The organism is Rhizobium sp. CB3060 (assembly GCF_025200735.1).
Lineage (GTDB): Bacteria > Pseudomonadota > Alphaproteobacteria > Rhizobiales > Rhizobiaceae > Rhizobium.
Genome location: NZ_CP104159.1, coordinates 1 through 57,671 on the forward strand (window position 1 = coordinate 1; position 57,671 = coordinate 57,671).

The window sequence follows — 57,671 nt, forward strand, 5'->3', positions numbered from 1 at the left end:
ATGGCGCTAACAGAACAAATCGAGCAGGAGAATGCTTTTTCCGAGGATGCTGCGACGAAGATCGTCCGGCATGCTGGCATGCTTTCGAACCAGCTCCAGGCTCTGCGAACCCGCATGTATCCGCCGAAGGCGGAAAAGAGCCTGCGATATTTCATGACGAATGAGGTCTCGAAATTGACCTCCATTCCCGACTCGACCCTGAAGCTGCTGTCCAATGAGGGCCGCGGCCCGGTTCCTAGCCGGCTAGAGAATAACCATCGCGCCTATACGCTGCAGCAGATCAATCAGTTGCGTGCCATGTTTGCCGAGCAGAAGCCTTCGGACGCATTGCGGTTTCTTCCTTATCGGCAGGGCAGGGAGCATCTTCAGGTGCTCGCGGTCGCAAACTTCAAAGGCGGCAGCGCCAAGACGACAACCAGCGTCCACCTTGCACAATATCTCGCGCTCCACGGCTATCGTGTTCTGGCGATCGATCTCGACCCGCAGGCCTCGCTTTCTGCGATGTTCGGTTTCCAGCCCGAGATCGACGTGCAAGCCAACGAGACCATCTATGCCGCTTTGCGGTATGACGACGAACGCCGGCCGATGAAAGAGATCATCCATCGAACCTACTTCGATGGCATCGATCTCATTCCGAGCAATCTCGAGGTTATGGAATACGAGCATGAGACGCCTCGCATTCTGGCGCAGCGATTGGGCAGTCGCGAGGGGATGTTTTTCGAACGGCTGAAGCTCGCATTGGACGAAGTCAGACATCGTTACGATGTGGTGATCTTGGACACTCCGCCATCCCTGGGTTTCCTGACGCTTGGCGCCATTCACGCTTCGACGGGGATGATTGTAACTGTCCACCCGGCAATGCTGGACGTCTCGTCGATGAGCCAGTTCCTGTTGATGATGGGAGATCTCATCCAGGTTTTGGGCGAGAGCGGTGCCGTGTTGAAGCAGGATTTTTTCCGCTACCTCATCACCCGCCACGATCCGAACGATCAGCCGCAGTCGCAGGTGGTGGCCATGCTTCGCCATCTTTTTGGCGACGACGTCATCTTGCCGACGGCGATCGAAAGCACGGCAGTCGAGGCCGCAGGTCTTGCCAAGCGCAGCCTGTACGAATTGGAGATGGGTCAGGTCGGCCGCGATACCCATCGCCGTGCCCGCGATGCAATGGATGCCGTAAACGATGCCATCCTGGATTTGATCAAAAGCAGTTGGGGGAGGCGATGACGAAGTCCCCAAAAAGATCATCGCTTGCCGCAAGCTTCGGATTGCTGGCAGCCGATATCAATGCCGATACGAAGAACAGCGTTGAGCAGCAGGTGTCCGCTTCGGCGCCTGTCCGTGTGGGCGCCGGCGTCATTGGCGCGACCCATAAGGCGATCAGTGACATCAGGGACGAACGCGACCGGCTTCTTGCCATGCTGGAGGCGGGCTCCGGCGGCTCGACCGAAATCGACACCGATCTGATCGATCCGTCGCCCTTTCCTGACCGGCTTCCTGACGACAACGACGAGTCTTTTGCGGAGTTCAAGAAGAGCATCGAGGAAGATGGGCAGAAGATCCCCATCCAGGTCCGCCTTCATCCGACGTTGGCAGGCCGATATCAGGTGATCTACGGCCATCGCCGCCTGCGCGCCGCCCGTGAGCTTCAGCGCCCCATCAAGGCGTTGACCTTGGACATGTCTGATCGAGATCTTGTTGTCGTTCAGGGGATCGAGAATGCTGCGCGTCAGGATTTGAGCTGGATCGAACGGGCGCTGTTTGCATGGCGTATGGACGAAGCCGGCATCCGCCCGAGAGATATTTATGCAGCGCTTGGGATCGACGACGCAGAGCTTGCACGTATGCGTTCCGTCTATCGCGTCGTCCCTCTCGACGTCATCGAGGCCATTGGCAGGGCGCCTAAAATTGGGCGCCCGCGATGGGTCGAATTCGGCGGATCGTTAAAAGCGAAACCTGATGCACTTAGGGCGATCAGAGAGACCCTGTCATCTGACAGGGTTTTGCGCTTGATGTCGAATGAGCGGTTCAGTCAGGCCATGGGAATGTTGAAAACTCCTGCGGCTCGCCTGCCCGGTCGAGATATTCGTGATGGACGCGGCAAATCCCTGGCGAGGCTTCAGATTTCGAAGAAAGAACTGAAGCTTATGCCAGAGACCGACCGAGGTGTCCGGTTTGCAGCCTTCCTGGAAGGCGAAATACCGGCGCTGATCGCGAAGTTCGATGCCGCAGATAAACAGGATGATTCATAAACCCTGTCAGTTGACAGGGTTTTATCGCCGCGCCCCCGCGCGGATTTGGAATAAACTTATCAACGGATGAAGCCCTCACGGCGAGCCATTCGAGAGCCTTTGTATTCTTGTAGCGAAGATATCATTGCTCTTTTGCCGCGACCTTCGATCTGTTTGGTATCCGCTAATCAGCGGAAATCGCTCGGTCAAACACCGAGAAACCATGATTGAAACGAAGAGAGAAAGGTAAGCGACGGCAAAAAGAAAAGGCCCCCAAACGGCGAACCATTCGAGAGCCTTTGCATTCTTGTAGCGAAGATATCAATAGCTCCCCCCGAATCAGTTGTCAATGCATCGAAGTCGTTTCGGTGGCCGTATTCGCTTTGCCTGAGATCAGAGGCGAAGATATGCACAATTCGAATTTCATAACGACGCCGTTTGGGCGGCGGTCGATGACGCTTGGCATGTTGTCAAATCAGTATGACGCCAAGGATATCGAACCCGGGAAATCCGTCGACAAGTGGAAGCTGTTTCGCGCTCTCTGCGAGGCCAGAAGCGTTTTCGGAATTTCCGACCGCGCCCTTGCCGTATTGAACGCACTCTTGAGCTTTTATCCGGAAAATGCCTTGTCGGAGGAAAACGGCCTGGTGGTTTTTCCGTCCAATGCGCAATTGTCGTTGCGGGCGCATGGCATTGCTCCGGCGACATTGAGACGCCATCTCGCTGCTCTGGTGGCGGCAGGTCTGCTGATCCGCAAAGACAGCCCGAACGGCAAACGCTATGCAAGGCGGGACCGGAAAGGCGAAATCGACGAGGCCTTCGGCTTCAGCGTGGCGTCTCTCATCGCCCGCGCCGATGAAATCTTTGCCCATGCGGCAAGGATCGTCGCCGATCGCCTGCGCCTGCGCGTCACCAAGGAACGTCTGTCGATTTGCCGCCGTGACATCGCAAAGCTGATCGAGATCGCCCTGCAGGAACAAGCCCCGGGCGACTGGATGATGATCCAAAAGACATTCCAGTCGATCCTCGCAGCCATCCCGCGCGCGCCGCATGTCGGCGACTTAAGCGGAGTGCTCGACGAGCTGGAGATGCTGCGGGGTGAAATCCTTATCCGATTGGAAAAGCAGCTAGAAACACAAAAACAAAGCGCCACCGAATCCCAAACTGAGCGCCATATACAGAATACAGATTTAAAAAACATTCTTGAATCTGAACCGGCCTCCAGCACGCAACCAGCTCGAGACGCAACCCAGGACGACACCGTTGGTGCGTGCGACAGCCAGGAGAGTTCGCATCACCTTTCCATACCCACAGGCAACGTATATCGAGTGGCCACAGCCCAAAGACCAAGTAATCCTTCTATTCAGCCGCTGAAGTCTTTCCCGCTTGATCTTGTGATCCAGGCTTGCCCTGAAGTCGCATCATACGGCCACGCCGGTAAGGTCGAGAGCTGGCGAGACCTCATGACGGCGGCAATCGTCATTCGTACCATGTTGGGCATCAGCCCATCCGCTTACCAGGACGCTTGCAACGTCATGGGACCTGAAAATGCAGCAACCGTCATCGCCTGCATGCTGCAGAGGGCAGAGCATATCAATTCGGCAGGAGGTTATCTGCGCAATCTGACGCGAAGAGCGCAATGTGGTGAATTCGCTATTGGCCCAATGTTGATGGCTTTGGCGCGGTCACACAGGCTGCCAGGACGAGATGCGGCATGAAACATGTCCCCTGCGCAAGACCGGAGGAAATGGTGTTGAACAAGATCCTTGCGAACGGTCTCGAGTTTGTACGCTTGCTCAAGCTTTAGGCCGAGACCCCGTACACTTTGTCTCAAGAAAAGAGCCGGAACTTGAACATGGGAAGGATGCCTACGTGAACAACTGCGAGCTCTCGGAGGAAAATTTCCAGCGACCGTCGTTAGGATCCTGTTGGAGACGACGCGGGCGCCAAAAGATCAATCATGTCACCTATTTCACTTTGCGTTCCGGCGTTATTGTAGTAACCTCCTACTCGTCAAATCGATCCGCATTCAGCAGTTTTGCCTGCGACGGATTATCCCCTCCCAGACACTCTTTTGATCGAAATTGAGCCCTTCCAAAGGGTATAGGGAGTGACGGAAGTTAAAGCCGAAATTACTTCCGTTTGGCAGCTTAGCTTAGATTTAACAGCCATTTAGACATAGGATAATTTGCATCCGCAAAAGGAGAAAATGGGTAAAAGGGGCTGATTTGGAGGCGCTGCTGCAGCGCTGGGCAATTGTGCCGTCGATGCTCTTCTACCATAATGGGCGGCGGAGCATAAGACGGCATTGGGACCAGAGGCGTGGGTAGCGGGAAGATGCACGAGATCGATATCGAGGGGCTCGACGAAGCCACCCTGATGGCACTGCATGGACGTATCGTCGAACGGCTGCATTTTCTGCATCAGCAAAAGACCGCCGCTGCTCTGCGAGAGATCAAGATCGGCAGCGGCGTCATGTTCGAAGGGCCGGATGGGAGAACGATCCGGGGTATCGTCATCCGCCGCAATCGCAAAACCGTGACGGTTCACACCGACGACGAGAAGCACTGGAACGTCTCGCCGTCCTTGCTGACGCTTGTGGGCCGGCATGGTCTGGACGGAGAGGTGTCCAAAGACGGCCGTGTCGTGCCGTTTGCAAAACCCGGCACTAGGTAGCAGCGCTCAAGCTTTCGCCGCGACAAGGCCTGCCAGTGGCGGGATGATCTGGCCGGCGATGCCGAGCCGGTCGCCGAGATAGTGATAAAAGGACAGCCCGAGCTTTTTGCAGGTCTTCATCAGACCGAGCATCGTGTCGCGCGCAATGCGGCCGTCCCGGCTCAAGGTGCCGCCCGAGATTTTGCGTTTGGTGACAAAGGCCCGCAAGTCGTTCTCCGACGCGTTCGTGTGCAATGGAATATGTGGACACTCGAGCACCTTCAGCAACTCGTCTTTTCGACGATGCAGGCGCGTCAGCAGTTGATCGAGGGCGTCATAGCCAGTGTGCAGGGTAAAGATCCTGTCGAACCGTCGTCGGAAGCCTGGGATTGCCTGTGGTAAAGGCTTTTGCTTCCAGATCTTCAGCGCCTTGTAAAATCGCCAGATAAGATCGCGCACCAGCGCGACCGCTCGCGCCTCCTTTGGCTTGGCCGGCATCAGCTTTTGCAGAAGGCGCTCGCTATGGACCCAGCACAGGGCATGATTGCCGACACGAAACTGGCCGGCATCGTCAGAGACGATCACCATGTCGCCCAGCAGGCCGTGATGGCGCAGGGAACCCCACAGACCAGCTTCGGCCAGGACCCCGATCCCTTGCCTGTCGAAAATATCGATGCCCTTGCCGGCTAGATATTCCAGGAACGGCACCTGATTGCAGAAGCCTTGCGGCTCGAAAGTGCGCAGTCTGGCAACAAGGCCCGGATCGCCGCGGCGCTCTTCCAGATAGTCGAATGCCGCGTCGTTGAGGACATAATCCCGGTAGTTGCCGCGCAGCAGCGACAGGAAGTTCAGTCGCGATTTCGATTTCATGGTGCGGAAGACCGTAAAGTGGTCGCCGCCGATCTGCGTCGTATAAAAGTTACCATGAGCGTGGCGGGCGCCGGTGTCATCCACAGTGACATAGGAGGACGACACCAGGCCGGCATGCAGCACCGCCGCATCCTCGGCGACAAACCCATCCAGCTCTTTGGTCAGAAGGCGCACGACCTGACGCTTAGAGATGTCGATACCGACATCATTCAACAACGTCGTCAGCCGCCCAGTCGTCACCTGTCCTTGCGCATGCAGCATCAGGCAAAGCCGCCGGATGTTCGGGCCGTAGCCACCCATGATCCCCACGGGCAACGGTGCGATCACTGTCTTCCCATCCGGCATGATCCAGCATTCCCGCCGGTAGTGCACAAGCTCGGCCGTGAGAACCAGTTCCCGCACGAAGCAGCTTTTGTAGCCTTTGAAGCGCGAGCCGGCCGGAACGTTTGCACGTAAAACCTCCTCCCGGCTGACCCGCTTCACATCGAGCTTCGGGCCGCGTGGCTTCTTCTTGCCCGCCGGCTTATCGCTCGGGCCATCGGTCGCTTTCTCCATGCCCGATGGTCGAAACGGCGGGCGCGGCGGCAGGTTCTTCAGCCGCGCGATCTCGTCGCGCAGCAGCTGGTTCTCGACCTTCAAACGGGTGTTTTCCAGGCGAAGCGCCGCGTTTTCTTCACGAAGGGCTGCGTTCTCGGCCTCGAGTTTCTCAAGGCGAACTTCAGCCCGCTCCGCCCTTTCCAACAGACCAGTCACCAAACTACGCAACGCCTTCAGCGATAGCGTATCGGCATGCTCAGGCGAGGGGAGCCGTCTCTTTGCCATCCCGGGACTGAATCATGATTTGCCCCGGCCAAGGAATCCCCACGCCGGCAACCAGTTCGCCGAGCAAGCACTTATGCACACTTCTCTAGGGTCGTTGGCGAAAATCTGCCAACCAAAATGCCCCACTTACAGAAAATGGCTAGGTTTTGGAGCGGGAGACCCCGGCAGCAACTCTATGGACATGATCCCTCCTACCGTTATTTGCAGTAACCTGCATCCTGACAATTCCAGTCATTTGGCGACAGATTGAAACGCCAGGCAACACGACGGCGATGCAACGCGAAGGACAGGGTCCTCGTCCTTTTCGCTGGATTTCAATCCACGAGATTCTATGTTTAAACGTTCTTCCAGGGTGCGATGCGCGCCTATTGGGAGACGAAGATGTGGCGTTTGACGCCTGCTACTATGTTTCTTTTGCTTTTTGTCGCGGTCACATCCAGCGCGTCGGCAGCCGAGCTTCTCTACAATGATTTCAGGTCGCCGACGCTAGATCAGAGCCAATGGTGTTCCTGCCAGATCGATAACAAAAATACACCGGTAACATTCTCGGCCGATCCAGCCGAAAGGAGGGATTACATAGCCGGGATTACCGTCAACGAATCCTCACTCGGCGGCAAGAAGTGCGAACCTGCTTGCAAGGCGCCGCAGGAGGTCCTGACTGCGCAACACTTCTTGGTGACCGAAGTCAGCAGACCGGAGTTTCTCGGCACGAACTTCTTTGCGAAAGTGAAGCCGACGTGGGCGCCGACGGCGAACCAACCTGATCCTTATTGCGACGACAACGCCTGGAGCCGGGCCAAGGCAGCTCACCAGGAGGACGAATGCATTCAGCGTGAAGAGCTTCGCCTGCAAAAGACCTTCTTTCGAAGGTCCGATGTGCCGCTCGTCTATTCCTTCCGCTTCCGCATGCCGAAAGAGGTTTTGAACGATAAGGATTCCATTCGCTGGATAACGGCGCAATGGAAACAGGAGCCTATAAATAGCAAGTACGCGCAGGAGTTTGCGGGCTGGTCACCAAGCCCGTTTCTCGCCCAGCGCTATGATGACGGCATCCTGCATGTCACGGTTCAGGACGATATGTGCAGGTGCTTGATCGCCTCGGCGCCAGCCAAGGGAAGCAAGCTCGCCTGGAAAAACGGAACGCCGCATTATTGCCAGTCTATCCGGCCGGAGGACAGCGACGGCAAAGCCTGCACGCCCAATTTGAAGGTGGAGTATGGCCGCAATCCCATCCTGTCGACGCCGGCGGGGAAATGGGTCGAGATGCGTTATCGCGTGCAGGCCGGTCGTGACGGCAGCGCTTTCATCGAGATTCATCAGGATGGCCGGTTCATCGCCAGGGTAACCGGCAAGATCGGGTATGAGCCTGATCCATCATCTCCACCGATGACCAAGTTTAAGATCGGCCAATACCGCGACTATATACCGTCCTCGGACACGTTGGAGCTGGATTGGATCAGGATCGAGACCGCCCGGAAATGAGGCAGCCTTGCCCTGCGAGGCGTCAATCCGCGGCGATCGAATGGTAAACCCGCGAACGAATGCCTCTCCGTTCAGCTATGACAATCGCTGCGCAACCAGGGCGGCCCAGTAGTCGATGCCGTAGGCGATGGCATTGTCATTGAAGTCATAAGCCGGATTATGCAGATCGGCGCTGTCGCCATTGCCGACCCAGATGAGCGCGCCGGGCCGCTTTTCGAGCATATAGGAAAAGTCTTCCGAACCCATCGTCATTGGCCAGTTGCCGTTGACGCGCTCTGCGCCGACAACGTTCTTCGCGGCGGCGATCGCAACCGCGGTCTTCTCGGCATTGTTGACGGTCACGGGATATCCCGGGCGCCAATCGATTTCGGCCTGCGTGTCATGGAGCTTCGCCGTCCCAGTCACCACATCGCGAAACCGTTGCTCTACGGCGCGGCGTGTCGCCGGCAGCATCGTGCGGACCGTGCCGCCGATTTCGACGGCGGGAGGGATGACGTTCAGCGCCTTCCGGTCGCCGCCGCTGATGAAGGTAACGGAAACGACGACGGGATCGAACGGATCGGTAAAGCGCGATGCGATCGACTGGAGCGCGACGATGACATGCGAAGCGACAAGCACGGGGTCGCGGGCAAGATGCGGCGAAGCCGCGTGGCCACCGCGTCCGTGGATGGTGATGACGAAACGGTCCCCAGCAGCCATCATCGGGCCGCTGCGGATGGCGAACGAGCCGACGGCGAGGCCCGGCTGATTATGCATGCCATAGACTTCCTCGATGCCGAAACGATCGAGCAAACCTTCCTCCAGCATCACGCGCCCGCCGCCGCCGCCTTCTTCCGCCGGCTGGAAGATCAGAACGATCTTGCCCGCAAAATTGCGATCGGCGGCAAACCGTTTGGCGGCACCCAGGAGCATGGCGGTGTGACCGTCATGGCCGCAGGCATGCATCATGTTTGGTATCTTCGAGGCGTAAGGCAGGTTCGTCTGTTCGGACATCGGCAGCGCGTCCATGTCGCAGCGAAGCGCGATCGTCTTGCCATTGCCTCTGTTACCTGAGATCACCGCCACGACCCCGGACTTGGCCATCCCGGTCACTACCTCGTCGCAGCCGAACGCCCTCAGCTTCTCCGCCACCATCGCCGACGTGCGTGGCAGATCGAATAGAAGTTCCGGATATTGATGTATCTCGCGACGCCAGTTCTTGGCCTCATCCGCAATGATGCGCGATGCTTCGGACGGGTTCATGAACAGTCTCCTTCAGAAAGTCTTACAAATCGCCGCGATGCCGGCGGGAGCGGATCTGTACCAGAGATAACGACGAGCAGCATACGAGTATAGTCACCTTTGCAGACGGCCCAAGATATGGGCCGCCTGTCAATTGATTTGTGACCCGGGGACATTGCTCATCGTCTGCCATGCGTTTGACGGCCTGCGACGGTTCGCCTCACGTTTAAAGAATACGGAATTCGACCTATCTATCTTTGGCCAGGTAGCACGAGGCGCGGTATAGGTTCGCGCTTCGGTTTATAAAATCATGGGCTGAAGCCGATTGTCGTTCCAGGTAAATGACAATCGGCGTATATTCGCACTTCGGCGTGGATCGTTGCGCGACGACAGAGACCAGGTATTTGTGGGGTACGGGTAATGCAATTGTCATCGGAAGCGGCGTCCCGCTCGCATGTCGAGAGCCAGGGTATATGGCCGGCAAGACGGAGTAATATCCTCGATTGGCTGATGCATGATACCCGCGACGAACGCTTCATCGACAATATCCTCGTGGACTTGTGCGGGAGACTGCGGGCAGCGGGTATCCCGGTCGCACGGGCGACGTTGCATTTCAGAACGCTTCATCCGCAATGGCTCGGTGCACGAATCCTCTGGCGTATAGGGATGGAGGAGGCAAACATCAGCACCTTCAGCTACGGGGTGGAGACGACACCGCAGTTTCTGGCTAGCCCGATCAACGAGATCTTCAATGGAGCCGCCGAGGTTCGCCAGAACCTCGAAAAGCTGGATACGGCCGATCGGCCCGCCTATCCGCTCTACGAGGAAATGCATGCCGAAGGATTGACCGACTATATCGCCTGGCCGATCTACCATACGCTCGGCAAGCGCCATATCGTCACCTTTGCCGCCGACATACCGGGCGGCTTTACCGAAGAGCATGTCACCTTCCTGAAGGACCTACTGCCGGCCCTGACGCTGGTGAGCGAGATCCGGCTGAAGAACATCCTGGCCCGGACGCTTCTGCGCACCTATGTAGGGCCGCATGCCAGCGAGAAAATCCTTGCGGGTGCTACCACCCGCGGCAGCGGCACGACCGTCGGCGCGGCCATCCTCATCTGCGACCTGCGCGACTTCACGACGATTTCGGACATGTGGCCGCGCGACGACGTGATCGACCTTCTGAACGGCTATTTCGACGCGATGTCGGAGCCGATCGAGAAACATGGCGGCGAGATTCTCAAATTCATGGGGGATGGATTACTGGCCATTTTTCCGCTGAGCGATCCCATGGCCTGCGCTAACCTTCTTCAGGCGATCAGCGAGGCGGAGGCTGCGGTCGGCGCGTTGAATGAGGAAAATAGTCGGAATGGCCGCGAGGTCTTGCGTTACGGCGTCGGCGTGCATGTCGGCGATGTGATGTATGGCAATATCGGTTCGCGTACCCGCCTTGATTTCACCGTCATCGGGCCGGCCGTCAATGTCGCTTCGCGACTGGAGACATTGACCAAGGAGGTCAAACGGCCCGTCTTGTTGTCCAAGGCCTTCGTCGATATGGCAGGCTGTGAGATCGAAATGGAAAGCCTTGGTGCCTTCCCACTCAAGGGTCTTGGTGAACCGGTCGATGTCTTCGCCTTTGCGACGAATGGAAATAGCGTAGCGCGCCACAAAGCGCGATCCTGATATGTTTCCGAGATCATGCCCGGTCCATTTTCTGGACCTCGCGGAGCGAAAAAGCTGATCGCAAAACGTGAAGTGTCGAGGGCTGTTGTCTCTTGTATATTAGGATGAGTGGAAAGACGATAGCCGCCTCAATTTCGTGGGATCGTTCTGCGATCACGGACGTTAGTTTGGGCCGACTCAACGGCTCGGCGACCGGGTGCCCTGCACCCTGAATACTCTGACAAGGAGAGAAAGATGAATAAATTACTCGCCACGGCATTTTCAGTAGCAGCATTGATCGTCATCGGCGGGACGGGGGTACGCGCGGCCGACCTACAGACCACCTACCAGGAGCCGGACGAGCGCAATGGGGTAAAGATCGGCTATCTTACGTGCGACGTCGGCGGCGGTGTCGGCTATGTGCTTGGCTCTGCAAAAGAGGCCGACTGCGTTTTCCGCTCGACCGTCGGAAAGGAGCGCATTGACCATTATAGCGGTGCGATCAGAAAACTGGGCGTCGATCTCGGCTTCACCACCCGCAGCCGTCTTGTCTGGCTCGTTTTTGCTCCGACAGCCGGCTATCATCATGGTGCGTTAAGCGGCCTTTATACGGGCGTTACCGCGGAGGCGACCCTTGGTGCCGGCGTTGGTGCCAACGTTCTTCTCGGTGGCAGCTCCGGCTCCGTGCATCTGCAGCTAATCAGTGTAACCGGCCAGCTCGGGCTCAACGTCGCCGCTACCGGTACGTCGGTGACGCTGACCACGATAGACTAAGCATATCTTCATTTGCCAGTTCCGCCCCGTGCGTATCTTCTCTAGGGAGGGTACGCATAGGGTGCGACTACGGATGCATGATGGGACACTTTTAAAACGTGGTCATCGTGCAAATGATTGTCTTTGGTGGGTTACTCAACTACCTGGCTGACGCATTTTCAGCCCCAGACAACGCGTGCCGCCGGCGGTCTCGGTGGCATGGGCACACCCTAAGCGTGTTTGTGGTATTTTATACCAGCTAAGGTTATCTCTTGCTATACCGACAAAACGCTTCGGCAAAACGAAAATGCATTCACGGCCGCGTCCGCGAGGGCTATAGCTGTCCATCGTCGATGAATACGTGGACCTGAACTCATGACTGATACCGTTATCGATCGCTTCCTTCGCTATGTCGTTATCGACACCCAATCGGATCCCACGTCATCGACGCAGCCGTCTACGGAAAAACAGAGGAATCTTGGCCGACTCCTGGTGGAGGAATTGCTGGCGATCGGCCTTTCCGATGCGCATCTCGATGAGCACGGTTACGTCTATGCAACCGTCCCGTCCAATGTCGACAGGCCAGTGCCGGTCATCTGCTTCTGTTCGCATATGGATACGGCGCCCGATTTCACCGGCACCAATGTCAAGCCGCAAATCCTGCGAAACTATGGTGGCGGCGACATCCAGCTTCCGGGCGATCCGCAACAGGTCATTCGCGTCAGCGACAATCCGGTTCTGCGCGACCAGATCGGCAACGACATCATCACCTCCGACGGCACGACGCTGCTCGGTGCCGATGATAAGGCTGGCCTTGCGGAAATCATGACGGCCGCCCAGTTTTTGGTCGACAATCCGGAGATCGAACACGGAACGATCAAGCTTCTGTTCACGACGGATGAGGAAATCGGACGTGGGGTCGACAAGGTCGATCTGACGAAGCTCGGCGCAGAGTTCGCCTACACCGTCGATGGCGAAACGGCCGGCCATATCGAGGATGAAACCTTTTCCGCCGACGGCGTCGAAATCACCATTCAAGGCGTTGCCATCCACCCAGGTTTTGCCAAGAGTAAGATGGAGAACGCCATCAAAATCGCCGGCGCGATCATTAGCCGGCTTCCGGAAGACATGGCGCCGGAGACGACAGACGGCAGGGATGGTTTTGTCCATCCAACCGGTGTGACCGGTTCGATGGAAAAGGCAGCCCTCAGCTTTATCATTCGCGATTTCAACGATGATGGTCTCGCTGCCAAGGAGGCTATGCTCGAGGCGACCGTAAAGGAGGTGATGGCGGAATATCCCGGCTCCACCTATTCCTTCAAGGTCAGGCAGCAGTACCGCAACATGAAGACCATCCTCGACCGCCATCCGGAGATCGCCGACAACGCCATCGAGGCCGTCCGGCGCGCTGGCATGACGCCCGTGCGCGGCAGCATCCGAGGCGGCACCGACGGTTCGCGACTGTCGTTCATGGGCCTGCCCTGCGCCAACATCTTCGCCGGAGGCCATGCCTTTCACTCGCCGCTCGAATGGGTCAGCCGGCAAGACATGGAGAAGGGCGTCAAGACGCTTGTCGAACTGGCAAAACTCTGGGCGGAGCGCGCCTAACGCATGCGATGATAGCGTCGTCTGAAATAGATTGACGCCTTTCCTTCATTCGACTCGAAGTCCCGCCTTTTTCAGAAGCGGGATGACCCGATCGCAAAAATAGGGCAGTTCCTGCGTATAGTTGACGAAGGACAGAGCTATGCCGGCATAGCCCTGGGCAGATATGGCGATCATATCCTCGACGATCTTTTCCGGCGTGCCGATCAACGGATAGCTGCCCGCGCCGCCGGCGAAGCGCTGGCGGTATCGGTCATAGGCATCGCGGTCGTGCGATTGCGAGAATTCCTTCTTGCCGGCCATATGCTGATCGACGGCGGCGTGGTCGGCCATGGTGACGGCGTAGCGGGTGTAATAGTCCTCCGCCTCCTGCTGCGTCTGGCGGCAGACGACGTGGCAGACGGTGTAGACGCCGACATCCCTGCCCTTTCTCTCCGCCCTTTCGCGGATATCGATGACATGTTTTCCTGCATCCGCGATCTCGGTGAAGGTGGTGAAGAGATAGTCGCAGCTCGCCGCCGCAAAATCGCGGCCCGGACCGCCGAAAGCGGCGTTCATCGTCACCGGCCGCGGCGTCTGCAGACTTGCCGGCCGGCTCACGGCTTCCTTCAGCGTGTAATAGGTGCCGGCATAGTCGACTGGATCGTCGGAGGCGTAGACCTTTTCAAGGATCTCCAGCCATTCCGCCGCCTGGTCGTAGCCCTTCTCGACCAGGGGAATGCCGAACATGCCGAATTCCTTCGGGTTCCAGCCGCAGACGATGTTGAGGCCTGCTCGCCCCTGGCTGACATGATCGACCGTCGCCAGCGATTTGGCGGCATAAAGCGGATGCACCAACGGCACATGCACCGTCATGAATAGGCCGATCTTCTCGGTCGCGGCCGCCAGCGCCGCCGCCCAGGTGAAAGTCTCGAACGACCATTCGCGCACCCGGTTCTTACCGCCGAAGCCTCGCCAGCGGGCAATCGGCAGAAAGAATTCCAGCCCGGCGCGATCGGCGATCTGCGCAGCGGTCAGATTGTCCTGCCAGCCAGCGGCCCAGCGTTCCGGCACATCGGTGATCGCCAGCCCGCCATCGGCATTGGCGGAGAATACGCCAAGCTTCAGCCGGTTCGGGCCTTTCAGCGGATGCGGCTTGATCATCTTTCCCTCTTCATTTTCGTCTTCGGCGGGCAAGACGGATGGCGGGTGGAACAGGACTTGCCCAAACATTGCCAATCGTGAAAGTGCCGGACGTCCGGCACAAAAAGCCCGGCGCGATATCGTTTCGCGCCGGGCCTTTCTTCGGTTGCTACTTGATGGCGTTGAGATCAATGCCCTTGGTGTCGCGGATAAAGATGAGGCCGATGACAAGGCTCATCGCGGCAACCGCGATCGGATACCAGAGACCATAATAGATATCGCCTGTGGCAGCACTCATTGCAAAGACCGTTGCCGGAAGCAGGCCGCCGAACCAACCATTGCCGATATGATAGGGCAAGGACATGCCGGTATAGCGGATGCGGGTCGGAAACATCTCAACCAATATCGCGGCGATGGGACCATAGACCATGGTCACATAGATAACGAGAATGGTGAGAATGGCGATGGTGAGCGGCCAGTTTACCGCATTGGGATCGGCGACCATCTTGAATGCGCCGCCGTTCGCTATGGTGTAAACCGGCATTTCCGTCGCCCCCGCAGCTTGGTCAGCCGTGAGCAGCTTCGCCTTGACGAGGTCAGCCACCGGCGTGACCGTCTTGTCGCCGGCGCGGATCGTCGTTGCATTGAGGCCGAGTTCAGGGTTTGCGGCAATGAAGCCATCCAGCTTGACCTCAGGCACCTTGGCGGGATCCCGCGCGAGCGGGAAGCCGGCCTTCTGCAAGGCAAGATTCAGATCATGCGTGAATACTGCGCTCTTTGCGGCAGCGTCCGCGCCGGCGGTGACGGCATTGTACGAGGTGACGGTCGTATCGCCGACCGTTACCGTTGCCGGCTGGCCGGCGGGGCCATCGACGATGGCATAGGGGACGGAGCTCTTCGACAGGAATGAAGTCGCAATGTCGCAGGAGTTGTTGAATTTCGCTGTGCCGACCGGGTTGAACTGGAAGGTGCAATCGTGGGGTGCTGCGGTGACGGTGGCGCGGATCGTCTGTTCCGCCTGGGCGAGAGCCGGGTTTGCCGCGCGGGTCAATGCGTTGAACAGCGGGAAATAGGTCAGGATCGCCAAGGCGAGACCGGCCATGATAATCGGCTTGCGGCCGATCTTGTCGGACAGCCAACCGAACACGACGAAGAAGCCGCTGCCAATCAAGAGCGCTATGGCGATCATGATATTGACGGTTTGGCCATCGACCTTCAGCACGTTCTGCAGGAAGAACAGCGAATAGAACTGGCCCGCATACCAGACGACCGCCTGGCCGGCGGTGAGGCCGAGCAGCGCGAGCAGAGCGATCCTGGCGTTCTTCCACTGGCCAAAAGCCTCAGATAGGGGTGCTTTGGAGCCCTTGCCCTCTTCCTTCATCCTTTGGAAGGCCGGGGATTCACTGAGCGACAGTCGAATCCAAACGGAAATGCCCAGAAGGACGCAGGACAGGATGAAGGGGATACGCCAGCCCCAATCGGCAAAGGCGGTTTTGCCAAGCCAATTCTGCACGACCAGAATGACGATGAGCGACAGGAAGAGCCCGAGCGTTGCCGTCGTCTGGATCCAGGATGTGTAATAGCCGCGCCGGTTGTTGGGCGCATGTTCCGCAACATAGGTCGCCGCGCCGCCATACTCCCCGCCGAGCGCAAGGCCTTGCAACAGGCGCAATCCGATTAGAATGACCGGGGCGATGATGCCCCAACTGGCCGAACCCGGCAGGACGCCGACCAGGAAGGTCGACAGACCCATGATCGTGATCGTGACTAGAAACGTATATTTGCGGCCGACGAGATCGCCGATCCGTCCGAAGACCAGCGCGCCGAACGGCCGGACAAGAAAGCCGGCTGCAAAAGCGAGCAGCGCGAAAATATTGCGGGTCGCCTCCGGATAATCACTGAAAAAGGCCGCACCGATGAATGTGGCCAAGGAACCATAGAGATAGAAATCATACCATTCGAAAACAGTTCCGAGCGAAGATGCAAAGATCACCTTCTTCTCTTCCCTGGTCATACCCCGACCAGAAGTTTCACCTACAGAGGTGCTTACCATTTTTATTCCTCCCAGTTGCACCAAGGACATGGACGGCGGGAGCCATGCCATACCCTCCCATGTTGGCATAGCGCTTGATTTTCCGGCCGATCGGCGCGGCAAACCTGCGCTGGTGAACGCCTCCGGATTTCCTCCCCCCTGAGGTCACGCACCTGATGCCCAGGAGAAGTGTTGACCAAAAATTGAAAAATGCAATGCCAGCAACTTGCGTCCGCTGCCTAAAACTGTGTGTAAGGCGGTGAAACGCAGAAACTAAGATCCCCTGACGCCATTGTCTCCGGCTCAGGAGATCCGCTGTAAATGCGTCTTCTTGCAAGCCTGGGTTATGCCGGTTGAAGCCTGACGCGCTGCAATGGTGGAAAGGCGAGTGCGATGGCGACTGCGCCGAGGCCTACCATGGACGATCCGATGAAGAGCCAGGAATAATTCCCGAACGTATCGAAGATCCAGCCGCCCGCCAGTGGGCCGAATGCCATTCCGATACTCGACAGCATGGTTGCCGCGCCGAAAACTGTGCCGATGACGCGCGGTCCGAAATACTCCCGTGCAAGCACCGCATAGAGCGGCATAACCCCGCCATAGGCGCTGCCGAAGATGACCGCGAGGGCGTAGAATTCGCTAAGCTGGCTGACGAGGAGATAGATCGCGAGCGCCGCCGCCTGCACCAGCAGGCCCGCGACCAAGACTGGCTTGACGCCGAGCCTGTCTGCAAGCGTGCCATATAGAAGCCGGCCGCCGAGCCCCGCAAGCCCTTCGACGCTGTAGATGCTCACCGCCGCCATCGGCGCCACGCCGCAGATCGTCGCATAGCTTACCATGTGGAAGATCGGTCCTGAATGCGCCGCGCAGCAGGCAAAGAAGGTTCCGCCGAGAACGAGAAATTGCGGCGATCGGAATATCTGTCCGAGCGGTACGTTGGGGCCTTCGGCCGCGGGATCGGTATCCGGGCCCGCCGCAGCCGCAGGGGGGCGTCGCACGAGCAGTGCCGCCGGCACCAGCAGTATCCAGGCGAGAAAACCGATGAGCATCATGGCCGTCTGCCATTCGTAAGCCGAAATGAGCCAGCGGGCGAATGGTGAAATCGTCATCGGCGCAACCCCCATGCCGGCGGAGACCAGTGAAACGGCGAGGCTGCGGTTTTCATCGAACCATGCGGTCGTAGCCGCGATCATCGGCGCGAAGAATGCGCTGGCGGCGAGGCCGACGAGAATGCCGTAGGTCAATTGAAATTCGAGAAGCGATCCCGCCCGACTCGCCAGGACAAGCGCGAGGCCTAGCAGGACTGCGCCCGTCAGTACGACAATACGAGGACCGAAGCGATCGCTTGCCGCGCCCCACAGGAAACCGCCGAGACCCATGACCAGGAAATTGAGCGTCATCGCGCTCGCAATGCCGGCATGCGACCAATTGGTGGCGGTAGCGATCGGCACCTGAAAAATAGCCAGTGAAAACATTGCGCCCAGCGCAACACAGGTCATCAGCGCGCCGGCGGCCACGATGACCCAACGATAGGAATTGCCCATATCCGCTTAACCCCATTTTGCACGATCGATCTTGATACGGCATGGACGGCCCCGTTCCGCAGCGCCATCCATTCCCTAAGACGCTCGAGCCAGCGTGATTTCGACATGTCCTATCATTTTTATTCTTGGACGTGCGATGAAGGTTACGGCGGATCCGGTCTCATCGAACAGGTGGATGAAAGCTCGCGGATAGCTACAAAGATGACGTCGCCTGCTTTCGCGCGGCAGACGCCGCGTTGGGCGATGGTGAAGGGATGTCCGGCTAGCGGATCCACCTATTTCCAATTCTCGCGCCGCCACTCCTCCACGCGCTCATCCATATCGATGCTTCCTCTTTCCGTCAGGATGTTCAGCGCGGCGTCGTGCTGCGCCTTGCTCACTTCCTGCACGGTCAGCAGGACGCCCCCGCGCCGGAGCGCCTCCGCATAGTTCTTGCGCTGCTCTTCCGTGAAGAAGAACCCGGTCAGCGCGTCGAGGAAGCCGATATGGTCGATCGGCGGTATGTCGGGCCGGTTTCCCGGTGTCATGGTGATGGCGTCTTTCGGGATGCCGGCCTCTATGAGCTCTTCGGACGCCTTTTCGGCGTCGGACTCGTCGTCAAAAAATGCGCTGAGCGCATGCGAGCCCGGTCTTCCTGCGATTTCCATGGTGTTTCTCCATCGCTATACTTGTGTCATAACGACGGCGACACGTCACGGTTCCCCGTCGAGGTCGCTATGAGAAGCGCGGAGCCCCTCGTCACCCGCGCGTCGCGGTGCCGCTCGCACCTGAGCCGCCAATTCGAACGGCCGCTTTCGCCGGATATTTACGACCGGGCAACCGGCAGCAAGTTTCGTTTCTCAATTCGGCCTGCGACAGAGAAGACGAGCAGATCGGTGTTTCGGCCGATTCTCTCGCCGCTCATCAATCTGACGATATCGTCGACACCGCCGACCGGGGTACCGTCGATCGCCAGAATGTAGTCGCCGTCCCGCAAGCCTGCGCGGTCGGCAGGACCGCCGGGTTCCACCCGTCTGATGCGCACCGAGGTTGTCTGGCCGGTGCCGGCTTCAAGGGCGATCCTGCGAGGCAGCTCGATCGTATCGCCGGCGATCCCGATGAAAGCGCGCCGGACCTGGCCATACCGCAGTATTTCCGAAACCACGAAGTTCGCCGTATTGGAGGCCACCGCGAATGCGATGCTCTGCGCGCCCTGGATGACGGCCGTATTGACCCCGATGACCTCGCCGCTCGACGACACCAGCGGGCCTCCGGAATTACCGGGATTGAGCGCGGCGTCGGTCTGAATGACGTCGTCCATCAGCCGCCCGCTCGCGGACCGCATCGAGCGACCGAGTGCCGATACGATGCCGGCGGTCACCGTCCACTCGAAGCCGAGCGGATTGCCGATGGCGATCGCGACGTGGCCCCTGCGCAGACGCTTGGAGTCCCCGAGCCGGGCCCAGGCGCCAACGCCGGAATTCGCTCGGATGAGAGCGATGTCGGTGTCCACGTCGCGTCCAAGGACGCGCCCTTCCGTGATGGAACCGTCAGGTGTGGTGATGCGGACAATCTTGGCATCGTCGACAACATGGTTGTTGGTGACGATCAGCCCGTCCGGCGAGACGGCAAAGCCGGAACCATGCCCGCCCCTGCCGCCAACCCGCTCGATCCGGCTGACCGCCGGGCCGACCGTATCCACTGCCCCAGCTATCGATTGAGAATATGCATCTATCAGTGCCCCGTCGTCCGCGGGCACTATGTCCTTATCTATGAAACCCATCGTTTGATCCTCAAACAGCGGCGCCTATCGCCGCTGCCGTCGGCGATCACAGGGATGCCTGGTTCGCCATGACGCTGTCATTAAGATTAGATGGATGGGCGTCGGCTTGTGTTCAAGTCGGGATGCGAGGCTCTGGCTGCAGAGAGCTTCGATGTCAGGACGACTTATTCAATCGCACGCCGGCTCTCGTGCCGGCGTGCGATGATGATCCCATGAAGGAGGCGCAGCGTCTGTAAGGCGGATTCGCTCAGACCACGTTGATTACGACATCGATATTGCCGCGGGTGGCTTTGGAATAGGGGCAGGTCTGGTGCGCAGCGTCCACGAGGGCCTCTGCGACGTCGCGCTCGACGCCTGGCAGGCTGACGTTGAGACGGGCCTGAAGGAAATAGGCGCCGTCGATGAGGCACAGATCTACCTCGGCGTCGATGGCCGCGTCGGCCGGGACGGCGACCTTCATCTTGCGGGCAGCAAGTCCAATCGCACCTTCGAAGCAGGCTGACCAGCCGGCAGCGAAGAGCTGCTCCGGATTGGTGCCGCTGCCGGAGATGCCAGGAGAGGAAAGCTTGACGTCGAGACGGCCATCGGAGCTGCGCGACGCGCCGTCGCGGCCGCCGGTGGTGTGGGTCTTGCCAGTGTAGAGTACCTTATCGGTCTGGGTCATGATGTCGGTTCCTTTGAAGCGGTTGATAGCGTCCTCTTGGGACGCAATGACTGCTGACCAGCCATTGCCCGCATAAAGCGCTGGTGACGTATCCGGCATGTGTCCTGATTGAGCCGAAGTGTACCGGAGTGTGGGATAGCAGCGGCTGTGTACATTGCCGTACAAGGCAAGCCGGCTGGCACTTCTTGAAATGAAAAACTCCTCCGGCCTGGCGTCAGAGGAGTTTTGTTTCGGCAGACAGTCAGAAGCTTATAAGGCAGAGTAGGCGCTTCGAGGCCTCCGTCAGCCCTGGTTGTCTGAGACCAGAACCGGTTTCTCCCGATAGGTTTGGGGAAAGAGGTTCTTCAGATTGTCGACCTTCGGCTGCTCGTTGATCACGATATAGAGCTGGCCAGGATTGTTGGTCATATAGTTCTGATGGTAGACCTCGGCCTTGTAGAAGGGGTTGCCGGGCTCGACGGCCGTTGCAATCTTCGCCTTGAAGACATGGGCCGTTTCCAACTGAGCGATATAATCCGAGGCGACTTTCCCCTGCTCCGCGTCGGCCGGAAAGATAGCGGAGCGATACTGCGTGCCGCTGTCAGGTCCTTGCCGGTCGATCTGTGTGGGATCGTGCGCGACCGAGAAGTAGATTTGCAGCAGCTTGCCATAGCTGATCTTCTTGGGATCGAAGACGATTTGCACGGCTTCGGCATGGCCCGTGGTTCCGGTTTCCGTCTGCTCGTAGTTCGCGGTCTCCGCACTGCCGCCGGCATAACCGGACGTTGCGCTGATGACGCCGTCGACATGCTGGAACACACCTTGCATGCCCCAGAAACATCCGCCGGCGAACACGGCGGTTTGCTGGCTGGTTGTGTCCGCCACGTCATGAATCGCGGGTGGAACCAGCCGCGGTTCTTCGGCGGCCGATGAATTGGCGAGAAGCGCCGCACTGAGAAAGCCGAGCAGACCTCCGGTAATCAGAAAGGGACGGACGATCCCAAAACGGGTGATAGACTTCGAACGCGTTTTCATCTGCATCATTCCGCTCCTCATCCAAAGGTGAATACGTAGGCTTCGACGCCGGGATCGAGGAAGCGGACCGTGAAGGTCCGTTCCCCGACATCGCCGGCTTGGCGCACGAGCTGATAAAGGCGTGTTTCAGTAACGGTACCGTTGCCTTCGGCGTCGGTGTCGGCGCCGTGGCTTGCACCAGGCACCTTGCCATCGATCGTCACCTGAAACCGCACGGGCTTGCCGTCGGCGCCGGGGCCCAGAACGAAGTGCAGGTCACGGGCACTGAATCGATAGGTGATACTGCCGCCGGCCTTGTTAAGCGTCCCCTGTTCGGGACCGATCGTCCAGTTGCCGGAGAGGCCCCATTCGTTGAGACCGGGTTCGCCTGTCGTGTAGTCCTGGGCGGCATTCCCGCTCAGGCCTTCCGGCGATACGAAGTTCGAAGCCTCCTTATAGCCGATATAGGTCTCGCCGGATTTGATATTGCCGAGATCGGGCGCTGCCTCGGCGCCGGGCGCGTTCGGCCTGACCATATTGTTTTCGGAGACCTGGCTGCCGGCATCGGCCAGCAGTTCCTGAATGATCTTTTCGGAGGTGTCGTATTCCCCCTCCCCGAAAACATGGTGCCTGATCTGCCCCCTGGCATCGACGAAATAGAGAGCCGGCCAATAGCTGTTCTGGAACGCCTGCCAGATCCGGTAATTGTTATCGATGGCGACGGGATAGTCGATCTGGAAGTCCTTGAGGGCTCCCTTGACGTTCTCGATCTTCTTCTCGAAGGCGAATTCTGGCGCATGCACGCCGATCACGACCAGCCCCTGATCCCGGTATTTTTCCGCCCAGGCTTTGATGTAGGGGATGGTGCGGATGCAGTTGATGCAGGAATAGGTCCAGAAATCCACCAGGACGACCTTGCCGCGCAATTGCTCGGCGGTAAGCGGCGGCGAGTTCAGCCACTCGACGGCGCCGTCCAGCGAGGGAAGCCGGCCTTCGACGGGAAGCTTGCTCTTGAAGCGAGGCTTTGCCGCGGCCATCATCGGTGTGTTGCTGGCCACCATCGTCGCTGCCGGCTCCCGGTGATCTGCGTTGAAATTATCGAGAACGGCCTGCTCGAATGTCGAGGTACTGGCATAGGACAGGCGGGCCAGAAATCCCGTGTCGAAGCCAAGCGCAATCGCCGCGACTCCGGCGAGGACCGCCGCGCCGAGCGCCTGGCGAATTCTTTCGCCGGAACCAACCGAGCTTTTCATGGCGGTGAAGACTCGGCCGCCGATCAGAAGCGCGGCGGCGAGCGAGGTTGCCGCACCCGCTGCATAGGCTAGCAGCAGCAATGTCGTGCGGGCATTCGCCCCCTGAAGGGCGGCGCCTGTCAGGATCAAGCCAAAGATAGGGCCGGCACAGGGCGCCCACAGCAACCCGGTTGCGATGCCGAGAACCAGAGAACTCCCAACTGTCGAGCCGGAGCGTTGGCCGGGCGAATTCATCAGCCTGTTTCCCAAGGCGACGATCGGCCGGGTCAGAATGCTCGCTGCTTGCGGCGAGACAAGCGCCACGCCGAAGACGGCGAGCAAGACGATAGCGGCGTAGCGGCCATACTCGTTGGCGCGGACGGCCCAGCCGCCGCCGACGGCCGCAAGGGTTGCGACTGCGGCAAAGGTCATCGCCATGCCGGCAAGCATCGGCAGGCCGCTTTTGACGAAGGGCTGTCCGGCACGGGCAAAGACAAAGGGAAGAACGGGGAGAATACACGGGCTGAGGATTGTCAGCACGCCCCCGAGATAGGCAATGACAAGTAGCGTCATCTTCGTTTCCTTTGAAGGGATTGATCGGGCGCCGAGGCGCAATGGCCGACGAGCAGCCATTGGCCGCATAAGGGGGAGCGGACGTATCCCGCATGTGTCCCGATCGGGCGAAAATGTAACGAAGTGTTTGACGAGGGGGAGCCGCTACGTTCGGATACAAACCGATCGCAATCTTCCGCTTCTCAGCGGATGGAGATTTCCGCCGATAACCCGCCGCCCACGCGGTTGCGCAAGGTGAGCGAACCGCCAATCGCAAGGGCGAGTTGGCCGGCAATCGCTAATCCCAAGCCCGTTCCGCCGGTTCCGCGACTGCGGGATTGTTCGAGCCGGAAGAAGGGCTGCATTACGGCGTCGAGCTGATCCTCGGGAATGCCGGGACCGCGGTCGAGCACTTTGATAAGGACCGCCCCGGTACTGTCCTTCTGCACCGAAATCTCCGCGGTGCCCGCGAACTTGAGCGCGTTGTCGATGAGGTTTGTAAGGATCCGCCGGAGCGCATGAGGCCGCGTGACGATCGCGCCATCGATCTTGTCGGCGACCATCACGCCTTTGCCGGTGTCCTGGTAGTCATAGGCAAGGCTCTCGACGAAGGAGCCGATGTCTATGCGGGAGGGTTTCTCGTTATTTCCATGGGCGCTGCGGGCATAGGCCACCCCTTCGTGGACAAGTCGTTCGATTTCGGCGAGATCTTGAACCAGCTTTTCCTTCTCTGCGGAATCTTCCGCGATTTCGGCGCGGAGCTTCATGCGCGTGATGGGCGTTTGAAGATCGTGCGAGATCGCGGCGAGAATCTGCACCCTCTCCTCAAGATAGTGGGCGATGCGATCCCGCATCGCATTGAAGGCGCGGGCGGCATGGGCGACCTCGGTTGGCCCCGCTTCCGCCAGGCGCGGCGTCTTCTTGTTCGGATCAAGAGCGTCGGCGGCATGGGCGAGGTTCACTAGCGGCCGGATCGCCTGCCGGACGACGAGCCAGGTGCAGAAAATGAGAAGACCGAGTTGCAGGAGAAGAACGAAAGGCAGCCACTGGGCCAGCGGCATGATGGGTGCGGGATTGACGTCGATCGTCAGCGGATTGCCGTCGCTTAGGGTCAGATGGGCCTGGAGGCGTTTGCCGTCACCCGGTATCGATTCGAAGCGGATGGGGAAACGCTTGCCGACGGCATCCTGTATTTTTCCGGCGATCTGCCTGCCCTGCTCCGTCATATCGGGCACGCCGGGAAGACCTGGCCCGAGGACAAAACGGTAGGTTCCGCGATCGAGGCGGTCCAGCCAATCGGCCCGCTCGGCGGCCGGCAGACGGTCGAGAACGGCGATCGAGGTCCCCACATCGTTCTCTAGTGTGTTGAGCATCACCGTCTTGGCCGATATGTAGCGTTCGAGGAACTGGACGCTGAAGGTAAGCCCCTGCGCCAGCAGCAGCCCGGCGAGAAGGATCAGAAACAGCCTTGATCCCAAGGTACGAGGCCAGGGCCGGAATCCTCGAAACCGCGCGACGGCGCTCATCGGCGCAGCTCGGATATTTCGACCGGCATTGCGAAAACATAGCCTTCGCTGCGGACGGTTTTGATATAGGCAGGCTCGCGCGCATCATCGCCCAGGCGCTGGCGAAGCCGGCTCACCAGCAGGTCGATGGACCGGTCGAACAATTCGGCGTCCCGCCCCTGCGTCAGGTTCAGGAGCTGATCCCGGTTAAGGACGCGTTGCGGATGGTCGATGAAGACACGGAGCAGACGATATTCCGCGCCGCTGAGCGCGATCGCCGTTCCTTCGCGATCGAGCAGATGCCGGCCGGTCGTGTCGAGCTGCCAATCGCCAAAGGACAGGAGCTGACCGACTTCCGTCACCTGAAGATTGGGCGGAAGCATGCGGGTGCGGCGCAGGATTGCCTTGATGCGGGCCAGGAGCTCGCGTGCAGCAAACGGCTTTACCAGATAGTCGTCCGCGCCCATCTCCAGGCCGATGATACGGTCCGTTTCATCGTTGCGTGCGGTCAGCATCAGGATCGGTGTCGACTTGTGCTTGCCGGCGCGCAACTCGCGACAGAGAACCAGGCCGTCATCGCCCGGCATCATCACATCGAGGACGATGAGATCGACGGAGCTTGTTTCCAGAAACGCCCGCATATGCCGGCCGTCCGCGGCGACGGTGACGCGTAGCCCGTTCTTTTTTAGATAGCTCGACACCAGCTCACGGATTTCGCGATCGTCATCAACGATCAGGATGTGGTCGATGTGATCCATCATTGGGTGCCCTCTTCTGTCCGCAACGGCGCAGCAGCAATTTTTGAACGGTAGCTCGATGCCCCTGAACAGAATATTGCCGGCAGCGGTATTCTATACCAGTGCCGGCCCCCTGCTCGGAAGATCAGAATCTGTCGACGTCGATGACCGCCTGGGCGAAAGCTTGCGGGGCCTCCTGCGGCAGGTTGTGGCCGATGCCGCCATCGATGGTCCGATGCTCATACTTGCCCGTAAACTTATTGCGATACGCGGCGGGTTCGGGATGCGGCGCACCGTTCGCATCGCCTTCCATTGTGATGGTGGGCGCACTGATCATCGGAGCCTTTGCCAGCCGCTTTTCCAGATCGTCATATTGCGCCTCGCCTTCCGCGAGGCCCAGTCGCCAGCGATAATTGTGAATGACGATGGCAACGTGATCCGAATTGTCGAAGGATGCGGCGCTGCGTTCGAAGGTCGCGTCGTCGAAGTTCCACTTTGGCGAAGCGATCTGCCAGATAAGCCTGGCAAAGTCGCTCCGATATTTTGCGTAACCCGCCTGCCCGCGCTCCGTGGCAAAATAGTACTGGTACCACCATTGAAGCTCGGCCTTCGGCGGCAGCGGAGTCTTGCCGGCTTCCTGGTTGCCGATCAGATAACCGCTGACGGAAACCATGGCCTTGCAGCGCTCCGGCCACAGCGCCGCGAGAATGTTGACCGTTCGCGCACCCCAATCGAAGCCGCCAAGGATCGCCTTCTGGATTTTCAGGGCATCCATCAAGGCAAGGATATCGACAGCGACGACCGCTTGCTGGCCATTGCGGACCGTATCCTTTGAAAGAAAGCGCGTCGTGCCGTAGCCGCGCAGATAGGGAATGATCACACGATAGCCTTGCTGCGCCAGCAAGGGAGCAACGTCGACAAAGCTGTGGATGTCATAAGGCCAGCCATGCAGAAGAATGACCGGCGGACCATCGGCGGGGCCGGCTTCGGCATATCCGATATTCAGCAGGCCAGCATCAATCTGCTTGAGAGGGCCGAAGGATGTATTCGTCCCCGGCTTAACCGCGGGCAGGGCCGTGGGCTTGGTCTCAGCGGACTGTGCTTGTGCGATTCCGAACATGCCAAGCTGAGCGGCGGCGATGGTCATGGCCGCGGTACCAAAAAAGCGGCGGCGGTGATGGTTGATGTCTTCGGACATTGATCTCTCTCCAGTAGGGCCTTGGGTCGTCATGAAGAAACCGCTTCCATGTATCCGCGATGTGTCGCGATCCCCTCGGGTTTGAATGGGGATGTAACTTTTACCGCTCCGGATACAATTGGTTACAAAGGATGGTGCGCGCGCGCCGTTTAACAGCACTACGCTACCAAGCTCGCCTGCCGCACCGCAATGTTCCCCGTGGGGAACTCCCTTATTTTGACATATCAGGGTAAAAGTTCCCCGCGGGGAACCCGCGCGGTTGCTCCCGCCGATAGAATCGCGCTACCTCTTTATCTACGCAAAATGTGAGTAATATTGGCATTCTGCGTAACTACGAGATCTTTCATTAAACATTTACCATCGAGGCGCTTAGTAAGCCGGCCAAAATGGGAGAGTGCCTTGACACGACATCTGAGCAGCCTCGCCTTCATGCAGACATTCTCTGCGAAACTCGACGTTGCGCTGGGCAATCTTAGCCTCGCGCAATTTCCCCCGAATGCCCGCCGCATGATGCGCAAATTCAGCTCCTCCGAGGTCGCTGAGCTGCTCAACGTTACAGAGGCTTATATCAGGCAGATTTCGCTGAAAGAGCAGGGGCCGTCACCGGAAGTCGCAAATGGTCGGCGTCTCTACACGATGGAGCAGATCCTCGAGCTTAGGATGCACCTCGCGCAAAATGGCCGGAAGAAGCGGATGAACCCGCGCCGGATAGGCGCCGAACAATGCCAGATCCTGGCCGTCACGAATTTCAAGGGCGGTTCCAGCAAAACATCGACCACGATTCATCTCGGCCATTATCTGGCCTTGAAAGGTTATCGCGTGCTTGCGGTGGATCTCGATCCGCAGGCGTCGTTGACCAGCCTTCACGGAAGCCTGCCCGATTTCGATTACCGCGATGGCGACACGCTCTATTCGGCCATTCGTTTCGAAGATCCCGTGCCCACCGAGCAGGTGATTCATCAGACGCATATTGCCGGCTTCGATGTTATCTGCGCCGGTCTCGAGTTGACGGAATTCGAAACGGCCGTCGCTCTGGAAATGCGCAAATCCGCCGGCACGAGCTTCCTGCTACGCGTTTCGCAGGCATTGGAGCAGATCGCGGATCGCTACGACATCATCCTGATGGATTCGGCGCCGTCGCTGAACTTCCTCACCCTGTCGTCCCTCACGGCGGCGACGGGCGTTCTGATCCCTGTTCCCGCCCATATGCTCGATGTCGACTCGACGGCAAAATTCCTCGAGCTTGCCGGATCCTACATGCAGATCCTTGAGCAGGTGGGCACCTCGGCGCAATGGGATTTCGCCAAGTTCCTGATCACCAAATTCGAGCCGAACGATCATCCGCAGGCGAATATGACGGCGCTGATGCGGCAGGTGTTTGGCGACGATCTTCTTTTGAATTCGGTGATCAAGTCAACCGCTGTCGCCGATGCCCTGACTTGGAAGCAGAGCCTTTACGAAGTGCAGCGCGCCAGATTCTCCGCTCCGAAGACCTATGACCGCGCAATTGAATCAATCAATGCCGCGAACGCCGAAATCGAAGAGCTTTTTTGGAGAGCATGGGGGCGCGAATGAGCAGAAAAGATTCCAAAGGCATGTTCGCCAACCTCTTGGTCGGGCTCGGCCAGGAGGCATCCACGCCGCCGCTGGCGACATCGCCGTCGCCGCATCTCCTCAAGGTCGCAGCCGGCGTTCGCCAGCTTCAGGAGCGCGGCGAACTTGCCGATAAGCTATTGCGGAATGCGGATCATATTATCGAACTTGACGTGGACGTGGTTTTGCCGTCGCAGATACGGGATCGGTTCGACGGTGCTTACGAAGCCGACCGGCTCCAGGACCTTGTACAGTCGATGCGTGAGCACGGACAGACCACCCCCGGTCTGGTTCGGCCAGTCGACGGGGAGGGCGGTAAATTTCAGATCGTCTTCGGCCGGCGCCGTCTTGCGGCGGCAAAGCTTCTCGGCATTAAGTTCAGAGCGATCGTCCGTGATCTTTCGGACGAACAGGCGATCGTCATCCAGGGCGAAGAAAATGCCAACCGTGATGACCTGTCCTTTATCGAGAAGTGCGTTTTCGCCCTCAGCCAGGAAGAGGCAGGGTTTAAGCGCGAAGTGATCTGTGCCTCGCTGGCGACCGGAAAGTCGCACGTCTCCGAGATGCTGCAGGTCGCAAGAAGCTTCCCGAAAACCGTCCTGGCGGGCATTGGCGCTGCTCCGGAAACTGGCCGGCGGCGCTGGGCGCAATTGGCAGAGCGTTGGAGCGCAAATGCCGATGCCGCAGGGGTTGCGGAGCGTGTTCTCGCGGAACCGGACATTCAGCCTCTTTCCAGCGATAATAAATTTGCCGCCGTATTGAATGCGGTCTCTCCTACAAAAAGGGTTGCCCCAGCCCCTGCGGATCGCGTTCAAGACGTCGTTTCCAAGGGATTGACCCTTGCCGTGGTCAACTACGCCAAGTCGGGAACCAAGCTTACGTTCACGAAAGCCGTGCCGGACGATTTCGTGCAATATCTGCTGAGCCGCATCGAGGGATTGCACGAAGAGTATCTCGGGAAATCCCAGAAGGCAGAGAGCCAGAGTAAGCGGGAGGCTCGGTAGGTCTGGACAGAAAGCAGCAGGGGTGCTTGGCTGAACCAACTATCTCGACGACCTGGTCGTCATTTGACGGGATCACGAAACGACATGGCGCCGGAAACGGACGATCAGGAAAAAATCGATTCGACCTTTCGCAACGGATCCTTGACCGCCGTTGGGATTATTGTCGGTTTCTCGTTGAGTTTCATCAATCGCTGGGTTTCCGGTCCGAACGACTGGAGCCGCGTCGATATTCTGCCGATGGCGGTCATGGTCGTCGGCATTGCCGTGCAGGTGAAAGTCTTCGCCGATTTGCTCGCAAGGGATTCGCTGCTGGTCGTCAAATACGACCGCGCCCGCCGTCTTTTTCTAATCGGGGTGCTCATCGTGGCGGCTGGGATCGCAATCGCTCTTGCAAACGACATTCTTGGCATCAGCAGTCAGAAGATGCTTGGTTAGACCGCTTTTCGTTGGCGAAACGACCCCGATCCGCTCACTGTTCTAGATCCGTCGAAGCGCGATATCGCTGGTTATCGCCGATTTTCCGGTTTTCGGATCACGGTCTATCGTTCGCAGATTGAGGCTATTGCCGCCGATTTTTTGTATTAGCATGTTCGCGGACCGGTCGCCGTTGACCTCTTTTGCCCAATGAACGACGAGATCGATGGTATTGCCCTGACGCACTCCAGACAGGCCGGAGCGTCCCCCCGAGGGGCCGACGTAAACGCCGTTGTAGCGCTGGCCGTTCACTCGAAGATCCGCCGAGATCGCACGGCTTACCACGAGTAAAGCCCGACAATTGCCGCGCATGGAAAGCGACGGCGCGCTCGCCGTCACTGCAAATGTACATGTGACGTCGATTGGCGAGGTTCCCAGCCGCCTGATGATGGTTCCCTTGCCACTCCATTTTCCCTGCAGAGATTGAAGGAAACCGCTGTCGTCCGCCGCGGCCAAGCTTGGGAAGAGGCCAATGGATAAGGTCAGGGCGAGCCGCGCGAGAAAAGACACGGCAGACCACCTCAATGTCGAATCTTCGTCAACGCCTGCCCGGCTTGCAAGTTCCAGGAAGCGCCGCGCGATGTTCACGGGTTCTGCCATTGGATAGTCCTCCGTGTCAGGAAAGCGGATCAAGCGGTTCTCGGTGTACCAACGGTCTGTTCTGATGAATTGAAATTGCCGACGCTCGATAAGCTACCGCCTTTCGTTAGCTCATCGAAATTTAATTTTGAGCTCATTTACGGCTGCTAATACTGCATTCTGTGCTGCCGCCAGAGATATGGCTCCCGTTCGGGTTGGGATAGCGGAACAAGCATCAAGCCCAATCCAACCGAAAATAGCCTTAGCAGAATACCGTACTAGATCCTCCAAGTCATGGAGCGGTGGATTCAATGGCTCATATCATCATCATCAATCCGCGTTTCGAAACCTCTTATTGGGGCATGGAACACGCGCTTCCATTGTTTGACGTAAAGGCGAACCTTCCAGTCGCCTGCTTGCCTCTGCTGGCGGCGCTCACGCCTGCCGAACACACCGTCACGCTTGTGGACGAGAATGTCGAGCCGATCGATTACGATCTGTGCGCGCAAGCGGATATCGTCGCGCTCACGGGCATGATCGTCCAGCGGTTTCGGATGAAGGAAATCCTGACCGAGCTTCGAGAACGCAATTGTTTCACCGTGGTCGGAGGACCGTGGGTCACGGTCAAGGAGGACTATTTCGAGGGACTTGTCGACGTCACTTTCATCGGCGAGGCCGAGGAGACCTGGCCGCAGTTCTTGCTCGAATGGGCGGAGGGTCGTCATGCCGGGCGTTACGCGCAATCCGACAAGACCGACATGAGCAAGGTGCCGATCCCGCGTTTCGATCTGCTGAAAATGGATGAATATGCGGTCGGCAGCATCCAGTTCTCGCGAGGCTGTCCGTTCACCTGTGACTTCTGCGATATTATCGTCGTGTTCGGGCGCAAGCCGCGGATCAAGGCCAGCGCACAGATCATTGCCGAGATGGAGGCATTGTTGTCTGCCGGAATGGATACGGCATTCATCGTCGACGACAATCTCATCGGCAACAAGAAGGCGATCAAGGAGGTTCTGCGCGACGTCGTTGCCTGGCAGGAATGCAACCACTATCCGATGACGTTCCTCACCGAAGCCTCGATCGATCTTGCTGACGATGACGAGCTGATGCAGCTCATGGTCGATGCCAATATCCGTGTCGTCTTCATCGGCGTCGAGACGCCGAACGAAGCAGCGCTGCGCGAAACCAAGAAGCTTCAGAATCTCAGAAAAGGCGGCACGATGCTGGAGAAAATCCACATCATCCAGCAGACCGGCATGGAAGTGTGGTGCGGCATGATCTTGGGTTTCGACAGCGACGACACGACGATTTTCGAAGCCCAACGCGTCTTTATCAAGGATGCGCGGATCGTCAACGCCATGATCGGCATGCTGGCCGCCATACCCAAGACGCCGCTTTATACACGCCTCGAGAAGGAAGGACGGCTGGATCACGATGATCCTCCAGCCTTTGGCACCAATGTCATTCCCCTCAATCTCAGCCGGGAAACCCTGCGCGACGGCTATCTCTCCGTGTTGAGCGATCTTCACCAGCCCGCCGCCTATTTCGACAGGCTTGATGCGCTTTATCTCGATGCCCGTATTCAGCCGGAACGCTCGCGCCTGCGCCATCTGCGCCGCCATCCCATCCGCCTCATCGCCTTAAATCTCACATGGGCTTTTGAAGCTGCGGGCATTTTCACGAGATTGATGCGCCGGGTCCAGGATCCGGAGCTGCGCAATATCTATCGCCAACGCCTCTGGAAGCTCCTTTTGCGCCGTCGTTCTCCCGTGATCCTGCAGATCTATGCCATCAAATGCGCCATGCATTATCATGCGCATAAAATGGTCCAGCAAATGCGGTCCGGCGGCGACATCGTCAATTCATTCTGATTGGCAACCCGATGAGGGGAGGGCGGGCCGCCGACACGGTCGCCCGCAGGCGAGGCGCAACGGAGGTTCTTGCTTCCGACCTTACCGGTCCGATCAAATCGATCTCACCACGATCACAGCGAACACAAGCTAATCTCGCCTACATCTTAATAAGAAAAATGTGCCTCTGGCGCCTTGCCGCGGTTCGGGGCATCCTGTGATGGCCGAAAATTGTACTTTATGGCAGTTGGAGGAATACCGATGCGCTGTTTTACCGTACTTGGACCCTCGCAGACCGGAAAATCGACGGTCGTTGAAAAGCTCAGCTCCCTGGAAGGGCCGCCGAGAAAATCCAGCTCCCCCTACGGGCTGAACCTGACGGAATTTACCTTTGCGAACGAAGCCTGGTGTGCGCTGGATGCGCCGGGACCCAATGAAGCGCTGGCGCATGTGCAGCATGCGCTTCTTGCCAGCGACGCATGCATCCTGTGCATTTCACCGGCTCCCGAGGAGGCTGTGCTTGCCGCGCCCTATCTGCGCGTGATCGAGTCCTCGGGGACGCCTTGCATCCTCTTTGTCAACCGGATGGATGAACCGAGGGGGCGGCTGAGGGATGTGATTGCAGCGCTTCAGGATTACGCCAATCACGCTCTTTTGCTTCGCCAGGTCCCGATCCGCGAGGGGGACAGGATCGTCGGGAGCTGCGATCTGATTTCGGAGCGGGCATGGCAGTACCGGGAAGGCCAGACTTCGGCGCTGATCGCAATCCCCGAAAGTGCCGCCGAACGCGAGCAGGAAGCACGCACCGAGCTCCTGGAGCATCTGTCCGAATTCGACGACTGGCTTCTCGAGGAACTGATCGAGGACCGGGAACCGGCGAGCGACGCACTTTATGCCATCTCATCGCGGGTCTTGAGGGAAAACAGGGTTATTCCGGTGCTGATCGGTGCCGCAAGTCACGGAAACGGCATGATGAGGCTGATGAAGGCGTTGCGTCATGAGGCGCCGCAGGTCACGGCTCTTCGCCAGCGTCTTGCTCGTGCGGCCTCCGTCGAGGAAGGAAGGCTGTCAGCGGTCAGCTTCCATGCCTATCATCGTCAGAATATCGGCAAGACGGTGTTGGTGCGTGCGCTGGGCGAGGGGCTGCGGCAGGGCGCATCGCTGGGCGGCTCCAGCCTCGGCGCCGTGCAGGGTCCCGCAAACGGAAAGTCCAATTCGGCTGTCGTACCTGCGCCGGGGGATGTCTTCGCGGCGGTCAAATCCGATCACCTGCCCGTTCCTTCGCTTTTGACATCGGACGCGACGGTCGCCCCGCCCGAGTGGACGGAGCCACCGACGCCGATGCTTGAAAGAATCCTGGTTCCGGGCAGCGAGCGCGATGAAAACAAGCTCTCCGAGACGCTGGCAAAACTTTCCGAAACGGATCGGGGCCTGATCGTCTTGCAAGAGGAGGGCACCGGCGCCCAGCTCGTTCGCGCCCAGGGACCGGTGCATCTGCGCGATCTCTGCCGAACCCTGGCCGATGTCTTTCATATCGACGTGACCGACCGGACGCCCAGCCCGATCTACCGCGAGACGATCGCGAAATCTTCGGATGTTCACTACCGCCATCGCAAACAGACGGGCGGTGCAGGGCAATTCGCGGATGTGAAGCTGAACATTCACCCCAACGCCCGCGGTCAGGGCTTCACCTTCAATGAAACAGTCAAGGGCGGCGTCGTTCCGCGCAACTATATCCCGGCGGTCGAAGCAGGCGCACGCGAAGCGATGGAGAAAGGGCCGCTCGGTTTTCAGGTCATCGATGTCGGCGTGACCCTATCGGATGGCCAGCATCATGCCGTCGACAGTTCGGAACACGCCTTCCGGACCGCGTCGAGGATGGGAGTGCGACAGGCGCTTTCCGAAGGATCGACTGTCCTAATGCAGCCGATCTTCCGCAGCGAAATCCACATTCCGTCGGTCTATTCGGGCAATCTCGTCCAGATCGTCTCCGCTCTCAAAGGTCAGGTACTTGGCTTCGACCGGGATGAAGCCGCCAAGGGATGGGATATTTTCCGCGCGCTCGTTCCGGGCAGCGCCCTTGACGATCTGGCGCGGGCGCTGCGCTCGGCGACGCAAGGCATCGGTTATTTTTCCAAGGCCTTCGATCACTTCGAGGAGCTTTACGGCAAGGAGGCGGACGCGGTCATCAAGGCGCACGAGACACAACGGGTCGAGCACTGAAGCGTTCGCGACGGATAAGCATGTACGCAGCGAGGCGTGACGCCCTTGCTGCGTAGAGTTGGATCAAGTCCACATGCTTTCCGGCGTCAGGATATCGAAGGGAACAATCCGCTGCTCGATCGAGGGCGTGTCTCTCGATTCGACGCGCCGTAACATGACGTCGATCAGTTCCTCTGCCATCTTTTCCGAGGGATGGCAGAGCGACGCCGTGATGAGCCTCTCGCTCAATCCCTTCCTCGTCTCCGGTCCGACATCACGGGATACGATCTTCACCTTATGCTGCCTGTCCGGCGATAATTCCCGTACGGCGCGTAATACGCCGGAAATCCCCCCGCCATTGACGAACAGGCCGCAAAGCTCGTTTTCAACTGCCAAGAGGTTCCGCACGATTTCATAGGCATTGTTGGGCTCTTCATAGGTCAGCAAAGGCTCGCTGACATGGAGCTGCGGTGCGTGCTCGCGCATATAGGACCGAAAGCTTGCATCCGCTATGTCCTGGCACTGATAGCGGTTGCTTCCGATCAAGGGGAATACTTTCCCGGGCTCATGTGCCGCCTGGTTTATAAACCACGCCGCGGTGCGGCCGATTTTCCAGTTGTCCGTGCCGACGAACCCCGCACGGCTCGCTGCGGAGATGTCGGTCACGAATGCGACCGCCGGCACCCCCTTGCTCCGCAATTCGTCTATCGCCTGGCTGACCAGCGGATGATCGGCCGTAATCATCGCGACGGCGTCCGCGGTTTCTCCCATTTTCAGGAGATTGGCAGAAACCGCCTCGGGCGAAAGATCGTCCTCGAATACGACATTGGGCTCAATGACCACATCGCGGTGACGCAAGGCCGAATTCGTCAGCGCCTCGGCCCACATTTGATACAGCGGTCTGTGAGACTGCTGCATCAGAAAGGCAAGCGTTCGATGGGGCAGGTTGTCCCGCTTTCGTTCGCGTAGCGCGCCCAGGCCGTAGAAGCCGATTTCGTCTGCGGCTTTCAGAATGCGCTCAACTGTGTCTTGCCTGACAGAGCCCGTCCCGTGGAGAAGCCTGTTCACTGTCGAAAGGCTCACATCCGATGCTCGCGCCAGATCGGCGATGGTTGGTCTATTCATGACAGCTCCCGAAAAGTGTCATTTTTGAAAGACACGTTATGAAACAAAATCACCTACGTGTCAGTATTACAGTTTCGCAATGGCATCTCAAGGATTAAACATCATGTCGCATTGTGGTCCCCAATTGATGGGGCTCGGGAGGAAGATATGAAACGCATGAAGCTTATCGGTGCAGCGTTGCTGACGACTGTTGCCCTGTCCATGGGTGCTACGACAGCGTTCGCCGCAAAAATCTTTGTCGTCGGCGGAAAGCCTGACGACCCGTTCTGGTCGATCGTAAAGCGCGGTGCAGAGGATGCCGGTGCTGTTGTGAAGGCACAGGGCGGTTCCGTCACTTGGCTCGGCCCGCAGAACTACGACAATCTCGGTGTCGATGCGGCTGAACTGATCCGCCAAGCCATCTCCCAGGGCGCGGACGCCATCGTCGGCCCCGACTGGGTCCCGGAAGCGATGGACCCTGCATTCAAGGCCGTCGTCGACAAGAAGATCCCTCTGATCATCTATAATGCAGGCGGTGTCGCCGCCGCGGATCGTCTGGGCGCCATGAATTACATTGGCAGCGACGACTACAAGGCTGGCGTTGCCGCCGGTAAGTATTTTGCGAAGAACGACATCAAAAGCCTGGTCTGCATCAACACGCTTCCGGGTGCCGCCAACATCGAAGCGCACTGCAAGGGCATGACCGATGGCGTCAAGGAAGCGGGCGGCAAGGGAGATACATTGCCGCTGCCGGCAACCTCCTTCGGCAATTCCACAGCGGTTGCCCAGGCCGTGAAAGCCTATCTGCTCCAGCATCCGGATGTCGGCGGCGTCTACACGATCGGAAACGTCGACGCGAATTCCGCGATCAACGGCATCATGCAGTCCGGCAAAGTCGGCAAGGTCAAGGTCGGCGGCGTCAACATGGACGAGACCATCCTCAACAATATCAAGAGCGGCACGCAGATGTTCACGATCGACCAGCAAGGCTATCTGCAGGGCTATCTGGCCGTGTCGATCCTGAACGGCAATGTGAATTATGGCCTGACCGTGCCGACCCGGGAAATCCTGACCGGTCCTGGGATTGTCGACGCGTCAAACGTCGAAGCCACGCTTGCGGGAGTGAAGGGCGGCGCTCGCTAAGCGCGTCGCGGACAATCGACGACTGCATTGCCCGGCCATAAGCGCCGGGCGGTGCGGCGCCGGTCGAGTTCACCCTTAACCTTCGGGGAGGAAGTAATGGCTTTAGCCACCCAGAATAAGGTCGCCACCACGATGCCCGCCAGCGTAGGGTTCCGGGCTTCAATTGGACGACTGTCGCGTCGGCCCGAAGTCGGCTCCTTTCTCGGCATGATCGCCGTGTTTGTTTTCTTTGCGATTTTCGCAGGAGAAGTCTTTGTTTCGGCGGCGGGCTTTGCGAGCTGGTTGAACGTTGCAGCCGAAATCGGCATCGTTGCGCTTCCGATCGGACTTTTGATGATTGCCGGTGAACTCGACCTGTCCGTCGGCGCCGTCATTCCGGCCTCGTCTCTGACCGTGGCAATCATCTCCGGCTACTATGGCGCACCGGACAGCGTTGGTATCGCTGCGGCGCTGATCATGGGCCTTCTCGTCGGTTTCGTGAACGGCTATCTCGTGTTGCGCACCGGGGTCCCCTCGCTGATCGTCACGATCGGCGTCATGTTCGCCGTGATGGGGCTGACCTTGGGTTTCGCGGTCTTGCTGACCGGCTCCACCAGCACGGCTATCGTGCCCCATGAGTTGTCGAAGGCCTTGTTCGGGCAGTTCATCGCGGGCATGTTCCAGGTCACGATCTTCTGGTGGATTCTCTTCGCGGCCCTTCTGGCCTATCTCCTGCACATTTCGCCCTACGGCAATTGGATTTTTGCCATGGGCGGCGACAGGGTCAGCGCCCGCAATGCCGGCATTCCGACCGAGCGCCTGACGATCTCGCTCTTCATGATCAGCAGCTTCTGCGCAGCCTTTGTCGGTGTAAGCCAGGCAATGGTCTACCAGAGCGCCCAAGTCGCGGCGGGCCAATCCTTCATATTCAACTCCATCATGTGCGTGGTGATCGGCGGCGTTCTCCTGACCGGCGGCTTCGGATCGATCATCGGCGTGGTTTTGGGCACCATCACTTTCGCGATGGTCAACCAGGGCATCTTTTTCACGAGCTTCGACCCCAACATGGGCAGCGTGATCATCGGTGCACTTTTGCTGGTTGCTGTTCTGATGAACGACACCTTCCGCAAGATGGCGTTGTCTTACTCCGCAAAGAAAAAGAACTGAGGGGGAAGCTATGTACAGACCCGATTTCAGAAATCTGGTGCGGCGTCCCGAGGCCGGATCGATTCTCAGCCTTATCGTCGTCATCGCCTTCTATGTGATCTTCGGAGGTGTCCAGCTCGGCAATCTCTTCGGCGCGGCAAGCTGGGTGAACTTTGCGGCCAATCTCGGCATCGTTGCGCTTCCCGTCGGCTTGCTCATGATCGCCGGCGAACTGGACATCTCGATCGGTGCGATGATCCCGGCAGGGTCCATGAGCATTGCGGTCATCTCCGGCTACTATGGATTGCCAATCGTCGTCGGCATCGGGGCAGCGCTGGGGATCGGCATTCTGGTCGGCCTGCTGAACGGTATTCTCGCCGTTCGCACCTCGGTGCCTTCGCTCATCATCACCCTCGGTACCCTCGTGGCCATGCAAGGCATTGTGCTGACGGCCTCCGTGCTGATCACGGGCAACGCCAGCGTTCCTTTGAATGCTCCTGATTGGGCCAAGATGATCTTCGGCCAACTGCTCGGCGGCAACTATCAGATCATCATTCTCTGGTGGCTGGCGGTGACTGCGATTTATGCAGTGGTTCTCCATCAAACCCGCTTCGGCAACTGGATCTTTGCCATGGGCGGCGACAAGGAAAGCGCGCGCAACGCCGGTATTCCGACACGCCGCCTGACGGTCTGGCTCTTCGTGCTCTCCTCGACCAGCGCATCGTTCGTCGGCATGTGCGGCGCCATCCTGTTCAATTCGGCCCAGGTCTCCGGCGGGATGAACTACATATTCAACGCGGTCGTCTCGGTCGTGGTGGGCGGCGTGCTTCTGACGGGCGGATTTGGTTCGGCCATCGGGATCTTCTTTGGAACGATCACTTTCGCCATCGTCAACCAGGGCATCTACTTCACCAGCATCGACCGCAATTGGTCGAGCCTCATCATCGGCATCATGCTGCTCGTTGCTGTGCTGATGAACAACACTTTCCGTAACATGGCGCTTACCTACGCGCCGAAAAAGAAGTGAGGTCGGGCCAATGAAAACGCCGATCATGGAACTCGAGAACGTCAACAAGTCGTTCGGTCCTATCGATGTCCTCCATAACATCAATCTGCAAGTTCACTCCGGCGAAGTCCTTTGCCTTCTCGGGGACAATGGTGCGGGCAAGTCGACGCTCATCAAGACCTTTGCCGGCGTCTACAAGCCGACCAGCGGTACCGTGAAATTCGAAGGCCAGCCCTTGTCGTTCAATAACCCGCGTGAAGCCGCCGATATGGGCATCGCCACCGTTCATCAATTTGGCGGCACGTTTCCGCTGATGAGTATCGGTCGATCCTTCTTTGTGGGGCGGGAACCGACGAAAGGGCTCGGTCCCTTCAAGATCTACGATCGCAAGACCGCCAATGAGATTGCCGTCAAAGCGGTTCGTGAATTCGGCATTACCCGGATTGACGATGGCGATCGCCTCATCGGCGGCCTTTCCGGCGGTGAGCGCCAATCGCTCGCCATCGCCCGCGCGGTCCATTTTGGCGCCCGCGTGCTGATCCTGGATGAGCCCACGGCCGCGCTCGGGGTCAAGGAAGCAGCGCACGTGCTGCGCATCGTACTTGAGGCACGAAAGCGCGGCCTGGCCGTCATCTTCATTACCCACAATGTCATCCACGCGATGACGGTTGGCGATCATTTCGCGGTCCTGATCAAGGGCGAAAAGGCGGCCGACTTCCGCAAGGGTGAGAAAAGCCGCGAAGAAATTACCGATCTCATGGCGGGCGGCGAGGCGATGGCCGAGCTGGAGGCCGAGATCGAAGCCCATGCAAACAGCGGGCACGCCTCGGTAGCCTGAACCGCTACCGACACGAGACACGACGACAAACACGAAACCGGCTCACCCGCCCTCGCGGGTGGGATCTCCAAGTGCAACCTTTTTCGGGTGACCATTCATGAAAATCGCTATCGACCCCTTTATGCACCGCCATCTCTCACTCGAGGACCTGCCCTCGAAGGTGAAGGAACTCGGCTACGATTGGATTGAACTTTCTCCGCGCGGCGATTTCCTTGAATGGTTCAAGGCGCCGCGCGTGTTTCCCGAACGCATCAAATCGTTCAAACGCGCGTTGAAAGACGCGGACGTCGGCATTGCATCGCTCCTGCCGATGTACCGCTGGGCCTCGAATGATGAGGTCGAGCGCCAAGCCGCGGTCAAGCACTGGAAGCGCGCCATCCAGATTGCGGTCGAGCTGGAAGTGGATGTCATGAACTCGGAATTCGGGCGCGGCCCGCATCCCGACAAGGGCTCCTGCTATTGCTGCCATACCGGTTCGATGATCGAAGCCTGCGAAGACGCCTGGTGGCGCTCGATGGAAGAGCTTGTGCCGATTTTCGAAAAGGAGGGGATCAATCTCCACGTCGAGCCGCATCCGGAGGATTGGTGCGAAACCCTTCAGCCGGCGCTCGACATCATCCGCACGGTCAATTCCAAGAACGTCAAGTTCCTCTATTGCGCGCCTCACACCTTCTATTTCGGGGACGACACCAAGGCGATGCTGCGCGAAGCCAAGGATGTGCTCGCGCATGTCCATGTCGGCGACACGTTCAACCATAAGGCGTCTTCCGGCCTGCGCTACATCCTCAATCCGCCCGGCACGCAAGCGCGTGTGCATCAGCATCTGAATATCGGCCAGGGAGAAGTCCCTTGGGATGATTTCTTCAGCACACTCGCCGACATCGGTTTCGACGGCATCATGACGGCCTGCGTCTTTGCCTGGGAAGACAAGGCCGATCACTCCGGCAAGTTCATGCGTTCCGAAATGCAGCGTTACGTCGACAAGTATTGGAGCGCGAAATGAGCCTCAACGTTGGAGTGATCGGCACCGGCATGATTGGGCAGGATCACATCCGCCGCCTGACGAAGGTGCTCTCCGGCGTCAATGTCGTCGCAGTGAACGATATTGATGCCGCGCGTGCCGCCTCGGTCGCGCCGGATGGAGCAACGGTATTCGATACAGCGCGTGAACTCATTCGGTCCGAAAGCGTCGAAGCGGTTGTCGTCTGCTCCTGGGGTCCGGCACACGAAGAACAGCTTCTGGAATGCATCGCTGCCGGAAAGCCCGTTTTCTGCGAAAAGCCGTTGGTGACGACGACGGCGGCGGCCCGCCGTGTGATGGATGCCGAAGTCGCCTTCGGTCGGCGCCTTGTTCAAGTCGGTTTCATGCGGCGGTTCGATGCCGATTATCGCCGCTTGAAAGCGACCCTGGACGACGGCGCGCTCGGCGCCCCATTGATGTTCCATTCGACGCATCGAAACGCCTCTGTGCCGGAGGGACTATATACGTCGGAGATGCCGCTCAACGACACGCTCGTCCACGACGCCGACATTTCGCGTTGGCTGCTCGATGATGAGGTCGCGGGCGTTGAGGTCCGCGTGCCTCGGCGTTCAAGCCGCGGAAACGAGCTTCGCGATCCCGTCGTGGTGCTACTGCACATGGCCTCCGGCGCGCTTGTCGACGTCGAGATCTCCGTGAACATTGCCTATGGCTATGACATCCGCGGAGAGGTCAGTTGCGAAGCCGGTACGGTGAGCCTGCCGCTTCGCCCCGCAAGCGTTATCCGGGACATCCACGGCGTTCGCCAGGGCGTGCCGATAGATTGGCGCGAGCGCTTCATAGAGGCCTACGATCAGGAATTCCGCGAGTGGATCGTCGCGGCGGGGCAGGGCACTGCGACCGGTCCTTCCACGTGGGACGGCTATGCCGCGACGCTGGTTGCCGACGCCGCTCTTCGAGCCGTGGAAAGTGGTGCTCTTAAAAAGGTGGATATGGTCACCCGACCGGCTCTCTACGCTTCCGAAAACGATCGGCCCGATCACGGGCAATTTTCGCAACAGCGAATGAAATCAGCGTCCTGAAAGGTTCATACATGCTGAACGGAGAAAGACTTATCGAACGCCCCTTGCGTTGGGGGATGGTAGGCGGCGGCCGCACCGGGCAGGTGGGATACAAGCACCGAACCGGCGCGCTGCGCGACGGCACCTATCGGCTGGTGTGCGGTGCCTTCGACCTCGACGCCGAACGCGGTCGCGATTTCGGCGTGAACCTCGGGGTCGATGCCGAGCGCTGCTATGCCGATTACAAGGAGCTGATCGCCAAGGAGACGGCACGGGAGGACGGCGTCGACGTCGTCTCGATCGCCACGCCGAACTTCACGCATTATGAGATCACCAAGGCCTGCCTCGAAGCCGGCCTCCACGTGATCTGCGAAAAGCCGTTGTTCTTCAGCGTCGCCGAATGCGAGGAGATCGAGAGGCTTGCCGAGGAAAAGGGCCTGATCGTCGGCGTGACCTATGGCTTCACCGGCCACCCGCTGGTGCACCAGATGGCGGCGATGGTTGCCAAGGGCATGCTGGGTGAGATCCGCATCGTCGATCTGCAATACACGCACGGCTTCAACGCGGGCGATGATGTGAATGCGCCCGAAGCCGTGAAGTGGCGCACCAATCCCGTAACCGCCGGCCCGACCTTCGTTCTCGGCGATATCGGCACGCATCTCTATTACCTGTCCGAGGTCGTGCTGCCGCACCTGAAGATCGAAAAGCTTCTGTGTGACCGCAAGGCGTTCATCCCGAGCCGCGCGCCGCTCGAAGACCATGCCACCGTGCTCATGCACTATGACAACGGCGCGCGCGGCCGGCTATGGGTGTCCTCCGTCAACGCTGGCAACATGGGATCGCAGCGTTACCGCTTCGTCGGTTCCAAGGCTTCCGTGGAATGGTCCGACAGCCATCCCGACCAGTTGCTCTATGACGTGCAGGGCGAGCCGAACCGCATCCTGCATCACGGCATGCCTTATCTCGAAAAGGAAAGCCTGGCAGTTGACCGCATGGGCGCGCTGCATACCGAAGGTCTCGGGGACAGTTGGTCGAATATCTACCTTTGGATTGCCCAGGCCATCGACGCCAAGCGACGCGGCGACGAAGCGTTTCTCAGAGATCATCATTATCCGGGCATCAAGGCCGGCACCGAAGGTGTCCGCTGGCTGGAGAATTGCGTGCGTTCGGCTGACGCTGGCTCTGCCTGGATCGATTTCAAGTGATCAACCGGGGGCGCGCTGATCCCTCCCAACTCCTCCCAAGTGCGCCCCCAACCCTCTCGCAACAAGAAAGACAAGGCCATGAAACTTTCCATTTGCACCGATGTGATGGGGAACCTTTCCTTCACGGAGATGCTCGACAAATGCGTCAAACTCGGTGTCGAGGGTATCGAGATGACCGGCGGCGGCTGGTCGCGCGCACCGCATTTCCGCGCCGACGAGCTCCTCGAGGACAGGCAGCTTCTCAAGACAAAGCTGAAGGAGATCGAGGCGCGTGGCCTCGAAATCGCCGCGCTCAACTGCTCGGCAAACCCGCTTGATCCAGGCGACATGGGCAAGCGCCATCGCAGGGAAATGGAGCAGACCATCCGCCTTGCCGGCGAGATCGGCGTGAAGACCATCGTCACCATGTCGGGCCTGCCGGAAGCGGCTCCCGGCGACAGCGTTCCCAATTGGCTCGTCTATACCAAGAGCTGGCCTGACGAGATGCCCGAGCGTGACCGCTATCAGTGGGAAGACCGGGCCTTCCCGCTCTGGCATGATCTGGTGAAGCTGGCCAAAGAAGTTGGCGTCGAAAAATACGCGCTCGAAAACTTCTCGGCTATGCTGGTGTGGAATCCCGAGACCCTTTTCCGCCTTCGCAACGAAGTCGGCCCGACGGTCGGGATGAATCTCGATCCGTCCCACCTGATGTGGATGGGTGCGGACCCGATTGCTTCGGCGCGCGCGCTCGGCGGCGCGATCCATCATTGCCACGGCAAGGATACACGCATCGAACGCGGTTTGGCTGACGTGAATGGGCTACTTGAGCTCAAGGACGTCACCGACGTCGCGAACCGTAGCTGGAACTATGTCGCCGTCGGCGCCGGCCACGATCTGCAATGGTGGAAGGAGTTCTTCTCCGTCGTTCGCATGGTTGGCTACAATGGTTGGGTCAGCCTCGAAATGGAAGATTTCACCATGTCGACGGACGCTGGCATCCAATCCTCGATCGACGCGCTCCGGGCCACGATCAGCCGATGAAACGACCGTACAAGTTCATCGTCACGATTGAGCTTGTTCCGGGGACGCGGGACGAAATCCTCGCCCGCGCCCCGGACGTACAGGCGAGGACGAGGGCGGAAACCGGTTGTCTCTCCTACGACTACTTCACCTGCACCGATGACCCCAACCGCTTGGTTTTCGTCGAGGCCTGGAGAGACGAAACCGCCTATGCGGAGCATCTTTTGCAGGAGCACACGCAACGCTTCCTGGAATTCTACGAACCCTTTCACCGCTCCTTTACCTTCGAGACAATCACGGCTGAAACCTGAATGCGCAACTCCACCACCATAACCACCGCGCCCTGCTGCTGGGGTGTCGATGATGTGAAAAATCCGCATCTGCCGCACTGGGAAAAGGTGCTGGACGAGGCGCAGCAGGCCGGCTTCGGCGGGCTGGAGCTCGGGCCCTATGGCTATCTGCCCCTCGATCTCGGCCTGGTCTCCGAGGCGCTGAACAAGCGCGAGCTAACGGTCGTCGCGGGTACCATATTCGATGACCTTGTTTCGACTGGAAATCGCGAGAACCTTTTGCGGCAGACCGATGAAATCTGCGCGCTGATCACCCATTTGCCGGGGCCTCAGAACCATACGGGCCAACGTTACGCCGCGCCTTACCTCACCGTCATGGATTGGGGCCATGACGAGCGCGACTATGCTGCAGGTCACAGCGATCGGGCTCCTCGCCTCAAAGAGGCTGCATGGAACGGAATGGTCGAAAATATCCGCGCCATCGCCACGCTCGCCCGTGACCGATATGGCATGCGCGCGACCATTCATCCACACGCCGGTGGCTACATAGAGTTTGCCGACGAGCTGGAGCGTGTCGTCAATGACATCCCCGCCGACCTGGCCGGTCTTTGCCTTGATACAGGGCACATGGTCTATTCCGGCATGGATCCGGTAGCCACCTTGCGCCGCTACTGGGATCGCGTCGACTACATCCATTTCAAGGATATCGACGCCAAAATCTATCAGGACGTGATGGGCAAGCGCATCCGGTTCTTCGATGCCTGCGCCGAAGGTGTCATGTGCCCAATTGGACGCGGATCCATCGATTACACCGCGGTGCGGGCTCTTCTCACCGAACTCGGTTACGGCGGCTACATCACCATCGAGCAGGAGCGCGACCCGCGCAACGCCGGCAGCATCCTCGATGATCTGGCGGCCAGCCGGACGTTTCTAACACAAGTTGGTTTCTAAACAGCGGGGCGTTTCGACATGAAATCACTCGACGTCATCACGATCGGCCGATCCTCGGTCGACCTCTACGGTCTGCAGGTCGGCGGCCGGCTCGAGGACATGGGCTCGTTCAACAAATACATTGGCGGCTCGCCCACCAATATCGCCTGCGGTGCCGCCCGGCTTGGCCTCAAATCCGGCCTCATCACCCGGGTTGGCGATGAGCATATGGGTCGCTTCATCCGTGAACAGTTGACCCGCGAAGGCGTGGATGTCGGCGGTGTCGTCACCGATCCGGAGCGTCTGACGGCGCTCGTACTGCTCGGCATCCGCGACGAGGACACGTTCCCGCTGATCTTCTACCGCGAGAACTGCGCCGACATGGCGCTTTGCGAAGACGACATACGTCGGGATTACATCGCCTCGGCGCGCGCAGTTGTCGTAACCGGCACGCATCTTTCCAATCCCCGGACCGAAGCGGCCGTCCTCAAGGCGCTCGGCTTTGCGCGTGAAAGTGGCGCCAGGGCTGCCCTCGATATCGACTATCGGCCGAACCTCTGGGGTGTCGCCGGTCATGGCGAAGGGGAGAGCCGGTTTGTCGCAAGCCGGGAGGTCACGCAGAAACTTCAGTCGACGCTACATCTTTTCGATCTGATCGTGGGGACGGAGGAAGAATTCCATATCGCCGGCGGAACCGCGGATACCGTCGCGGCACTGAAGGCCGTTCGTGCCGTCTTGTCTGCAACACTCGTCTGCAAGCGCGGCGCCAAGGGCGCCGTGGCTTTCGAGGGCGCCATTCCGGACAATCTCGATGCCGGCATTTCGGGCGAAGGCTTCCCGATCGAGGTCTTCAATGTGCTCGGCGCCGGAGACGGCTTCTTCTCCGGTCTTCTCAAGGGCTGGCTGGATGGCGAAGATTGGCCGACGTCGCTCAAATACGCCAATGCCTGCGGCGCATTCGCCGTATCCCGCCACGGCTGCACGCCGGCCTACCCCTCGCTTGAGGAGTTGGAATTCTTTCTGAAACGCGGGGTCAAGCGCAGCGATTTGCGAAACGACCAAGCCGTCGAACAGATCCATTGGTCGACCAATCGCCATCGCAATCATGGGCAAGATTGGTCGGACTATCGGATCTTCGCCTTCGACCATCGCATTCAGCTTGAGCAGATGCCGGGCTATACACTCGAAAAAGGCGGCGCCTTCAAGGAGCTTTGCCTGCAGGCGGCGGTGCAGGTCCAAGCCGGCCGTTCCGGTTACGGCATTCTCTGCGACAACCGGATCGGCAGAAAGGCGCTGCACGCAGCCTCCGGCGCCGGTCTGTGGATCGGGCGGCCCTGCGAATGGCCGGGTTCGCGGCCTCTGACACTGGAACCCGAACTGGGCAGCGACTATGGCGGCCTGGCCGAATGGGGGCGCGACAACGTCGTCAAGGTGCTCTGCTTCTGCCATTCCGATGACGACGCCGCAACGCGCGCCGATCAGGAAGCAACCGTGAAGCGCCTGTTCGAGGCATCGCGCCGCAACAATCTGGAGTTCCTGCTCGAGATCATTCCGTCGAAGGTCGGGCCGGTCAACGACGAGACGACCGCGATCCTGATCCGGCAATTCTACGAGATCGGCGTCTTCCCCGATTGGTGGAAGCTCGAGCCGATGAAAACCGCCACCGGCTGGTCCAACGCCATCGCTGCCATCGAGGAGAACGACCGGCATACACGCGGCATCGTCGTGCTCGGCCTCGATGCGCCGGAGGCGGAGCTGGCCGCGAGCTTCGAGGTCGCTGCTGGATTTAGTCTGGTCAGGGGCTTTGCCGTTGGCCGAACCATCTTCGGCGACGTCGCACGCGCCTGGATGAATGGTGAAATCAAAGACGCCGCCGCCGTTGAAGAGATGGCAAGGCGCTATCGACGCTTGTCCTCGATCTGGGACGAAGCACGGACGGCCGCACGGGAGAAGGCAGCATGACAAAGACAATCAAGCTTACAGCCGCACAGGCTCTGGTCAAATGGCTCTCGGTCCAGATGACCGAGGATGGCGAGCGCTTCATCGAGGGTGTCTGGGCGATCTTCGGCCACGGCAATGTTGCGGGGCTCGGCGAAGCCCTGCACGGCATCGGCGATGCATTGCCGACGTGGCGTGGCCAGAATGAACAGACCATGGCCCATGCGGCGATCGCCTATGCCAAGACAAAAAGGCGCAAGCGCGCTCATGCCGTGACTTCCTCCATCGGGCCGGGAGCCACCAACATGGTGACGGCGGCAGCATTGGCGCATGTCAACCGCCTGCCGGTGCTATTCATCCCGGGTGACATCTTTGCTAACCGGCGGCCCGATCCCGTTCTTCAGCAGATCGAGGACTTCGATGACGGCACGGTTAGCGCCAACGATGCCTTTCGGCCTGTCGTGCGCTATTTCGACCGCATTGCCCGGCCCGAACATTTGTTGACCGCGCTGCCGCGCGCCTTCTCGGTCATGACGGATCCGGCCAATTGCGGGCCGGTATGCCTTGCTTTCTGCCAGGATGTGCAGGCGGATGCCTATGATTATCCCGAAAGCTTCTTTGAGCCCAAGGTTTGGCGTATCCGGCGGCCGGAGCCTGATCCGCGGGAATTGGAAGAAGTTGCTGTCTTGATCGGCGCTGCCAAGAACCCGGTGATCATTTCGGGCGGCGGCGTGCTTTATTCCGACGCGGAAGATACGCTCGCCGCATTCGCGAAACGCCACAACATCCCGTTCGTGGAGACCCAGGCAGGCAAGGGGGCGAACGCATGGGATAACGCCTTCAATTTCGGCTCGCCCGGCGTTACCGGATCCGAATGCGCCAATCGCCTGTCGGAGAAGGCGGACCTCGTGATCGGGGTCGGTACCCGCTTTCAGGATTTCACCACCGGATCATGGGCGCTGTTCAAGAACGAGGGGCGAAAGCTCATCTCCATCAACCTGCATGGCTACGACGCCACTAAACATGGTGCGGCGCCGGTCGTCGGCGACGCACGTGTGACGCTCGAGAAGCTTTCCGTCCTGCTGGGCAACTATCGGGCTCCGTCGTTCGATGCGGAAAGCAGGGTTCAATGGCACGAGACGGTGAAAGCCGTCACGGCTGCGCCGCAGGCCGATCTTGTCAACCATCTTCCCACGGATGCGCAGGTCATCGGTGCCGTTCAACGCGTGGCCACCGACAAGACCGTGGTGATGTGCGCCGCCGGCACCATGCCGGGTGCGCTGCAGGTTCTGTGGCAGTCCGTCAAGGGTGGTTATCACATGGAGTACGGCTATTCCTGCATGGGCTATGAGGTGGCAGGCGCCATGGGCATCAAGCTTGCGGCGCCCGATAAGGAGGTCATCTGCTTTGTCGGAGACGGCTCCTACATGATGGCCAATTCCGAACTGGCGACCGCAGTGATGCGACGCGTTCCCTTCACCGTCGTTCTTACCGACAACCGTGGCTATGGCTGCATCAACCGCCTGCAAATCGAGTGCGGCGGGGCCGAATTCAACAATATGTACAAGGACACCAATATTGAGGTCATGCCTGAGCTCGATTTCGTCGGTCATGCGCGCTCGATGGGTGCCCAAGCGGAAAAAGCCGCTGACATCGCCGATTTGGAAAAGAAGATCGCCGACGCACGCTTGCGCTCGATACCGACGGTCATCGTCATCGATACGGATGCGGTCCCCGGCACGGGAGCGGGCGGACATTGGTGGGACGTTGCCGTCCCGCAGGCCGGCGGCCCCGAGCGGCTTGAGCGCGCCCGCGAACACTATAATCGAAACGCCCGCGACCAGCGGACCTTCGACTGAGGGCGATCGAGCATGGCCGATCTTTTGCGCAAACCCTTTGGCAGTCATGGCCAAGTCCATGAGATTACGCCTCAATCGGCAGGCTGGCGGTTCGTCGGCCTCTCGCTGTATCGCCTGCGCGCCGGAGGTCGAGTGGATCATGGAGCGGGATGCAAAATGATCAAGCGTGCACTTCCAGCCGTCGTGTCATGGAGATTCGTCTCATGCCGCTGCTGAAGTTTCATCTCCTTAAAGGGCGTACGGCTGACGAAGTAGCCTTGCTGCTGGACGCTGCCCATGACGCGATGGTCCAGTCATTCGGCGTGCCGCGGGACGACCGTTACCAGGTCGTGTCGGAATACCAGCATCCTTATATGCAGGCCTGCGACACCGGGCTGGGAATCCCGCGGACTGAAAAATTTGTGCTCGTGGAGGTCATCTCGCGACCCCGCGGCCGAGAAGCGAAAGTCGCCTTCTATCAGAACCTATGTTCGGCACTCGCGGACAAATGCGATGTGCCAGCCTCCGACGTGATGGTCTCATTCATCGAGAATTCCGATGAGGATTGGTCGTTCGGTTATGGCCGTGCGCAGTTCCTGACGGGTGAGCTCTGACACAGGAACCTTCATTTCATGAGATCAGCCAATTTTATTGCTAGAGCGGGAGCAGGGCGCAATGAAATTATTTTTAAAATGGTTTTCCGGACTTAAATTCAGATTCAAGGTTGCAGGCGGCTTTCTTGTCATATTGATTTTGGCTGCAATTGTCGGCTCGGTTGGATATTCCGCAATTGTCGACCTGTCATCGCGCTTCAGCATCGTTGGTCGTTCTGCAGAGGTCACCAACGAGATGCAGTCGACATCGCTTCAGCGAGAGCGATATTTGTTCGATCCTGGCATCGAGAGTGCCAGCGCCACGCGCCAGCGGATCCAGGATCTCAACGCGGCGCTCGTAACGCTTTCTGAAGCGGTAAAGAACGATCCGTTGGTCACGGCCAAGGTCGCGGAAGTCAAGGCGACGGTCGATGAGTTCGCTTCCACATTTGACGGAGTGATTGCACAGACAGATCAGCAGCAACAGCGCCTTGCCACGCTTCAGCGGAGTATTTCGGATCTGGAAGCGCTGGCGGCCTCGATCAATGATGCCGTGGGCAAGGAAGAGAGCCGAATCCGGGTCGCAGCAGACGCGGCGAACAAGGAGTTGAGCGCTGCCAATGGGCTGCTCGGCAGCGCGGTCAAACTCCAGCAGGGTGCGAACTCGATCAAAAGCATCCAGCAGGAAAGCGGCGGTGCGTTCCTGGGCGATTTTCTTCAGCAGGCGAAAACTGTCGCTGAAAGCATCGTCGTCGAGACGGAAAAACTCAATGGACAGCAAATAGACGGTTTGGACCCGGCGGTGCTTCCGAAACTCGCCCAGGCAGGCAAACTGCTTGAACAGTCGCTGGACGACATTGGCAGCACCGAGGATTTCAAGAGGAAATTCGACGCGCAAACGATCGTCGGAAAAACGGTCAACGAAATCCTCGCTTTGACCCAAAGCATCCAGGCGCAGACCTTTCCGCTGGTGGACGCCGCCATGAACAAGGCATCCGCATCGTCGGCGGAGCTTTCCAAATTCAGGGAGCTCGCAGTCCAGGCCGAAACGCTCGGCAGATTGGCGCTCGCTGCCCGCGCCGAAATGCTCAAACTGTTCGGGGGGTTCGGCGATACCGATCCGGCGCCCGTCGAGGAACAGCTCAAGGACCTCGTTGCGCTGGAAAAGACCATTGCGACTGCAGCAACCGCACTTCCCTCCATTGCCGACGACGTAAAGCAAATCCCTGTCTCGATTACGATCTTTGACAAGGCGTTCAGGGAAATGCTTGTTGCGCAGGCCGATCTGGCAAGGGAGCGGGAACAGCTTGCGAAGCTGACGACTGAGGTCAGTTTGAAAATCGATACGCTCAATGCCGAGCAAATTAATACCGCTCATACGGCAGCCGGTTCTGCCACATTCAAAATCGGGGTCACCGTTCTGGTTGCAATTGCCGGCGGCATCTGCCTTGCCGTCCTGCTCAACTTCGCCATTAGCCGCCCGATCCAATCCATGACAGACGTCATCCGAAAGCTCGCAAGCGGCGAAAACGACGTCCTCATCCCCGGCATTAATCGTGGGGACGAGATCGGCATCATGGCAAAAGCCGTCCAGGTTCTGCGAGCGACCGCAATCGAAAAACTCTCCCTCGAGGATAGGGCCGAACAAAATCGACGCGAAAGCGAGATCGAGCGTAACAACCGCGAGCGTGAAAAATTACTGGAGGCCATGAAGCTTCAAAAGGCCGTCAATGCCTTGGCTGCCGGTCTTAGACGCCTTGCTTCCGGCGATATCTCCATCGACATTGATGAAAAATTCAGTGATGAACTGGATCGGTTGCGCACAGACTTCAATTCGGCGCAGGCCCATCTTCGCGTCGCCTTGTCTGATGTCGAACGAAGCGCCACTTCCATTCGCTCCAACACGCGCGAACTCGATTTGGCGGTGAATGACCTTTCTCGCCGGACGGAAAAGCAGGCGACGTCTCTTGAGGAGACAGCCGCCGCCTTGGAAGAGATCACGGCCACCGTAAGTGCCTCCGCCGACCGCGCCAACGAAGCCGGGCAGATTGCCGCGAAAACATCCGACGCGACGTCGCATGCGCAGGATGTCGTGCGAAACGCGGTTTCTGCCATGGCCAAGATCGAGCAATCGTCGGAAAAAATCCGACAGATCATCTCCGTCATGGACGATATTGCGTTCCAGACGAACCTGCTCGCGCTCAATGCCGGCGTAGAAGCGGCGCGCGCAGGCGAGGCTGGAAACGGCTTCGCGGTTGTGGCGCAGGAGGTCCGCGAACTGGCGGCAAGATCGGCCACGGCGGCCAAGGAGATCACCTCCCTGATCAACACATCCAACGCGGATGTCACTGCCGGCGTCAGCCTTGTTACGGAAAGTGGTGGGACACTCCAGGAGATCGATCGCTACGTCAACGACATGCACCAACGCGTCAAGGCAATCGCCAATTCCTCTCAGGAGCAATTTGCCAGCATCTCATCGGTAAATTCCGCTGTGCGTTCCATGGATCATATGACCCAGCAAAATGCCGCTATGGTGGAAGAAGCCTCGGCCAGCACGGCAGCTTTGTCAGGGGAAGCCGAACGGCTGCATGACCAGTTTGCGCGTTTTGAACTTGGCGGAACTGAAGTCAAAAATCTTGAAGATGGGGTGACGGCTGCGTAGCGATTCTGGTCGAACGAGAGACCACGGCTAGGACCTTCGCCGGGCCTCCAACGTGGTCGATCCGAAGTCGGCGGAAAGGACCGCGTCTTTCAGTGCGCGGGAATAGGGATGCTGCGGATTGTCGAGGACGGCGCGCGCCTGGCCCTGCTCGACGATTTCGCCTTTGCGCATGATGATGATCTTGTCGCTGATGTAGTAGGCCGTCGCGAGATCATGGGTGATGTAGATGATCGAAAGCCCCAGCTCGCTTTTCAACTGCCCGAACAAATTGACGATCGACATGCGCAGCGATGCGTCCACCATGGAAACGGGTTCATCGGCGACGAGAAGGCGCGGCTGGGGGATGAGGGCACGCGCAATGGCGGTGCGCTGTAGCTGGCCGCCGGACAGTTCGTGCGGGAAACGGCCTTTCACCTCCGCAAGGCTAAGGCCGACATGCGCCAATGCGGCATCGGCTATCCGCTCGATCTCTTGACGATCCGGTCGCTGCGAGCCTGCCGAAAAGTTGCGGGCCGTTTCGAAGAGATAGCGGTCGACCCGTTTCAGCGGATTGAATGCCTCGAAAGGATTCTGCAGAACAGGCTGCACCTCTCTCATGAAGGCTCGGCGCTCGGCTGCGCCATGGATGGCGACGGCTTTGCCGCGGAAATCCAGCTCGCCTGCGGACGGTGTCGTCTGTCCGAGGATCATCGCCGCGATCGTCGATTTCCCCGAGCCCGACTCTCCGACGATCGACAGGATTTCCGGCTCTTCGCTGAGCTCGAAGCTGACATCCTTGACCGCCGTGATCTGGCGCCGGCCGAGGATGCCGCCTTGCCGGAAGATCTTTGTGACATGCGAGAGGGTAAGAAGAGCGCTCAAACCTGGTCTCCCGTAACGGCAAAACAAGCCACGCGCCGGCCGGGCTCCACTGTAACTAGCGGCGGAACTTTCTGCGTGCAGATATCCATTCGCTTCGGACAGCGCGGATGAAACCGGCAACCCTCCGGCGGCATGGCAAGATTGGGAGGACGTCCCTCCAGTGACGGCCGCGTCTGGACGTCGCCGATGCGCGGCAGGCTCCCAACCAGATGCTGCGTGTAGGGATGAAGCGGCATGTTGAAGAGCTTGCGGGTCGGCGCTTCCTCGACCAGGCGGCCGGCATAGACGATTCCGATGCGGTCGGAGACGGTCGCATGCACACCCATATCATGCGTGACGAACAGGAAGGACGAGCCCATCTCGTGCTGGATTTCGCGGATCATCGAGAGGACATCGCGCTGGACGATGACGTCGAGCGCGGTCGTCGGCTCGTCCGCGATGATAAACTCCGGGGTCAGGATCGTGGCGAGCGCGATGGTCATACGCTGGCGCATGCCGCCGGAGAGTTCATGGGGATAGGCGTCGAGCAGATTTGGATCGAGCTTCAGCCGCTGCAGATGGGTGGCGACTTTGTCGAAAAACTGGTCCCTGCCGACTTTCATATGCCGAAGTGCGAAATCCGTGAAGGAATGACGGATGCGACGCACCGGGTTGAGCACGTTCATCGAGCCTTGCATGATATAGGACAGATGCAGCCAGCGCAGCGCCATGCGCTGCTCCGGCTTCATGGCATAGATATCCTGCGTGCCGCCGGCGAAATGGAACGTCACCTTGCCTGAGACGACCCTGAGCGGCGGCCGGATGGCGCCGGCGATGGTCTTGATCAGGGTCGTCTTGCCGCTGCTCGACTCCCCGGCAACGCCATAGATCTCGCCGCGGCCGATCGTCAGGCTGATATCGTCGACGGCGCGCACCTCGCGGTCGACGCCGTAGAGGAAGGCGCGGTAGTAGGCTTTCAGATTCTCGATTTCGACCAGGGCATCCATGGCTAACCTCCCATCCGATTGAGCCGGCTGCGCGGATCGTTGTATTCGTTCATCGACATGGACAGCAGGAACAGCGCCAGGAAGAGGAGCACGATGACGGCAACGGGCGCCGCTACCCACCACCATGTCCCGGCGATAAGCGCCGAATGGGCATTGGCCCAATAGATCATCATGCCCATGGTCGGCGTCTCGATATCGGTGAAGCCGAGCACCGAGAGCGTGATTTCCATGCCGATCGACCAGATCATATTGTTCATCGTCGTGGCGAAGACGATCGGAAGCACATAGGGAAGGTGCTCCTCCACGAGGATTTTCCGCATGCTCATGCCGGAATAGACGCTCTGGGTGGTAAATGGTCTTGTCTTGAGGCTGATTGCGACGGAGCGAATGAGCCTTGCATCGTAGGACCAGCCGAGCGAGGCCATCACCACGATGAGAACGCTCCAGGTCATGCTGTCCTTTAGCACGAAGTAGAACAGGATCAGCAACGGAAATTGCGGGATGACCATGACGCTGTCGTTGATCGCCATCAGCACCCGGTCGACCGCGCCGCCAGCATAGCCGGCAACGAGACCGACCACCAGCGATATGATGCGCGAGAGAAAGGCGACGCCGATGCCGAAATAAAGCGTGTTGCGCAGCGCAGTGGCGAGCTGCCAGAAGACGTCCTGGCCGCGCGACGTCGTGCCGAGCCAATATTGGCTATCGGGCGGCATGTCTGGCGGCAGAAGATAGATGTCCGTGGGGCCGTATGGCGAGAAATAGGATACGACTATCAGGCCGACGATGACGGCGAAAAGCAGCAGGCCGCTCAAGAACTCCACGTTTTGCCGCGCGAGGTCGCGGATGATCGTAAACATGCTCTATTCCACCTTGATGCGCGGATCGATAAGCGGGCTAAGGACGTCGATAATGAAGACGGCCGCCGCGACACCGACGATCGACAATGCGCTGAGGCCGAGGACGAGGCTGTAATCACCGGCATGCACCGCTGAAATCAGCAGGTTGCCGATGCCGGGATAGCCGAAGACGATCTCCGTGATCACCGTGCCGTTGAAGATGGCGCCGAGCGACATCGCAAGGCCAGTGAATTGCGGCACCATGGCATTGCGAGCGATATAGGAGCGGAGAATGCGCCTTTTCTGGACGCCGCCGAGTTCGGCAAAGACTACGTAATCCTCGGTGATGATGTTGGAGACCAAGGCACGCATGCCGATCAGCCAACTGCCGGTGCCGACGAGAATCAGCGAAAGCGCCGGCAGGATCGAATGCTTCAGAATGTCCAGGATCAGAGCCAGAGACAGGTTGAGATTGGTGTTCATCTCATAACCGCCGTTGATCGGCAGGATCGGCCACACGTAACCGAAGAGGATGATCAGCACGAAAGCGAAGATATAGTAGGGGATCGGTTGCATGGCGATGAAGATGAGGCTCACGGCCTTGAGCGCCATGTTTTTCCGATAATACCCAGCCAGCGCTCCGACTATATTGCCAAGAATGAATGTGATCAGCGTCGAAACTGTCATGAGCCCAATCGTCCAGGGCAGGGAGCGCAGGATGATTGTGGAGACGGGCGTCGGGAAGGCCGAGAGCGAGGGGCCGAGATCGCCGGTCGCAAGACGGCCCCAGAAATGCAGGTATTGCTGCCATATGGACCCTTCGAGACCGTAAAGCGCACGAAGGGACTGTCGCATCAATTCGACGGCGCGCGGGTCGGACTGACCCATCTGCTGAATCGAGCCGATGCTTTCCTCGACAGGATCGATCGGTGTCAGATGCGTAACGAAGAAGGTCGCGGAAATGCCGATGAAGACCACGAGCAGGAACTGGCCGAACCGCCTCAATAAGAAAACAGGATAAGACGCCATACCGCGGTGTTCCTTGCTGCTGGCACTTGCTTCAAGAAAGTTCGCCGGACCTGCCTAGTGTCCGGCGACAGGTACCTGACGCGGCGGACACCGCGTCAGGGTCGGGAGGATTATGGCTGCGCCGGCTTCAGCTTGACCATCATCAACCGGGAGTTCGCCCAATTGGGAACCGGATCGGTATAAGGATCAGCAATGGTCGGATAGCCTTTCCAGTAGGTGGTATCCATCGACGTGAAGACGTTGTAGGACATCAGCGGAATGGTCGGCATTTCACGGGCCACCAGTTTCAGATAGTCGTTGCCCAGTTCGATGCCCTTGGGATCGTCGGCGCTGACCTTGCGAATGCTCTCGATGATCTTATCGAGCTCGGGATTGGACCAGCGCTGCCAATTGCGCGGCGGCTGGTTTTCACCCTTCTTGGCAACGAATTCCGAATGCCAGCTATCGAGGAAGAAAGAGAGGTCGGGATCGCCGCCCCAGGTTTCGACGCTCCAGGCGATCGCCACCTGGAAGTCACCCGGCTGGAGTGACGTCTGCCACAGGCTGGTGGACGGAACGGCTTTGGAATCGATGCCGAAAGCGGCCCATTGCTGGGCAATCAGCGTGCCGGCGCGGGTGAAGACCGAGCGGGTGTCGCCTTCGACACTCATGCGGATCTTGAACGGCTGGCCATCTGGCGTCATCCATTTGCCGCCAGTCTTCTTGAAGCCTGCCTTTTCCAGAAGCTCGGCTGCAGCCTGGGGATCCGGCTTCCACCAGCCGTAGCCGAACGCGGTGTTGATGGCTGCCGGATCGGTCGGGATCTGGTCCTTGAATTTCGGCTGCTTGCGCAGGATATCGGCGATCTGTTGGCCGACCGTCGGGTCATAGGGCTTGATCTTACGCTTGCCGGTATCGATCTCGAACGTCTTGAGCCAGTCCTGCAATGGCGCCTGGTAATCCTTCATGGCGATGGCCGTCGGCGGAACGCCAAGCGCCGAAAGAGTGGCGGCGCCACGGTAGCTCGCCATATCCACGGCCTTGATGTCGATAAGCAGCGCGAGCGCCCAGCGCACATCCGGATTCTGGAAGGTGGGATCCTGCGTGTTGAAGATCACGGCAGGAAGCGTCGGGTCGGGATGAGCGAAGGGGAAGCCGGGGAACCAGCTATCGACTGTCTTGGATTTCTCCTTGAGCGTGAACATGCCCTCGGGCGTGTTGTCATGGATAATATCCAGATTGTGCTCGATCTGAGCGATGGTGCGTTTATCCGGCGGGCCTGGATCGACATAGGTGACATATTTCGGCGCCGGCTCGCCGAAGCGGGCAAGCGAGGTGCGCTGCCAGTCGTCGCGCTTCTCCCAGGTGTACCATTTGCCTTGGGGATCATAGGCCTTCAGCTTATAGGCCCCGAGCGAGATGGGATTGGCGAAATCATACCGAACCGGATCGGCCACTTTCTCGAAAATATGCTTCGGCATGATCCAGGCGCCGTTCCAACGAACGGTGAAGAGCGCGTGAAAGCGGGAATTGGGCTTCTTGAGTTTGAAGACGACGGTATAGGGATCGGTCGCCTCGACGCTTGCCACCTGCACAGAGAAGGCCGCACTCCAAACCATGCCGGGATGGTCCATCTGCGTCTTGACGGTATAGACCACGTCGTCGGCGGTGAATTCCACGCCGTCGCTCCAATAAAGCCCCTTGCGCAGCTTCACGGTCATCTCGGTGAAGTCGGCATTATATTGCGGCTTGTCGGCAGCCAGGGAATTGTCCCAGGTCGAGCCGCCAAGTCCCTGTTCGGGATCGATATACCAGAGCGTATCCATGGTCAGTTGCTGCAGGCCGGTCGAAACGCCGCCGCCGCCATTGACCCAGATATTGAACCAGCCGGGATTCTTGATCGTCCCTTCCGGATTCTCGACGAT

At 59.0% G+C, this 57,671-nt stretch carries 48 protein-coding genes and 1 pseudogene (1 of these 49 running past the window's edge); 28 read left to right on the forward strand and 21 right to left on the reverse strand.

What is annotated here, in order from left to right:
- The 4 genes from repA (N2601_RS19610) to N2601_RS19625 all read left to right on the forward strand — a co-directional run bounded on the left by repA (N2601_RS19610) (position 1) and on the right by N2601_RS19625 (position 4,904).
- A complete protein-coding gene (repA, locus tag N2601_RS19610; RefSeq protein WP_104827806.1) occupies positions 1–1,224 on the forward strand; it encodes a plasmid partitioning protein RepA in 1,224 nt (407 codons plus the stop codon).
- Entirely contained in the window at positions 1,221–2,249 is a 1,029-nt protein-coding gene (repB, locus tag N2601_RS19615; RefSeq protein WP_104827807.1) for a plasmid partitioning protein RepB, read from the forward strand. The genes repA (N2601_RS19610) and repB (N2601_RS19615) overlap by 4 nt, the downstream gene beginning before the upstream one ends.
- Before the next feature lie 386 nt (positions 2,250–2,635).
- Positions 2,636–3,946 carry a plasmid replication protein RepC gene (gene repC, locus N2601_RS19620; RefSeq protein ID WP_104827808.1) on the forward strand — a complete coding sequence of 437 codons (1,311 nt, stop codon included), beginning with the start codon at positions 2,636–2,638 and terminating at the stop codon, positions 3,944–3,946.
- 619 nt (positions 3,947–4,565) lie between these two features.
- The gene (locus N2601_RS19625) at positions 4,566–4,904 is read left to right on the forward strand and encodes a hypothetical protein (protein ID WP_260305273.1); all 339 of its coding nucleotides are present in this window, start codon (positions 4,566–4,568) and stop codon (positions 4,902–4,904) included.
- Between the two features lie 6 nt (positions 4,905–4,910).
- On the opposite strand, the gene N2601_RS19630 is transcribed toward N2601_RS19625, so the two are convergent.
- Complete coding sequence (locus N2601_RS19630) at positions 4,911–6,575, reverse strand: IS66 family transposase (RefSeq protein WP_260304586.1); 1,665 nt, start codon at positions 6,573–6,575, stop codon at positions 4,911–4,913.
- A gap of 381 nt (positions 6,576–6,956) precedes the next feature.
- Here N2601_RS19630 and N2601_RS19635 point away from each other — a divergent pair, with 381 nt between their 5' ends.
- Positions 6,957–8,057, forward strand: coding sequence for a heparin lyase I family protein (locus N2601_RS19635; protein WP_158704547.1), 1,101 nt, complete (start codon positions 6,957–6,959; stop codon positions 8,055–8,057).
- A 75-nt stretch (positions 8,058–8,132) separates the two neighbouring features.
- Here the strand turns inward: N2601_RS19635 and N2601_RS19640 are convergent, their stop codons facing one another.
- On the reverse strand, positions 8,133–9,299 hold the full coding sequence (locus tag N2601_RS19640; protein ID WP_104825956.1) for a M20 aminoacylase family protein: 1,167 nt from the start codon (positions 9,297–9,299) through the stop codon (positions 8,133–8,135).
- Positions 9,300–9,698: 399 nt separating this feature from the next.
- On the opposite strand from N2601_RS19640, the gene N2601_RS19645 reads away from it, so the two are divergent.
- The 3 genes from N2601_RS19645 (at position 9,699) to pepT (ending at position 13,301) form a co-directional block, all read left to right on the forward strand.
- Positions 9,699–10,961: an adenylate/guanylate cyclase domain-containing protein gene (locus N2601_RS19645; RefSeq protein ID WP_104825957.1), complete on the forward strand. Its 1,263-nt coding sequence runs from the start codon at positions 9,699–9,701 to the stop codon at positions 10,959–10,961.
- A 234-nt stretch (positions 10,962–11,195) separates the two neighbouring features.
- Positions 11,196–11,714 (forward strand): DUF992 domain-containing protein, encoded by a 519-nt coding sequence (locus N2601_RS19650; protein WP_104825958.1) that lies wholly within the window; start codon positions 11,196–11,198, stop codon positions 11,712–11,714.
- Positions 11,715–12,068: 354 nt separating this feature from the next.
- Positions 12,069–13,301, forward strand: coding sequence for a peptidase T (pepT, locus tag N2601_RS19655; protein WP_104825959.1), 1,233 nt, complete (start codon positions 12,069–12,071; stop codon positions 13,299–13,301).
- A 45-nt stretch (positions 13,302–13,346) separates the two neighbouring features.
- On the opposite strand, the gene N2601_RS19660 is transcribed toward pepT, so the two are convergent.
- The 11 genes from N2601_RS19660 to N2601_RS19710 all read right to left on the reverse strand — a co-directional run bounded on the left by N2601_RS19660 (position 13,347) and on the right by N2601_RS19710 (position 26,639).
- Positions 13,347–14,441 carry an LLM class flavin-dependent oxidoreductase gene (locus N2601_RS19660; RefSeq protein ID WP_104827809.1) on the reverse strand — a complete coding sequence of 365 codons (1,095 nt, stop codon included), beginning with the start codon at positions 14,439–14,441 and terminating at the stop codon, positions 13,347–13,349.
- A gap of 148 nt (positions 14,442–14,589) precedes the next feature.
- Complete coding sequence (locus tag N2601_RS19665) at positions 14,590–16,473, reverse strand: MFS transporter (protein ID WP_104825960.1); 1,884 nt, start codon at positions 16,471–16,473, stop codon at positions 14,590–14,592.
- A gap of 323 nt (positions 16,474–16,796) precedes the next feature.
- Entirely contained in the window at positions 16,797–17,996 is a 1,200-nt protein-coding gene (locus N2601_RS19670) for an MFS transporter (RefSeq protein ID WP_104825961.1), read from the reverse strand.
- A gap of 275 nt (positions 17,997–18,271) precedes the next feature.
- Positions 18,272–18,643 (reverse strand): hypothetical protein, encoded by a 372-nt coding sequence (locus N2601_RS19675; RefSeq protein WP_104825962.1) that lies wholly within the window; start codon positions 18,641–18,643, stop codon positions 18,272–18,274.
- 158 nt (positions 18,644–18,801) lie between these two features.
- Entirely contained in the window at positions 18,802–19,758 is a 957-nt protein-coding gene (locus N2601_RS19680; RefSeq protein ID WP_104825963.1) for a S1C family serine protease, read from the reverse strand.
- 247 nt (positions 19,759–20,005) lie between these two features.
- Positions 20,006–20,422, reverse strand: coding sequence for an organic hydroperoxide resistance protein (locus tag N2601_RS19685; protein ID WP_104827810.1), 417 nt, complete (start codon positions 20,420–20,422; stop codon positions 20,006–20,008).
- Positions 20,423–20,704: 282 nt separating this feature from the next.
- Positions 20,705–21,442, reverse strand: coding sequence for a peptide-methionine (S)-S-oxide reductase MsrA (gene msrA / locus N2601_RS19690; protein WP_245464214.1), 738 nt, complete (start codon positions 21,440–21,442; stop codon positions 20,705–20,707).
- Positions 21,443–21,453: 11 nt separating this feature from the next.
- Positions 21,454–23,220: a cytochrome c biogenesis protein DipZ gene (locus N2601_RS19695; protein WP_104825965.1), complete on the reverse strand. Its 1,767-nt coding sequence runs from the start codon at positions 23,218–23,220 to the stop codon at positions 21,454–21,456.
- Between the two features lie 182 nt (positions 23,221–23,402).
- Positions 23,403–24,725: an ATP-binding protein gene (locus N2601_RS19700; RefSeq protein ID WP_260304588.1), complete on the reverse strand. Its 1,323-nt coding sequence runs from the start codon at positions 24,723–24,725 to the stop codon at positions 23,403–23,405.
- Positions 24,722–25,462, reverse strand: coding sequence for a response regulator (locus N2601_RS19705; protein WP_104827811.1), 741 nt, complete (start codon positions 25,460–25,462; stop codon positions 24,722–24,724). Before N2601_RS19705 ends, N2601_RS19700 begins: the two co-directional genes overlap by 4 nt.
- Positions 25,463–25,586: 124 nt before the next feature.
- Positions 25,587–26,639, reverse strand: coding sequence for an alpha/beta fold hydrolase (locus tag N2601_RS19710; RefSeq protein ID WP_104825967.1), 1,053 nt, complete (start codon positions 26,637–26,639; stop codon positions 25,587–25,589).
- A 399-nt stretch (positions 26,640–27,038) separates the two neighbouring features.
- Here N2601_RS19710 and repA (N2601_RS19715) point away from each other — a divergent pair, with 399 nt between their 5' ends.
- From repA (N2601_RS19715) to N2601_RS19725, 3 genes are all read left to right on the forward strand, one after another.
- Positions 27,039–28,214, forward strand: coding sequence for a plasmid partitioning protein RepA (repA, locus tag N2601_RS19715; RefSeq protein ID WP_104825968.1), 1,176 nt, complete (start codon positions 27,039–27,041; stop codon positions 28,212–28,214).
- Positions 28,211–29,236 carry a plasmid partitioning protein RepB gene (repB, locus tag N2601_RS19720; protein ID WP_104825969.1) on the forward strand — a complete coding sequence of 342 codons (1,026 nt, stop codon included), beginning with the start codon at positions 28,211–28,213 and terminating at the stop codon, positions 29,234–29,236. The genes repA (N2601_RS19715) and repB (N2601_RS19720) overlap by 4 nt, the downstream gene beginning before the upstream one ends.
- Positions 29,237–29,320: 84 nt before the next feature.
- On the forward strand, positions 29,321–29,671 hold the full coding sequence (locus N2601_RS19725; protein ID WP_104825970.1) for a hypothetical protein: 351 nt from the start codon (positions 29,321–29,323) through the stop codon (positions 29,669–29,671).
- 42 nt (positions 29,672–29,713) lie between these two features.
- Here the strand turns inward: N2601_RS19725 and N2601_RS19730 are convergent, their stop codons facing one another.
- Positions 29,714–30,310: a hypothetical protein gene (locus N2601_RS19730; protein WP_245464138.1), complete on the reverse strand. Its 597-nt coding sequence runs from the start codon at positions 30,308–30,310 to the stop codon at positions 29,714–29,716.
- Positions 30,311–30,600: 290 nt separating this feature from the next.
- Between N2601_RS19730 and N2601_RS19735 the strand changes: the two genes are divergently transcribed.
- Together N2601_RS19735 and N2601_RS19740 are read left to right on the forward strand one after the other, a co-directional pair.
- Positions 30,601–32,160, forward strand: a complete 1,560-nt coding sequence (locus N2601_RS19735) for a DUF4070 domain-containing protein (RefSeq protein ID WP_104825971.1) — start codon at positions 30,601–30,603, stop codon at positions 32,158–32,160.
- Between the two features lie 240 nt (positions 32,161–32,400).
- Entirely contained in the window at positions 32,401–34,362 is a 1,962-nt protein-coding gene (locus N2601_RS19740) for an elongation factor G (RefSeq protein ID WP_104825972.1), read from the forward strand.
- A gap of 63 nt (positions 34,363–34,425) precedes the next feature.
- Here the strand turns inward: N2601_RS19740 and N2601_RS19745 are convergent, their stop codons facing one another.
- A complete protein-coding gene (locus N2601_RS19745) occupies positions 34,426–35,466 on the reverse strand; it encodes a LacI family DNA-binding transcriptional regulator (RefSeq protein WP_104825973.1) in 1,041 nt (346 codons plus the stop codon).
- 147 nt (positions 35,467–35,613) lie between these two features.
- Between N2601_RS19745 and N2601_RS19750 the strand changes: the two genes are divergently transcribed.
- The 14 genes and pseudogenes from N2601_RS19750 (at position 35,614) to N2601_RS19815 (ending at position 49,411) form a co-directional block, all read left to right on the forward strand.
- Positions 35,614–36,588, forward strand: coding sequence for a sugar ABC transporter substrate-binding protein (locus N2601_RS19750; protein ID WP_199773635.1), 975 nt, complete (start codon positions 35,614–35,616; stop codon positions 36,586–36,588).
- A 132-nt stretch (positions 36,589–36,720) separates the two neighbouring features.
- Positions 36,721–37,734 carry an ABC transporter permease gene (locus N2601_RS19755; protein ID WP_445945049.1) on the forward strand — a complete coding sequence of 338 codons (1,014 nt, stop codon included), beginning with the start codon at positions 36,721–36,723 and terminating at the stop codon, positions 37,732–37,734.
- 10 nt (positions 37,735–37,744) lie between these two features.
- Positions 37,745–38,740 carry an ABC transporter permease gene (locus tag N2601_RS19760; protein ID WP_104825975.1) on the forward strand — a complete coding sequence of 332 codons (996 nt, stop codon included), beginning with the start codon at positions 37,745–37,747 and terminating at the stop codon, positions 38,738–38,740.
- Positions 38,741–38,750: 10 nt separating this feature from the next.
- Positions 38,751–39,557 (forward strand): ATP-binding cassette domain-containing protein, encoded by an 807-nt coding sequence (locus N2601_RS19765; RefSeq protein ID WP_104825976.1) that lies wholly within the window; start codon positions 38,751–38,753, stop codon positions 39,555–39,557.
- 97 nt (positions 39,558–39,654) lie between these two features.
- Positions 39,655–40,560: a sugar phosphate isomerase/epimerase family protein gene (locus N2601_RS19770; RefSeq protein WP_104825977.1), complete on the forward strand. Its 906-nt coding sequence runs from the start codon at positions 39,655–39,657 to the stop codon at positions 40,558–40,560.
- On the forward strand, positions 40,557–41,618 hold the full coding sequence (locus tag N2601_RS19775; protein ID WP_104825978.1) for a Gfo/Idh/MocA family oxidoreductase: 1,062 nt from the start codon (positions 40,557–40,559) through the stop codon (positions 41,616–41,618). The genes N2601_RS19770 and N2601_RS19775 overlap by 4 nt, the downstream gene beginning before the upstream one ends.
- 11 nt (positions 41,619–41,629) lie before the next feature.
- Positions 41,630–42,802: a Gfo/Idh/MocA family protein gene (locus N2601_RS19780; protein ID WP_260304590.1), complete on the forward strand. Its 1,173-nt coding sequence runs from the start codon at positions 41,630–41,632 to the stop codon at positions 42,800–42,802.
- Positions 42,803–42,880: 78 nt separating this feature from the next.
- Positions 42,881–43,822, forward strand: coding sequence for a sugar phosphate isomerase/epimerase family protein (locus tag N2601_RS19785; RefSeq protein ID WP_104825980.1), 942 nt, complete (start codon positions 42,881–42,883; stop codon positions 43,820–43,822).
- Positions 43,819–44,112 (forward strand): putative quinol monooxygenase, encoded by a 294-nt coding sequence (locus N2601_RS19790; protein WP_104825981.1) that lies wholly within the window; start codon positions 43,819–43,821, stop codon positions 44,110–44,112. Before N2601_RS19785 ends, N2601_RS19790 begins: the two co-directional genes overlap by 4 nt.
- Positions 44,113–45,042 carry a TIM barrel protein gene (locus tag N2601_RS19795; RefSeq protein ID WP_104825982.1) on the forward strand — a complete coding sequence of 310 codons (930 nt, stop codon included), beginning with the start codon at positions 44,113–44,115 and terminating at the stop codon, positions 45,040–45,042.
- An 18-nt stretch (positions 45,043–45,060) separates the two neighbouring features.
- Positions 45,061–46,983 carry a bifunctional 5-dehydro-2-deoxygluconokinase/5-dehydro-2-deoxyphosphogluconate aldolase gene (locus N2601_RS19800; protein ID WP_260304592.1) on the forward strand — a complete coding sequence of 641 codons (1,923 nt, stop codon included), beginning with the start codon at positions 45,061–45,063 and terminating at the stop codon, positions 46,981–46,983.
- Positions 46,980–48,818, forward strand: a complete 1,839-nt coding sequence (gene iolD, locus N2601_RS19805) for a 3D-(3,5/4)-trihydroxycyclohexane-1,2-dione acylhydrolase (decyclizing) (protein WP_104825984.1) — start codon at positions 46,980–46,982, stop codon at positions 48,816–48,818. The genes N2601_RS19800 and iolD overlap by 4 nt, the downstream gene beginning before the upstream one ends.
- Positions 48,819–48,830: 12 nt before the next feature.
- Positions 48,831–48,944 (forward strand): annotated as a pseudogene (locus N2601_RS19810) (5-deoxy-glucuronate isomerase); the annotation flags it as partial.
- Positions 48,945–49,021: 77 nt separating this feature from the next.
- Positions 49,022–49,411 (forward strand): tautomerase family protein, encoded by a 390-nt coding sequence (locus N2601_RS19815; protein WP_104825985.1) that lies wholly within the window; start codon positions 49,022–49,024, stop codon positions 49,409–49,411.
- 187 nt (positions 49,412–49,598) lie between these two features.
- Here the strand turns inward: N2601_RS19815 and N2601_RS19820 are convergent, their stop codons facing one another.
- Positions 49,599–50,288 (reverse strand): hypothetical protein, encoded by a 690-nt coding sequence (locus N2601_RS19820; protein ID WP_260304593.1) that lies wholly within the window; start codon positions 50,286–50,288, stop codon positions 49,599–49,601.
- Positions 50,289–50,324: 36 nt separating this feature from the next.
- On the opposite strand from N2601_RS19820, the gene N2601_RS19825 reads away from it, so the two are divergent.
- Entirely contained in the window at positions 50,325–52,052 is a 1,728-nt protein-coding gene (locus tag N2601_RS19825; protein WP_260304594.1) for a methyl-accepting chemotaxis protein, read from the forward strand.
- Positions 52,053–52,079: 27 nt separating this feature from the next.
- On the opposite strand, the gene N2601_RS19830 is transcribed toward N2601_RS19825, so the two are convergent.
- The 5 genes from N2601_RS19830 to N2601_RS19850 all read right to left on the reverse strand — a co-directional run.
- Positions 52,080–52,913, reverse strand: a complete 834-nt coding sequence (locus N2601_RS19830) for an ABC transporter ATP-binding protein (RefSeq protein ID WP_260304595.1) — start codon at positions 52,911–52,913, stop codon at positions 52,080–52,082.
- Positions 52,910–53,899, reverse strand: a complete 990-nt coding sequence (locus N2601_RS19835; protein WP_260304596.1) for an ABC transporter ATP-binding protein — start codon at positions 53,897–53,899, stop codon at positions 52,910–52,912. Before N2601_RS19835 ends, N2601_RS19830 begins: the two co-directional genes overlap by 4 nt.
- A gap of 2 nt (positions 53,900–53,901) precedes the next feature.
- Positions 53,902–54,759: an ABC transporter permease gene (locus tag N2601_RS19840; protein ID WP_104825989.1), complete on the reverse strand. Its 858-nt coding sequence runs from the start codon at positions 54,757–54,759 to the stop codon at positions 53,902–53,904.
- A gap of 3 nt (positions 54,760–54,762) precedes the next feature.
- Positions 54,763–55,767: an ABC transporter permease gene (locus N2601_RS19845; RefSeq protein ID WP_104825990.1), complete on the reverse strand. Its 1,005-nt coding sequence runs from the start codon at positions 55,765–55,767 to the stop codon at positions 54,763–54,765.
- A 110-nt stretch (positions 55,768–55,877) separates the two neighbouring features.
- On the reverse strand, positions 55,878–57,671 hold the 3' portion of the coding sequence (locus N2601_RS19850) for an ABC transporter substrate-binding protein (protein WP_104825991.1). Its footprint extends 108 nt past the window's final position; only the last 1,794 of its 1,902 coding nucleotides appear in the window; its start codon lies off the right edge, out of view; it ends in the stop codon at positions 55,878–55,880.

Bases quoted from the DNA above. Each gene is read 5' to 3' on its own strand.
- N2601_RS19630 (WP_260304586.1), bottom strand. From the start codon at position 6,575: ATGGCAAAGAGACGGCTCCCCTCGCCTGAGCATGCCGATACGCTATCG.
- N2601_RS19840 (WP_104825989.1), bottom strand. From the start codon at position 54,759: ATGTTTACGATCATCCGCGACCTCGCGCGGCAAAACGTGGAGTTCTTG.
- N2601_RS19725 (WP_104825970.1), top strand. From the start codon at position 29,321: ATGGCGCCGGAAACGGACGATCAGGAAAAAATCGATTCGACCTTTCGC.
- N2601_RS19775 (WP_104825978.1), top strand. From the start codon at position 40,557: ATGAGCCTCAACGTTGGAGTGATCGGCACCGGCATGATTGGGCAGGAT.
- N2601_RS19730 (WP_245464138.1), bottom strand. From the start codon at position 30,310: ATGGCAGAACCCGTGAACATCGCGCGGCGCTTCCTGGAACTTGCAAGC.
- N2601_RS19700 (WP_260304588.1), bottom strand. From the start codon at position 24,725: ATGAGCGCCGTCGCGCGGTTTCGAGGATTCCGGCCCTGGCCTCGTACC.
- N2601_RS19640 (WP_104825956.1), bottom strand. From the start codon at position 9,299: ATGAACCCGTCCGAAGCATCGCGCATCATTGCGGATGAGGCCAAGAAC.
- repB (WP_104827807.1), top strand. From the start codon at position 1,221: ATGACGAAGTCCCCAAAAAGATCATCGCTTGCCGCAAGCTTCGGATTG.
- N2601_RS19815 (WP_104825985.1), top strand. From the start codon at position 49,022: ATGCCGCTGCTGAAGTTTCATCTCCTTAAAGGGCGTACGGCTGACGAA.
- N2601_RS19710 (WP_104825967.1), bottom strand. From the start codon at position 26,639: ATGTCCGAAGACATCAACCATCACCGCCGCCGCTTTTTTGGTACCGCG.
- N2601_RS19650 (WP_104825958.1), top strand. From the start codon at position 11,196: ATGAATAAATTACTCGCCACGGCATTTTCAGTAGCAGCATTGATCGTC.
- N2601_RS19740 (WP_104825972.1), top strand. From the start codon at position 32,401: ATGCGCTGTTTTACCGTACTTGGACCCTCGCAGACCGGAAAATCGACG.
- N2601_RS19735 (WP_104825971.1), top strand. From the start codon at position 30,601: ATGGCTCATATCATCATCATCAATCCGCGTTTCGAAACCTCTTATTGG.
- N2601_RS19625 (WP_260305273.1), top strand. From the start codon at position 4,566: ATGCACGAGATCGATATCGAGGGGCTCGACGAAGCCACCCTGATGGCA.
- N2601_RS19645 (WP_104825957.1), top strand. From the start codon at position 9,699: ATGCAATTGTCATCGGAAGCGGCGTCCCGCTCGCATGTCGAGAGCCAG.
- msrA (WP_245464214.1), bottom strand. From the start codon at position 21,442: ATGCAGATGAAAACGCGTTCGAAGTCTATCACCCGTTTTGGGATCGTC.
- repC (WP_104827808.1), top strand. From the start codon at position 2,636: ATGCACAATTCGAATTTCATAACGACGCCGTTTGGGCGGCGGTCGATG.
- N2601_RS19845 (WP_104825990.1), bottom strand. From the start codon at position 55,767: ATGGCGTCTTATCCTGTTTTCTTATTGAGGCGGTTCGGCCAGTTCCTG.
- N2601_RS19675 (WP_104825962.1), bottom strand. From the start codon at position 18,643: ATGGAAATCGCAGGAAGACCGGGCTCGCATGCGCTCAGCGCATTTTTT.
- N2601_RS19780 (WP_260304590.1), top strand. From the start codon at position 41,630: ATGCTGAACGGAGAAAGACTTATCGAACGCCCCTTGCGTTGGGGGATG.
- N2601_RS19785 (WP_104825980.1), top strand. From the start codon at position 42,881: ATGAAACTTTCCATTTGCACCGATGTGATGGGGAACCTTTCCTTCACG.
- N2601_RS19760 (WP_104825975.1), top strand. From the start codon at position 37,745: ATGTACAGACCCGATTTCAGAAATCTGGTGCGGCGTCCCGAGGCCGGA.
- repA (WP_104827806.1), top strand. From the start codon at position 1: ATGGCGCTAACAGAACAAATCGAGCAGGAGAATGCTTTTTCCGAGGAT.
- N2601_RS19680 (WP_104825963.1), bottom strand. From the start codon at position 19,758: ATGGGTTTCATAGATAAGGACATAGTGCCCGCGGACGACGGGGCACTG.
- N2601_RS19795 (WP_104825982.1), top strand. From the start codon at position 44,113: ATGCGCAACTCCACCACCATAACCACCGCGCCCTGCTGCTGGGGTGTC.
- N2601_RS19765 (WP_104825976.1), top strand. From the start codon at position 38,751: ATGAAAACGCCGATCATGGAACTCGAGAACGTCAACAAGTCGTTCGGT.
- N2601_RS19800 (WP_260304592.1), top strand. From the start codon at position 45,061: ATGAAATCACTCGACGTCATCACGATCGGCCGATCCTCGGTCGACCTC.
- N2601_RS19790 (WP_104825981.1), top strand. From the start codon at position 43,819: ATGAAACGACCGTACAAGTTCATCGTCACGATTGAGCTTGTTCCGGGG.
- repB (WP_104825969.1), top strand. From the start codon at position 28,211: ATGAGCAGAAAAGATTCCAAAGGCATGTTCGCCAACCTCTTGGTCGGG.
- N2601_RS19755 (WP_445945049.1), top strand. From the start codon at position 36,721: ATGCCCGCCAGCGTAGGGTTCCGGGCTTCAATTGGACGACTGTCGCGT.
- N2601_RS19670 (WP_104825961.1), bottom strand. From the start codon at position 17,996: ATGGGCAATTCCTATCGTTGGGTCATCGTGGCCGCCGGCGCGCTGATG.
- N2601_RS19665 (WP_104825960.1), bottom strand. From the start codon at position 16,473: ATGGTAAGCACCTCTGTAGGTGAAACTTCTGGTCGGGGTATGACCAGG.
- N2601_RS19635 (WP_158704547.1), top strand. From the start codon at position 6,957: ATGTGGCGTTTGACGCCTGCTACTATGTTTCTTTTGCTTTTTGTCGCG.
- N2601_RS19745 (WP_104825973.1), bottom strand. From the start codon at position 35,466: ATGAATAGACCAACCATCGCCGATCTGGCGCGAGCATCGGATGTGAGC.
- iolD (WP_104825984.1), top strand. From the start codon at position 46,980: ATGACAAAGACAATCAAGCTTACAGCCGCACAGGCTCTGGTCAAATGG.
- N2601_RS19705 (WP_104827811.1), bottom strand. From the start codon at position 25,462: ATGGATCACATCGACCACATCCTGATCGTTGATGACGATCGCGAAATC.
- pepT (WP_104825959.1), top strand. From the start codon at position 12,069: ATGACTGATACCGTTATCGATCGCTTCCTTCGCTATGTCGTTATCGAC.
- N2601_RS19660 (WP_104827809.1), bottom strand. From the start codon at position 14,441: ATGATCAAGCCGCATCCGCTGAAAGGCCCGAACCGGCTGAAGCTTGGC.
- N2601_RS19835 (WP_260304596.1), bottom strand. From the start codon at position 53,899: ATGGATGCCCTGGTCGAAATCGAGAATCTGAAAGCCTACTACCGCGCC.
- N2601_RS19770 (WP_104825977.1), top strand. From the start codon at position 39,655: ATGAAAATCGCTATCGACCCCTTTATGCACCGCCATCTCTCACTCGAG.
- N2601_RS19685 (WP_104827810.1), bottom strand. From the start codon at position 20,422: ATGACCCAGACCGATAAGGTACTCTACACTGGCAAGACCCACACCACC.
- N2601_RS19750 (WP_199773635.1), top strand. From the start codon at position 35,614: ATGAAACGCATGAAGCTTATCGGTGCAGCGTTGCTGACGACTGTTGCC.
- N2601_RS19695 (WP_104825965.1), bottom strand. From the start codon at position 23,220: ATGACGCTACTTGTCATTGCCTATCTCGGGGGCGTGCTGACAATCCTC.